This is a genomic window from Cupriavidus sp. FW305-F7, assembly GCF_058782875.1.
Genome location: NZ_JBYSYC010000026.1, coordinates 55831 through 112571 on the forward strand (window position 1 = coordinate 55831; position 56741 = coordinate 112571).

At 66.9% G+C, this 56741-nt stretch carries 48 protein-coding genes (1 of these 48 running past the window's edge); 34 read left to right on the top strand and 14 right to left on the bottom strand.

Going from position 1 to position 56741, the window contains the following annotated elements:
• Together AC3WL8_RS23155 and AC3WL8_RS23160 are read left to right on the top strand one after the other, a co-directional pair.
• On the top strand, positions 1 to 663 hold the 3' portion of the coding sequence (locus AC3WL8_RS23155) for a class I SAM-dependent methyltransferase (protein ID WP_211980802.1). 72 nt of this gene lie to the left of the window's left edge; the window shows 663 of its 735 coding nt (coding positions 73–735); its start codon lies beyond the left edge, outside the window; the stop codon is at positions 661 to 663.
• Positions 660 to 1049 carry a GtrA family protein gene (locus AC3WL8_RS23160; protein ID WP_211980801.1) on the top strand — a complete coding sequence of 130 codons (390 nt, stop codon included), beginning with the start codon at positions 660 to 662 and terminating at the stop codon, positions 1047 to 1049. Before AC3WL8_RS23155 ends, AC3WL8_RS23160 begins: the two co-directional genes overlap by 4 nt.
• 18 nt (positions 1050 to 1067) lie before the next feature.
• Here the strand turns inward: AC3WL8_RS23160 and AC3WL8_RS23165 are convergent, their stop codons facing one another.
• Positions 1068 to 2090, bottom strand: a complete 1023-nt coding sequence (locus tag AC3WL8_RS23165) for a glycosyltransferase family 2 protein (RefSeq protein WP_492378894.1) — start codon at positions 2088 to 2090, stop codon at positions 1068 to 1070.
• 64 nt (positions 2091 to 2154) lie between these two features.
• Positions 2155 to 3765, bottom strand: coding sequence for a glycosyltransferase family 87 protein (locus AC3WL8_RS23170; protein ID WP_492378895.1), 1611 nt, complete (start codon positions 3763 to 3765; stop codon positions 2155 to 2157).
• A 316-nt stretch (positions 3766 to 4081) separates the two neighbouring features.
• Here AC3WL8_RS23170 and AC3WL8_RS23175 point away from each other — a divergent pair, with 316 nt between their 5' ends.
• From AC3WL8_RS23175 to AC3WL8_RS23250, 16 genes are all read left to right on the top strand, one after another.
• Positions 4082 to 5551: a hypothetical protein gene (locus AC3WL8_RS23175; protein WP_492378896.1), complete on the top strand. Its 1470-nt coding sequence runs from the start codon at positions 4082 to 4084 to the stop codon at positions 5549 to 5551.
• Positions 5552 to 6914: 1363 nt separating this feature from the next.
• On the top strand, positions 6915 to 7103 hold the full coding sequence (locus AC3WL8_RS23180; RefSeq protein WP_013955771.1) for a Flp family type IVb pilin: 189 nt from the start codon (positions 6915 to 6917) through the stop codon (positions 7101 to 7103).
• Positions 7104 to 7196: 93 nt separating this feature from the next.
• Positions 7197 to 7370 carry a Flp family type IVb pilin gene (locus AC3WL8_RS23185; protein ID WP_211980798.1) on the top strand — a complete coding sequence of 58 codons (174 nt, stop codon included), beginning with the start codon at positions 7197 to 7199 and terminating at the stop codon, positions 7368 to 7370.
• Positions 7371 to 7425: 55 nt separating this feature from the next.
• Positions 7426 to 7959, top strand: coding sequence for an A24 family peptidase (locus tag AC3WL8_RS23190; RefSeq protein ID WP_211980797.1), 534 nt, complete (start codon positions 7426 to 7428; stop codon positions 7957 to 7959).
• An 86-nt stretch (positions 7960 to 8045) separates the two neighbouring features.
• A complete protein-coding gene (locus AC3WL8_RS23195; RefSeq protein WP_211980796.1) occupies positions 8046 to 9464 on the top strand; it encodes a DUF8689 domain-containing protein in 1419 nt (472 codons plus the stop codon).
• A 41-nt stretch (positions 9465 to 9505) separates the two neighbouring features.
• Positions 9506 to 10348: a Flp pilus assembly protein CpaB gene (gene cpaB / locus AC3WL8_RS23200; protein ID WP_013955767.1), complete on the top strand. Its 843-nt coding sequence runs from the start codon at positions 9506 to 9508 to the stop codon at positions 10346 to 10348.
• 65 nt (positions 10349 to 10413) lie between these two features.
• A complete protein-coding gene (locus AC3WL8_RS23205) occupies positions 10414 to 12267 on the top strand; it encodes a type II and III secretion system protein family protein (protein ID WP_211980795.1) in 1854 nt (617 codons plus the stop codon).
• 34 nt (positions 12268 to 12301) lie between these two features.
• A complete protein-coding gene (locus tag AC3WL8_RS23210; protein WP_211980794.1) occupies positions 12302 to 12637 on the top strand; it encodes a hypothetical protein in 336 nt (111 codons plus the stop codon).
• A 24-nt stretch (positions 12638 to 12661) separates the two neighbouring features.
• Entirely contained in the window at positions 12662 to 13924 is a 1263-nt protein-coding gene (locus AC3WL8_RS23215; RefSeq protein ID WP_211980793.1) for a pilus assembly protein TadG-related protein, read from the top strand.
• Between the two features lie 9 nt (positions 13925 to 13933).
• Positions 13934 to 14443 (top strand): TadE/TadG family type IV pilus assembly protein, encoded by a 510-nt coding sequence (locus tag AC3WL8_RS23220; RefSeq protein WP_211980792.1) that lies wholly within the window; start codon positions 13934 to 13936, stop codon positions 14441 to 14443.
• Complete coding sequence (locus AC3WL8_RS23225; protein ID WP_211980791.1) at positions 14440 to 14898, top strand: TadE/TadG family type IV pilus assembly protein; 459 nt, start codon at positions 14440 to 14442, stop codon at positions 14896 to 14898. Before AC3WL8_RS23220 ends, AC3WL8_RS23225 begins: the two co-directional genes overlap by 4 nt.
• A 23-nt stretch (positions 14899 to 14921) precedes the next feature.
• Positions 14922 to 16115, top strand: coding sequence for a CpaE/TadZ family protein (locus AC3WL8_RS23230; protein ID WP_211980790.1), 1194 nt, complete (start codon positions 14922 to 14924; stop codon positions 16113 to 16115).
• A gap of 61 nt (positions 16116 to 16176) precedes the next feature.
• Entirely contained in the window at positions 16177 to 17547 is a 1371-nt protein-coding gene (locus AC3WL8_RS23235; RefSeq protein WP_013955760.1) for a TadA family conjugal transfer-associated ATPase, read from the top strand.
• Between the two features lie 45 nt (positions 17548 to 17592).
• Complete coding sequence (locus AC3WL8_RS23240) at positions 17593 to 18570, top strand: type II secretion system F family protein (protein ID WP_013955759.1); 978 nt, start codon at positions 17593 to 17595, stop codon at positions 18568 to 18570.
• A gap of 77 nt (positions 18571 to 18647) precedes the next feature.
• Positions 18648 to 19622 (top strand): type II secretion system F family protein, encoded by a 975-nt coding sequence (locus AC3WL8_RS23245; RefSeq protein ID WP_013955758.1) that lies wholly within the window; start codon positions 18648 to 18650, stop codon positions 19620 to 19622.
• Positions 19623 to 19832: 210 nt separating this feature from the next.
• The gene (locus tag AC3WL8_RS23250) at positions 19833 to 20618 is read left to right on the top strand and encodes a metallophosphoesterase (protein ID WP_211980789.1); all 786 of its coding nucleotides are present in this window, start codon (positions 19833 to 19835) and stop codon (positions 20616 to 20618) included.
• A gap of 116 nt (positions 20619 to 20734) precedes the next feature.
• Here AC3WL8_RS23250 and groL read toward each other — a convergent pair whose 3' ends face one another.
• Together groL and groES are read right to left on the bottom strand one after the other, a co-directional pair.
• Positions 20735 to 22378, bottom strand: coding sequence for a chaperonin GroEL (gene groL, locus AC3WL8_RS23255; RefSeq protein WP_013955756.1), 1644 nt, complete (start codon positions 22376 to 22378; stop codon positions 20735 to 20737).
• 45 nt (positions 22379 to 22423) lie between these two features.
• Positions 22424 to 22714, bottom strand: coding sequence for a co-chaperone GroES (gene groES / locus AC3WL8_RS23260; RefSeq protein WP_010813047.1), 291 nt, complete (start codon positions 22712 to 22714; stop codon positions 22424 to 22426).
• Positions 22715 to 23061: 347 nt separating this feature from the next.
• Between groES and AC3WL8_RS23265 the strand changes: the two genes are divergently transcribed.
• The 3 genes from AC3WL8_RS23265 (at position 23062) to AC3WL8_RS23275 (ending at position 27244) form a co-directional block, all read left to right on the top strand.
• Positions 23062 to 24813: a SulP family inorganic anion transporter gene (locus AC3WL8_RS23265; RefSeq protein WP_153954875.1), complete on the top strand. Its 1752-nt coding sequence runs from the start codon at positions 23062 to 23064 to the stop codon at positions 24811 to 24813.
• Positions 24814 to 25110: 297 nt separating this feature from the next.
• Positions 25111 to 25521: a hypothetical protein gene (locus tag AC3WL8_RS23270; protein WP_211980787.1), complete on the top strand. Its 411-nt coding sequence runs from the start codon at positions 25111 to 25113 to the stop codon at positions 25519 to 25521.
• Positions 25522 to 25702: 181 nt separating this feature from the next.
• Positions 25703 to 27244: an MltF family protein gene (locus AC3WL8_RS23275; protein ID WP_492378897.1), complete on the top strand. Its 1542-nt coding sequence runs from the start codon at positions 25703 to 25705 to the stop codon at positions 27242 to 27244.
• Between the two features lie 78 nt (positions 27245 to 27322).
• Here AC3WL8_RS23275 and AC3WL8_RS23280 read toward each other — a convergent pair whose 3' ends face one another.
• The 3 genes from AC3WL8_RS23280 to AC3WL8_RS23290 form a co-directional block, all read right to left on the bottom strand.
• Positions 27323 to 27610, bottom strand: a complete 288-nt coding sequence (locus tag AC3WL8_RS23280; RefSeq protein ID WP_013955751.1) for a helix-turn-helix domain-containing protein — start codon at positions 27608 to 27610, stop codon at positions 27323 to 27325.
• A gap of 189 nt (positions 27611 to 27799) precedes the next feature.
• Positions 27800 to 28174 (bottom strand): cupredoxin domain-containing protein, encoded by a 375-nt coding sequence (locus AC3WL8_RS23285; protein WP_013955750.1) that lies wholly within the window; start codon positions 28172 to 28174, stop codon positions 27800 to 27802.
• Between the two features lie 12 nt (positions 28175 to 28186).
• Positions 28187 to 29065, bottom strand: a complete 879-nt coding sequence (locus tag AC3WL8_RS23290; RefSeq protein ID WP_211980785.1) for a metallophosphoesterase family protein — start codon at positions 29063 to 29065, stop codon at positions 28187 to 28189.
• A gap of 179 nt (positions 29066 to 29244) precedes the next feature.
• Between AC3WL8_RS23290 and AC3WL8_RS23295 the strand changes: the two genes are divergently transcribed.
• Entirely contained in the window at positions 29245 to 29877 is a 633-nt protein-coding gene (locus AC3WL8_RS23295) for an RNA polymerase sigma factor (protein ID WP_153954878.1), read from the top strand.
• Complete coding sequence (locus AC3WL8_RS23300; protein WP_153954879.1) at positions 29864 to 30667, top strand: anti-sigma factor family protein; 804 nt, start codon at positions 29864 to 29866, stop codon at positions 30665 to 30667. The genes AC3WL8_RS23295 and AC3WL8_RS23300 overlap by 14 nt, the downstream gene beginning before the upstream one ends.
• A 36-nt stretch (positions 30668 to 30703) precedes the next feature.
• Here the strand turns inward: AC3WL8_RS23300 and AC3WL8_RS23305 are convergent, their stop codons facing one another.
• Positions 30704 to 32962, bottom strand: a complete 2259-nt coding sequence (locus AC3WL8_RS23305; RefSeq protein WP_492378898.1) for a xanthine dehydrogenase family protein molybdopterin-binding subunit — start codon at positions 32960 to 32962, stop codon at positions 30704 to 30706.
• Positions 32963 to 32978: 16 nt separating this feature from the next.
• The gene (locus AC3WL8_RS23310; RefSeq protein WP_010813052.1) at positions 32979 to 33443 is read right to left on the bottom strand and encodes a (2Fe-2S)-binding protein; all 465 of its coding nucleotides are present in this window, start codon (positions 33441 to 33443) and stop codon (positions 32979 to 32981) included.
• A 332-nt stretch (positions 33444 to 33775) separates the two neighbouring features.
• Here AC3WL8_RS23310 and AC3WL8_RS23315 point away from each other — a divergent pair, with 332 nt between their 5' ends.
• Positions 33776 to 34864 (top strand): acyltransferase family protein, encoded by a 1089-nt coding sequence (locus AC3WL8_RS23315; RefSeq protein ID WP_492378905.1) that lies wholly within the window; start codon positions 33776 to 33778, stop codon positions 34862 to 34864.
• Positions 34865 to 34873: 9 nt separating this feature from the next.
• On the opposite strand, the gene AC3WL8_RS23320 is transcribed toward AC3WL8_RS23315, so the two are convergent.
• Both AC3WL8_RS23320 and AC3WL8_RS23325 read right to left on the bottom strand, forming a co-directional pair.
• Complete coding sequence (locus AC3WL8_RS23320; RefSeq protein WP_013955744.1) at positions 34874 to 35761, bottom strand: c-type cytochrome; 888 nt, start codon at positions 35759 to 35761, stop codon at positions 34874 to 34876.
• 99 nt (positions 35762 to 35860) lie between these two features.
• Positions 35861 to 36259 carry a nuclear transport factor 2 family protein gene (locus tag AC3WL8_RS23325; RefSeq protein ID WP_013955743.1) on the bottom strand — a complete coding sequence of 133 codons (399 nt, stop codon included), beginning with the start codon at positions 36257 to 36259 and terminating at the stop codon, positions 35861 to 35863.
• Between the two features lie 850 nt (positions 36260 to 37109).
• On the opposite strand from AC3WL8_RS23325, the gene AC3WL8_RS23330 reads away from it, so the two are divergent.
• From AC3WL8_RS23330 to AC3WL8_RS23365, 8 genes are all read left to right on the top strand, one after another.
• Complete coding sequence (locus AC3WL8_RS23330; protein ID WP_492378899.1) at positions 37110 to 40493, top strand: diguanylate cyclase; 3384 nt, start codon at positions 37110 to 37112, stop codon at positions 40491 to 40493.
• 46 nt (positions 40494 to 40539) lie between these two features.
• A complete protein-coding gene (gene hutC / locus AC3WL8_RS23335; RefSeq protein ID WP_211980779.1) occupies positions 40540 to 41286 on the top strand; it encodes a histidine utilization transcriptional repressor HutC in 747 nt (248 codons plus the stop codon).
• Positions 41287 to 41474: 188 nt separating this feature from the next.
• Positions 41475 to 43169, top strand: coding sequence for a urocanate hydratase (gene hutU, locus AC3WL8_RS23340; RefSeq protein ID WP_211980778.1), 1695 nt, complete (start codon positions 41475 to 41477; stop codon positions 43167 to 43169).
• Between the two features lie 83 nt (positions 43170 to 43252).
• Complete coding sequence (locus tag AC3WL8_RS23345) at positions 43253 to 44551, top strand: MFS transporter (protein WP_492378900.1); 1299 nt, start codon at positions 43253 to 43255, stop codon at positions 44549 to 44551.
• A 543-nt stretch (positions 44552 to 45094) separates the two neighbouring features.
• Positions 45095 to 46405 (top strand): dicarboxylate/amino acid:cation symporter, encoded by a 1311-nt coding sequence (locus tag AC3WL8_RS23350; RefSeq protein WP_492378901.1) that lies wholly within the window; start codon positions 45095 to 45097, stop codon positions 46403 to 46405.
• A gap of 166 nt (positions 46406 to 46571) precedes the next feature.
• Positions 46572 to 48521 (top strand): sensor histidine kinase, encoded by a 1950-nt coding sequence (locus AC3WL8_RS23355; protein ID WP_492378902.1) that lies wholly within the window; start codon positions 46572 to 46574, stop codon positions 48519 to 48521.
• Complete coding sequence (locus AC3WL8_RS23360; protein WP_492378903.1) at positions 48511 to 49830, top strand: sigma-54-dependent transcriptional regulator; 1320 nt, start codon at positions 48511 to 48513, stop codon at positions 49828 to 49830. The genes AC3WL8_RS23355 and AC3WL8_RS23360 overlap by 11 nt, the downstream gene beginning before the upstream one ends.
• A gap of 494 nt (positions 49831 to 50324) precedes the next feature.
• Positions 50325 to 50921 carry a helix-turn-helix domain-containing protein gene (locus AC3WL8_RS23365; RefSeq protein WP_013955733.1) on the top strand — a complete coding sequence of 199 codons (597 nt, stop codon included), beginning with the start codon at positions 50325 to 50327 and terminating at the stop codon, positions 50919 to 50921.
• Between the two features lie 48 nt (positions 50922 to 50969).
• On the opposite strand, the gene ocd is transcribed toward AC3WL8_RS23365, so the two are convergent.
• Complete coding sequence (ocd, locus tag AC3WL8_RS23370; RefSeq protein WP_153954885.1) at positions 50970 to 52061, bottom strand: ornithine cyclodeaminase; 1092 nt, start codon at positions 52059 to 52061, stop codon at positions 50970 to 50972.
• Between the two features lie 34 nt (positions 52062 to 52095).
• Positions 52096 to 52974: a dimethylarginine dimethylaminohydrolase family protein gene (locus AC3WL8_RS23375; protein WP_211980772.1), complete on the bottom strand. Its 879-nt coding sequence runs from the start codon at positions 52972 to 52974 to the stop codon at positions 52096 to 52098.
• A 163-nt stretch (positions 52975 to 53137) separates the two neighbouring features.
• Here AC3WL8_RS23375 and AC3WL8_RS23380 point away from each other — a divergent pair, with 163 nt between their 5' ends.
• Positions 53138 to 53557 (top strand): Lrp/AsnC family transcriptional regulator, encoded by a 420-nt coding sequence (locus tag AC3WL8_RS23380; protein WP_013955729.1) that lies wholly within the window; start codon positions 53138 to 53140, stop codon positions 53555 to 53557.
• An 8-nt stretch (positions 53558 to 53565) separates the two neighbouring features.
• Here the strand turns inward: AC3WL8_RS23380 and AC3WL8_RS23385 are convergent, their stop codons facing one another.
• A complete protein-coding gene (locus tag AC3WL8_RS23385; protein WP_211980771.1) occupies positions 53566 to 55323 on the bottom strand; it encodes a chloride channel protein in 1758 nt (585 codons plus the stop codon).
• A gap of 136 nt (positions 55324 to 55459) precedes the next feature.
• Here AC3WL8_RS23385 and AC3WL8_RS23390 point away from each other — a divergent pair, with 136 nt between their 5' ends.
• Positions 55460 to 56599: an HPP family protein gene (locus AC3WL8_RS23390; protein WP_211980770.1), complete on the top strand. Its 1140-nt coding sequence runs from the start codon at positions 55460 to 55462 to the stop codon at positions 56597 to 56599.
• Positions 56600 to 56741: the final 142 nt, after the last annotated feature.

Below are 56741 nucleotides of genomic sequence, written 5' to 3' on the forward strand. Positions count from 1 at the left end.
ATCGTCGGCACGATCCTGTCCGGCCTGGCGTTGCCGCGCGACGCATCCATCCTGGAGATCGGCGCGGGCACCGGCGGAAACCTTGAGATGCTCTCGCGGTTCGGCAACGTCAGCGCCGTGGAAATGGATGGCACCGCCCTGCGGCTGGCGCGGGAGAAGACCCTGGGGGCCTACGATATCCGCAGTGGCAGGTGCCCCGACGACATGCCGTTCCCGGAACACAGCTTCGACCTGGTCTGCCTGCTCGATTGCCTGGAACACATCGCCGACGATGCCGGGGCACTGGACTGTACGGCAAGGATGCTGAAAGCCGGCGGCGCCGCACTCATTACCGTGCCCGCCTACCAATGGCTATGGAGTTCCCACGACGTCTTCCTGCATCACCAGCGCCGCTATAGCAAGCGGTCGCTGCATGCGCTCGTCACCCGGTGTCACATGCGCGTGGAACGGATGTCCTATTTCAACACGCTGCTGTTTCCGCTTGCGGTGGCGGCCCGCATCAGCGACCGGCTGAGCGGCAGCCAGAAGGCAACGGGAGCGGGGCTCCCGCCCCAACCCGTCAACCAGGCATTGCACCGCATGTTCAGCACGGAACGCCATTGGCTGGCACACGGATCGCTGCCGTTCGGCATTTCCCTGATGGCGATCGTGCGCGCATCGTGAACGCCGGCATCACCACGCCCGAACTTCGCCGGGTCACGCGCTTTCTGGTATCGGGCGCCACCTCGACGGGCGTGCATGTCGCCATCACCGCGACGCTGGTCACAACGCTGGCGGCCTCACCGGTCGCGGCGAACTGCGTGGCCTTCGTGTGCGCGACCGCCTGCTCCTATCTGCTCAACACCTTGTGGAGCTTCTCGTCGCGGCTGCGCCACCGGACCCTGGGCCGCTTTGCCGGCGTATCCCTGCTGGGACTGGGCCTGACCGTGGGCATTTCCTGGACGGCCCAATATCTGGGGGCCAGCTATTGGGCGGGCCTGGCCGGCGTGGTCCTGACGGTGCCGGTCTTCACCTACCTTGCGCACCGGGCCTGGACCTATCGGGACTAGGGCCAGGCCGGGCTCGCATCAGCGGCCACCGCTCACATGCCCGCGGTCGATCCGGATCACGCGCCTTCCCGAGGCGATGAGCTTGTCCTGGCCGGTCTCCTGGTAACGGCGCCGCACCAGATAGATCGGCCGCCCCTTGGCTTCATCATAGATGCGGCCGACATACTCGCCGACCACCCCCAGCCCGATCAGCTGGATGCCCCCCAGGAACAGCAGCACCGACAGCAGCGACGCATAGCCGGGGACATCGATCCCCAGGACCAGGGTTCGCGCCACGATGAAGGTGCCGTAGCAGAACGCGCCAAGCGCGATCAGGACGCCGATATATGTCCAGCTGCGCAGCGGGATGGTGCTGAAGCTGGTAATGCCCTCAAGCGCGAGGTTCCACAGACGCCAGCCGGAAAACTTGGAACGACCGGCACTGCGCATCTCGCGCTCATAGCGGACGATCGCGGTCTTGTAGCCCACCCACGCGAACAACCCCTTCATGAAGCGGCGTCGCTCCGGCATCTGCTTGAGCGCATTGATCACCACCCGGTCCATCAGCCGGAAATCCCCGACGTTCACGGGCAGCTTCTGGTCGGACAGCTTGTTGTGGATGCAGTAGTACGCGCCCGCGGTCACGCGCTTGAGCCACGAGTCGCACACGCGGCTGCTGCGCTGGGCAAGCACCACCTCTGCCCCTTCCCGCCAGCGCATGAGCAGCTCGGGGATCAGTGAGGGCGGGTCCTGCAAATCGGCGTCCATGGGAATCACCGCGTCGCCAAGGGCCTCGTCGAGTCCCGCGGTCAAGGCAGCTTCCTTGCCAAAATTCCGCGTCAGGTCCACGACTCGCACGCGTGCGTCCCGGCGCGAATACGCAATGAGCTTGTCCAGCGTGTCGTCCGAGCTGCCGTCGTTCACCAGCACGATCTCGAAGCGGATCGCATCGATGGACTCGAGCACGGGAATGACGCTGTCGAAGAAGTGGCCAATGCCTTCTGACTCGTTGTAGCAGGGCACAACCAGAGAAAGCAGCCTGACGTCGTATGGGCCTGACATGATCCCCTCCCGAGACGGGGTGGCTTGTGCGCACACCGCCATGATTGCGCTGTCATGCGCCTTGTTATTTACCGGGTGCGAACCGCTCCCCGGTCCGCGCCCGGCGCAGGATTGCCATCAGCAGCAACAGCGTCACCAGCGGCCCGACCTGCGGGAAATGGCCCGCGTGATTCGCGCTCAGGACAATCGGCAGCAGCCATGCCACCACCAGGATCTCCCGCTCCCATTCCCTCCAGCCACGCGTCACCCCCTCGACCGCCAGACCCGCAATCGCGAGCCCCATCCAGGTAAGCTCGTAGTACCAGACGTATGGGCTCACAAGCAGGGTGGCCGCCGCCACTGCGGCAATACGCAGCGCAGTCGAATTCCGGCCGCGCCAGACCTTGATCAGAGCCCAGATCGCGAAGCCCGCGCCCAGGCCGTGGGCCAGGTACGCAATCGCCACCGGCGCCCCGGCGCGGCGCATCATGGCAAAGAGCGTCGGGCAATAGCGCCATCCAAACTCCCCCTGCTCCAGCACCGTCTGCCTGAAGTGCGTGCCGATATCCAGGAACGTGGGTACGATCTGCCATCCCCATAGGGCGATGCTGCAGGCAGCCATTGCCGCAGCGGTCGCGGCAGCGGTAAAGAAGGTCTTCCATGCACGGTCTGCCACCAATGCCAGCGGCAGCATCAGCGCCAGCTGCGGCTTGATGCACAGCAAGCCGATCAGCAGGCCAGACAGGACTGGCCGGGTTTTCAACTGGATCAGCGCCCACGCCGCCACGCCCGCGGTCAGCAATGAGTTCTGCCCGATCATGGCAGCCTCGTGGATTCCCGGAAAAGCCAGCACGGGCAGCCACACCACATGGCGCGGCACGCCTGGCAAGGACAGGATCCTGAGCACCGCGGCGATATACATGACGGCCGTGCCGCCGATGAAGAGCAGATAGCTCGCTGCAAACGGCAGCAAGGACAGTGGCATCACAAACAACAGGAAAGTCGGGGGATAGACCCATGGCAGGAAGAACTGCCCCTCTCTCTCAACTGCGCCGAAAGCCGCAATGACAGGTGCCAGCTTGTGGTAGTCATAGACCGCGGCGGCCTGCCCCTTGATGGCCAGGTACGACGCACTCCAGAACGCCGAGAAATCCACGCCGGGGCGGCCCATCGCATCCGTGGTGAAGCCGTGCGTCCTGAAGGCCCATATCACGATCAGCGCGCCGTATACGATCAGCATGGCAACGCTGTAGGCCCTGAGACGCTCCAGGTCCAGCCAATGCCGCGACATCACTGACCCCGGCGTTGCTGCCGGGCTATGGTCCAGGCTCATCGCTCCCCAACCCCCTGATATTCTGTGGCAGCGCCGGCCTGTGTTCTTCTTGGCAATGCAGCGGCGATGCATCGATGTACTGGCTCCATTCTGGTCAGGCGCCCACTGATGTACAAGCAGAACCACGGCCCAGGGCGAGGCGCTGGAATCTGGCTTGTGCAAGCGTTTCCAAACTGAATCACGACCCGCTTCGACCGCAATCCCGCGAGCCATTACGGTTCTCCCTGCATTGACACCGGCGCAGCTGGTCCGCGGCGACGGCGCGCGTTTCCCCGCTGAAACGTTGGCCATCGGATGGCTTACTCCCTGCGACGCCTCGCGCGCGGAGGCCCGGCGGCGGCATTGCGTGTCGGTCTCAGCCAAATGCACTGTGTGCCGCGCGCTCCGACTCATACTTTTGGCGCAAGGATGGCCGCACGTGCGCGCTGCCTCGCATGCAAGCGCGGGCTTCAAAGAATTAAGCACGATTCGTCGTGGAAACGGGAGCACGGGCACGTTGTCGCCAGCCCAGCAAGGCGCGCACCCAGCCGGCGCCATCTCCCCGGGAAACAAGGGCATTTTCGGCAATGGCGCGGTTATTGCGACTGCCCGTCAACTGCGCCCCCGGCGGCGGCAGGCCAGCCGCGCGCCTTTCCTACCTGATCCGGATGGGTAACCACTACAGCCACCGCGAGACGCCATGAAAACCATTACGACCTGGGTGGAGACGAACAGCAGGGAAAGCCTGCTCCAGCAACTCGCTACGAAGCAGTGGTTCTGGCTCGCCCTCTTCGGACTCAGCCTGTTCTCGATCCTCTCATTTATCGGTGGGCGGTTGCTGGTGGATGCCGACACGTTCTGGCACATCGCCGCCGGCAAATGGATCCTTGCCAACCATGCAGTGCCAGCGACCGATCCCTTCTCGTTCTCTTTTCATGGCGCGAAATGGGTTCCGCATGAGTGGCTGGCCGAAGTCATCCTTGGCGCATCCCATGCCTGGCTCGGCTGGACCGGGCCGGTGCTGGTCACCGCGCTGGCGACCGCCGTCGCGCTGACCATGCTGTTGCGGTTCCTGCTGCGCTATATCGAGCCGCTGCATGCGTTCGCCGGGACCGCCCTGGCCTTCCTGACGCTGGCCCAGCATCTGCTCGCCCGCCCGCATGCGCTGGCCTGGCCGCTGATGGTGATCTGGGCCGCCCAGCTTGTGCTGGCGCGTGAGCAAGGCAAGCGACCCAGCCTGTGGCTGCCGGTCGTCATGCTGGCCTGGGCCAACCTGCATGGCAGCTTCCTGCTCGGTATCGGGCTGGCCGGCGCACTGGCCGTCGAGGCCATCCTGGCTGAAGGGCATCCACGCCGGAGCGCGCAGGCATGGGCACCGTTCCTGGCACTGACCGTGCTCGCGGGCCTGCTGACACCGAACGGCGTGGACGGCCTGCTCTTCCCCTTCCACGTTTCCGGCATGGGCTTTTCGCTCAGCATCATCAGCGAATGGAAGGCACCGGACTTCCGCCTGATCCAGCCAATCGAGCTGTGGCTTGGCTTTGTGCTGTTCGGCGCGCTCTACTTCGGGTTCCGCCTGCCTGCGACCCGGATCCTGATGTGCTTCGGGCTGGTTCACCTTGCCCTGGCCTTCGCGCGCTATGCCGAACTGCCGGGGCTGCTGGCCCCGCTGTTGCTGATGCCCAGCGTCGGCCCCCAGCTACGCGCAGCCATCCGTCCGGAAATCAAGCCGCGCCTGTCATCACGAAGTATTCGAATCATTACCGCGTTGTGCATGGCACTGTTCATGGCCAGCATCGCCTTCCTTGCCAAAGGCATCCAGCACGACCAGGGCCGGATACAGCCCCGTGAGGCCGTCGACGCGGCCATGGCGGCAGGTGCCGCCGGGCCGGTCTTCAATAGCTACAACTTCGGGGGCTACCTCATATTCTCCGGCATTGCGCCGCTCATCGACGGCCGCGCCGACCTCTATGGGGACGATTTCGTGCGAAGGTATATGGCAGCCTATTCCGGCGATGCCAAGATCCTGCAGGCCCTGATGCAGGAGTACAAGGTCCGATGGGCCGTTCTTGAGCCCACAAGCCCTGCATCAAAGCTGATCAATGGCTTACCGAGCTGGCGAAAAGTGCATGAGGATGCCAATGCCGTCGCCTACGTCCGCGAACAATAGGGCCGTCACCCGCACGCCCGTGCCCGTTCCCGTTCCCGGCTAGCAGGCAGCGCGCGCCGCACCTTGCGGCATGGCAGGCGTCCCGGTGCCCTGCCTGGCCGTGGCGGGCCACGCCATGGCGCGCTGCATGGCCGCAGGCAGCGTTGGCCTGAACTTCCGTGCTCATGCAATGCCCCGGTCCGCAGGGCGCGTCGCTACACAACCTATAGCGCAGCCCCAGCGGCCATCGGCAGCGAGAGCTGCCCTGATCCCCCCATACCTGCCACGGCTCTCATCCTCGCGAACTCCAATCGCGATGCACACCCAATCCCCGCAGCGTCGCCCCCCCGGCAGGCCGTCGACAAGACGCGAAGCCTGCGTGAACCGCAAGCCTTGTCGCGCAGCTCCCCTTCGCAAGTCGGTTGCGCGCGCACGCCTGCGAATGCAGCGAAGAACAGCCATCCCACATGCCATGTTTCGAAGGTGAATCACGCGGCCGCGCGGGCCTGCAGCCCCCTGCACACAAGGGTTTGCAGGGACTGCCTGTGGAACCTGCCGGCACTCCAGCGGCCCTGGCGTACTTCGCAATGTTTCGATCCGGAAACGTTGCCTCGGCAGAAGACGCTCTCATCCGTCAGTCTGGCCGTCACCGGAAAAAGGGAGCGAAGCAGCCAGGAGGACTACCGACTGCGACGAATGCCGAACCTCGGCGCGAACGCTGCCTCATGCTTTTGGATGAAGTTTTTGCCCTGTTTCACCAGCGCGGCCCACGTGAGCACGTCACGCGATCTAGAACATCCGTAGCGGGGTCCGGAATGGCTTGCAAGACCCGCGTTTCCACCCAGCAACGAAGCGTGGCCGAAAAGCCGCCTGCAGGCCCGCCGAGTCTGTGGCCAGCGCGCATCGCTACCCGCAAACCCTTGTGGCACAACGGTTTGCGCTGGCCTGGCCTGGCGTTTGCCTATGTCAGGCACGCGGCACCGCAGTCCTGACTGCCGCGATGCTGGCGCAACGTTCGCCGGCATCAGATTCAAAAATACGGGGAGCCTCACCATGCCAGTCGCACATCAACCTGCGATGCCACACCGGAATATCGGCCACGCTGCTGCTGCCAGAGGCACCAGCAGCGCGCCGTTCCGTTGCATGGCTCGCGCAGGCCATGTGCAGCACGCCGCGCGGTGCATGCATGCGTCGGCACAACGCCGGCTGCAGTCACGCAACCCGCACGGTGTGCACGGCGGTCCCGGCCTGTGGCCGTTCCATGCATGCGCTATCTGCGCACCGCCCTGCTTCCGGACTTCCAGGCATTGATATCCGGTGCCAGTGTTGCCTTATCCGCAGTTCGTAGTCCTGCAGTGCCTGTTCCCAACCCAAGGAGTTAGTCATGCAAAACCTGACCACCATGCTGAAGCAATTCATCCGTGATGAAGACGGTGTGACCGCCATTGAATACGGCCTCATTGCCGCACTCATCGCAGTTGTCATCATCGTGTCGGTTCAGACGATCGGCACGAAGCTGAACATCATCTTCAAGTACATCGGCGACACCCTCACCAACGCCGCACCGGCCTGATAGTCGACCCGCACGCATGGCCGCCCTGTTCCGGGGCGGCCATGCGGCACGCACTCCCGCCCGACAAACAAACACAGACACCGGAGACGCCAAATGCCAAAGTTCTTCGCCAGGTCAAGAGATTTTCTGCGCGACGACCAGGGTGTTTCCGCTATCGAATACGCCTTGCTTGGCAGTCTGATCGCCATGGCAATTGTCCTTTCCGTGGCCACGCTCGGCGATGCCGTGGAAGCCATGTACGAGTTGATCGCCTCCAAGTTGCCTTGATCCATCCGGCCAGCGCACGCCCCAGACACCACCCAAGCCACCAGCCACTAACGCCATGCAAGCCGCCACCGCCCTCGCCCCCCTCGTCGGCCCCGCCACGATCGGCATCGTGCTGACAGCCGCGGCCATCGACCTGGAGCAGCGCCGCATTCCCAACTGGCTGACCTTTGGTGCGTGGATCGCTGCGCTGCCTGCAATGGCTGCCATTCATGGCCTGGCCGCCGGCTCGCTGGCGTGGCTCTATGGCTGGACGATGGGCCTGGCGCTGTTTCTGCCCTTCTACCTGATGCGCGGCATGGCGGCCGGCGACGTCAAGCTGATGGCAGCGGTGGGCGCCTGGCTCGGCGTCAGCATGGTGCTGAAGATCGCGCTGGCAACCTGCGTGATTGGCGGGGTCTGGGCACTGATACAGGTGCTTATCACAGGGCAGGGGCGCTCGACCCTCGCCCGAGTGGGCCACATGCTGATCGCCGCCCTGGTGCCTGGTTCACGGCCGGTACAACCTGAAGCCGGGGCCTCCGCCGGCTCCATGCCTTACGGCGTAGCGATTGCCGCCGGAACGCTGACCATGCTTTTTGCCAGCACATGACACCAGCCACAAGCGACACAACGCGCCGACCAGTCACGGGCGCCTGCAGGAACGAGAACACACTGAACAGCGAACAGGGGACGGCAATGAACGAGCATCACGACTCAGGCCACGCACCACGGCTCCTTGAGCCCGTCGCGACCGGCAGGAATGGCCATGCCGAGCATGGCACGCTGCCGATGCCGCCCTGGCACGTGCTGCCGCGCACGATTGCCGATACCGGCCTGGAGATCGCACAGTTGCTCGGGCTTCTGATGAAGGCCGCTTACCAGCACCGCACCGTCACGCTGGCAGTACTGACCGAAACGCTCAAGCTGCCGGCGCTGGTAGTCAATGACATTGCGGCCGTCGCCGTGCGCGAGCGCCTGCTGGAGATCGCGCACCGCGGCGCCAGCGACCTGGACGTGCGCTTCCGGCTCACTGACGCCGGCTATACCCGCGCGGCGGAAGCCTCGGCACGCTGCAGCTATGTCGGCACGGCGCCGGTCACGCTGGATGCGTACCTCGATGCCGTCAAGCGCCACTCGGTCAACCACGCTTCCGTGACCAAGGCGGACGTTACCGCCGCCTTCCATGACCTGGTGATTCCGGTCCATCTGCTCGACGCCATCGGCATGGCGTTGAACACCTGCCGCGCGCTGATGATCTACGGCCCGGCCGGCAGCGGCAAGACCTACCTGGCGCAACGGCTAGGCACGCTGTTGCCCGGTGCTGTGCCGGTGCCGCATGCCATCACCGTGGCCGGTGAAATCATCCAGGTGTTCGATCCGCTGGTCCATGTGCCGTTCGACGACAGCGAAGCGTCGCTGGCGCACCGCTCGCTGGACCGCCGCTGGGTCCTGTGCCATCGCCCGGTAGTGCTGTCTGGCGGCGAGCTGACGCTGTCCATGCTGGACCTGCGCTATGACCGCATCTCCGGCTTCTACCAGGCGCCCCCTCACATGAAGGCCAACAACGGCATCTACATCATCGATGACCTGGGCCGCCAGCTGGTCGGCGTCAGCGACCTGCTGAACCGCTGGATCGTGCCGCTGGATCGCAGCATTGACATGTTCACGCTGCAGACCGGCGTGCGCTTCTCGGTGCCGTTCGATGTCTGGCCAGTGTTCTCGACCAACCTCGAACCGTCGGAGCTGGGCGACGACGCCTTCCTGCGCCGGCTTGGCAGCAAGCTCTATGTGGGCCCCCTGTCCGTGGACGACTACCGCGAGGTCTACCAGCGCACCGCCGCTGACTTCGGGCTGGCCAGCACGGATGCGATGTTCGATTTCCTAGTCGACAGCCTGCACTATGCCAGCGATACACCGCTGCTGGCCTGCATCCCGCGCGACCTGCTGCGCCTGGTGGACTCGGGCGTGCGCTACCACGGCCATGCCGCACAGGTTACCGAGGCAGGCCTGCTGTCTGCATGGCAAGGCTACTACGGGCTGCGCGCTTCGGCCGACGCGATGCCATCGCTGGGCGCTGGCCATCGATGGTCGGATGACCGTCGCGCCGCAAGCTGAACTGCACCACACCATCGGACCACTGTAGGGGGAGAATCATCATGAAAAACACACGCGCAATCCTGATGCTGCTGATTGCCCTCGTCGCCGGCGTGGCGGCAGTGGTATCGGCGTCGCGATGGCTGGTCCAGCAGTCGTCCAGCTCGGTCAGGCAGGTGGTCGTCGCCGCCAACGACCTCAACCTCGGCCAGCCGCTCAACGGCAGCCAGCTGCGCATGGTCAGCTGGCCGACCGGCAGCGTGCCGCCCGGCGCGTTTGAAGACATGAAGGCGCTGGAGGGCCGCGTGGTCCGCACCAGCCTCCAGCGCGGCGAGCCCGTCATCGACGCCAAGCTGGCGCCGGTGGGCACCAAGGGTGGCTTGTCCGCCGTGATCAATGACGGCAAGCGCGCCATCACGGTCCGCGTCAACGACGTGGTGGGCGTGGCCGGCTTCGCGCTGCCGGGCAACTACGTCGACGTGATCGTCAATACCAACGAAGAAGCCAAGACCGCGCAGAGCGGCAGCATCTCGAAGATCGTGCTCGAGAAGATCCTGGTGCTGGCGGTAGCGCAACAGGTCAGCCGCGACGACACCCAGCCCAAGGTGGTCAATGCGGTGACGCTGGAAGTCACGCCCGAACAGGCCGAGAAGCTCGACGTGGCACGCAGCGTGGGCACCCTGTCGCTGGTGCTGCGCAACCAGCTGGATGTGGCCGACATCAACACCGGCGGCGCCACCAAGGGAACACTGCTTGGCAAGACACCGGAGGCACCGGCCAAGGTGGTGACCAAGACCGAGACGCGCACCGTAGTCAAGACTCGCACGGTGGCGGCGGCGCCCGCACGCTCGGGCAACTGCATCGGCGTGCTGGCAGGCATGCAGGGCGGCGTCGAGTGCTTCTGAGAACCTACGCCAGGCATCCAACGAATTCTGAGCTGCAACACAGCCTCTCCGGGGGGAGATTCAAAATGAACCAGAAACGATCCGACGCTGCTGGCGGCACCCGCATCCTGGTGCTTGCCACCATCCTCTGCACACCGCTGGCCGCCGCAGCACAGGCCGCCATCGAGGCGGGCAACCTGACCAAGGCGACCGCACCGGCTGCCGCCAAGGCCCCGCAGGGCCCGATGCAGATGACCATCAGCATGACGCCCGGAGCCGCCGCGCCGGCCCCGTCGGCGCCGCCCTTGACGTCCGGGGACGCGCGCGGGCCCAACTGCACCGGCGCGATCCGCAGCGAATCCAGCGTGATGGTGGCAGTCGGCAAGTCTCAGCTGATCACGCTGCAGGAGCCGGTGCGCAACCGCACGCTGGGCAATCCCAACGTCGTGCAGGCCACCATGGTGTCGCCGCAGACGCTCTACGTACTGGGCCGCGCGGTGGGCACCACCAACATGATCGTGCAGGGCCGCAGCGGCTCTTGCAGCATCATCAACGTGGTGGTGAATGCCGACGCTGGCGGGCTGCAGACTTCGCTGGGGCAGCTGTTGCCCGGCGAGCCCGGCATCCGCGTGATGACGGCGGCGGACAACCTGGTGCTAACCGGCAGCGTCACCAACGCCCAGGCGGCGCAGCAGGCCATGGATATCGCCCAGGCATACGCCAACGCCGCACAGGGCGACGCCGCCAAGAAGGGCGGTGTGCTGAACATGCTGTCGGTGGATACACCGCAGCAGGTCATGCTGGAAGTGAAGGTGGCAGAAGTTTCCAAGACGCTGCTGAACCAGCTCGGCTCAGCGGTGAACCTGCAGGGCGGCTTCGGCTCCTGGACCGGCGGACTGGTGACATCGCTGCTGACCGGCGCCTCGGCGGCGTTCTTCGGCAGCAAGGCCAACAACCGGCCGTTCGACATCGCCATCGATGCCCAGAAGAACGACAGCCTGGTCAAGATCCTGGCCGAGCCGAACTTGGTCACCATCAGCGGCCAGGAAGCCAGCTTCCTCGCCGGCGGCAAGATCTATATCCCGGTGGCGCAGGCCAATGTGCTGAACGGTGCCGGCACCGTCACGCTGCAGGAAGAAGAGTTCGGCGTGGGTCTGAAGTTCACGCCCACAGTGTTGGCCAACGGCCGCATCCACCTGAAGGTAGCGCCGGAAGTGTCCGAACTGTCGCCCACGGGTGCCACCGTGCGCGGCGGCTCCCTGGCAGGCCAGACCGTGCTGCCGGTGATCACCACCCGCCGCGCCTCCACCACCGTGCAGATGCGTGACGGCGAGAGCTTTGCCATCGGCGGCCTGCTGACGGACAGCGCGCGCGGCTCGCTCAAGGCGGTGCCGGGTGCCGGCGAGGTGCCGGTGCTGGGCACGCTGTTCCGCAGCACGCAGTACCAGCAGGACCTGACCGAACTGGTGTTCATCATCACGCCGCGCCTGGTCAAGCCGATGCAGACCAACAACTACCCGCTGCCGACCGACAGCTTCTCCACGCCCAACCCGCTGTCGCTGTACTTCATGGGCAATATGGAAGGCGACGGCAAGCGTGTGCCGCAACCCGCGCCGGCACCGTCGCAGCCCGCCGCACCGGCCGCGGCGCCCGCCACGCCGCCCACGGCACCGCGCAGCGAAGGCACGCCCAACACCTCGGTCTCGGCCGTGCCGAATGGCAAACCGCTGGATGAGCCTGCGCCGGGTACGCGGGAACCAGTTGCCGGCGCCAGCAAGCGCCCTGCCCTGCCAGCCCCTGCGCCCGCCCGCAACACGGCAGCCGCGCCGCCGGCCGAGGACACCACCGCGCGCATCGCCCGCATCGAAGCCACCGCCGCCCGCCTGGCCCAGGCCAGGGCCGCGGCTACGGCCGGCCGCACCGTATCGGGCGGCAACTGATCCGCCGCGCCACCAGCAGAACCGGAGAACGACCATGAACAAGACACTGAAGCTTTCGCGCGGCGCCGCCGTCCTGGTGCTCGGCAGCCTGGCCTGCCTGGGACTATCGGCCTGCATGACCTCGACGCCGGTGTGGGACGGCCAGCGCGGCGTGGCGCTGGCCACCGTCACGCAGCTGCAGATCATCAATCCCGACGCGCCTGCCGGGCTGCCCACTGTCACCGGTACCGATGGCAAGACGGCTGTGGCAGCGATGAAGAACTTCGACCGTTCGCTGTCAGGGAGCCAGCAAGGCGGCGCACCCTCCATGACGATCGACTTCGGCGCCGGCGGCTATGGCGGCGTGGGCATGGGTGGCAACGGCCGCTGAGCACCAGAACCGCGGGAGACCATCATGTCTACATCGGGCTTCACACGATCCAGGCTGACGCGGCGCGCGCATCAGCGTGGCGCGGTTGCCATCATCGTGGGACTGTCGCTGGCTGTGCTGATCGGCTTTGTCGGGCTGGCGCTCGATCTGGGCAAGCTCTATGTCACCAAGAGCGAGCTGCAGAACAGCGTCGATGCCTGCGCGCTGGCTGCCGCGCGCGATGTCACCGGGGCCACGCCGCTGCTCGTGTCCGAGGCGGCCGGCCTGGCCACCGGCACGAGCAACGCTGCCCTGTTCCAGGGCAAGCCAGTGGAAATGTTCGAGAACCTCAACGTCTCATATAGCGATACATCTGGCAGCACCTTCTACACCAAGAACAACATTCCGTTCTCGCTCGACAAAGTGAAGTACGTGAAATGCACCGCCGAGCGCAAGGATATCGCCCACTGGTTCATCCAGATGCTCAACCTGCTGCCAGGGATCGATATCAAGGCCAGTACCGTCAATGCCATGGCCGTCGCCACCACCACCAGCGCGCAGACCGCCTGTGCCATCCCGGTCTATGTCTGCACGCCGTCAACGGCGAATCCGCCGAAAACCGCGTACAACCGGGGCGACTGGATCAAGTCCAGGGTCGATCCGAGCAGCGACCCATACGGTCCCGGCAGTTTTGGCTGGGCCGACCTTTCGCCTCCGGCAGGCGGCGCTTCCGAACTGGCCGACCTGCTTGCCGGCAGCGGACAGTGCGATCTGCCGGTAGTGGGCTCCAAGGTGGGCGAGCCAGGCAGCATCGCATCGCTGATCGCAGCGTGGAATACCCGCTTCGGGATCTATACCGGCTCTTACAAGGGACCGAACGATGGGGCACCCGACTTTACTGGTTATGCCTACACCCTGACCACATGGAATGCGCCAAATGGTGGCAACGCCTACGCTGACTTCATTCAGAAGCGGGGCACCAACGATCCCTACCAGACGGATGCGAACAGTGGCTTGCAAACCAAGGGCACGCCCTCAACCAAGCCAGTGCATCAGGCCGGCGCCGACCGCAGGCTGGTACAGGTGCCGATAGTGGACTGCACTGAGCTCGCCACGGCCAAACAAGCTGCGGTGGTCTCCTGGGCCTGCATGCTGATGGTCGAGCCAATGCAGGAACAGAGCGCAAAGGCTGCAACCAGTCTCGAATACCTGGGGGACTCGAAGGACCCCACCAGTCCGTGCGCGACCCAGGGTGTGCCCGGGTCCAGTACGGGTGTGGGCCCTCGTGTGCCGGTGCTGGTGCAATAGGAGCGAATCATGGCGCAATGCAGGCAGCGCAGGAGCAGGGCGCGCGGGGCGGTCGCGGTGGAGTTCGCACTGGTCCTGGTGCCCTTGCTGATGCTGGTGACCGGGGTGGCCGAGTACGGGCGCGCCATCTACCAGTACAACGCCCTGACAAAGGCCACGCGCGATGCGGCACGCTTCCTGTCGCAATACGCGCCCAGCGAGCCGAATTACCCAGTGGATCAGGCCAAATGCATCGCCGTCTATGGCAAGACCACCTGCGGCGGCGCGGCACTTGTGAACGGCCTCAGCCCGTCAATGGTAGTCGTCTGTGACCGCGTTGACTCGAGCGGCTGCGGCAGCAAGCAGTTTGCCAACGTTGCCATCTACGAGGGCGGCAACAGTTCAAACCCGCCGGCAGGCACCATCAATCTGGTTGAGGTGAAGATCTCGGGCTTTACCTACTCGCCAATGCAGTCCTACCTCAATGTGGGAGCCCTGGCGTTCTCCGATATCGCAACGGTAATGAGGCAGGTGCTATGACTCCGATCCGTGCCATGCGCCCGCGTTCACGCCAGGCCGGCGCAACCGCCGTCGAATTCGCCCTGGTTGCCAGCATCTTCTTCATGCTGCTGATCGGCATTGCCGAGTTCTCCCGCGTGCTGTTTTACTGGAACACCGCCGGTGAGGCCACCCGGCTGGGTGCACGCATCGCGGTGGTGTGCGACACCACGGACACCACCATCAAGACCAAGATGACCAAACTGATGCCCCTGCTGCAGGCCACCAATATCCAGGTCGCCTATGAACCAAGCGGCTGCGACGCCGACCCCGACAGCGCGCGCAATTCCTGCCGCTCGGTCACCGTCAGCGTGGCCAACGTCTCGGTCAAGACCTTTATTCCGGTCGTTCCGATAACGGTGTCGATGCCTTCGTTCTCCACCACGCTGCCGCGGGAGAGCCTGGACTCTTCCACCAGCGGCCCGATCTGCAACTAGCGCGCATGAACCAGGAGCACACCATGCTCAGAATTCTGATCGTTTCCGAAGACGCCGAGCGGCTGGCCGAGATCAACCGGCTCAGCACCGTGGTCGGCAACTTCCAGGCCATGACGCTGCAGGAGGGCCTGGCGCGTTTCCCGTTCCATGCCAGCCGGCTGCGCATGGCCGACCTGCTCATCCTGGAACTGCCTGCCATCAATGCCCCGCAGATGCAGGCCATCGAGAGCCTGCGCCAGCAGCACCCTGAACTGCCCTGCATCCTGATCACGCAGGCGCCCAGTTCCGAGGTGCTGATCAAGGCCATGCGTGCCGGCATCCGCGATGTGCTGTCGTGGCCGCTGGACAAGGGGCAACTGGCCGAGGCGCTCAAGCGCGTGGAATCCGGCCACGTGCCGCGTGCGCAAGAGACCGCACAGGTAATTTCGGTGATCTCGTGCAAGGGCGGCGCGGGCACCAGCTTCGTGGCGGCCAACCTGGGCGATGCGCTGGCCCGGCACCTTGACAAGCGCGTGCTGGTGGTGGACCTGAACCGGCACTTCGGCGACCTGACCTATATCGTCAGCGACAAGACCCCGCCCTCCACGCTGCCCGATATCTGCAGCCAGATCGACCGTATGGATGCCGCCTTCCTGGAAGCCTGCCTGGTGCATGTGGACAACGGCTTCGACGTGCTGGCGGGTGCGGCCGATCCCATCAAGGCCAGCCAGATCCAGAAGGACAAGCTGGAGTGGATCCTGTCGGTGGTGCAGCCGGCCTATGACTTCGTGATCTTCGACCTGGGCCAGAGCATCGACCCCTTGTCGATCGGCATGCTGGACCACAGCGACCGCATCTGCGTGGTGGCCGAACCAGCAATCTCCTTCGGGCGGCCGGGCCGTCGGCTGCTCGATATCCTGCGTGCGCTGCACTACCCCACCGACAAGGTCCGCCTGGTGCTGAACCGCACCGGCCGCAAGAACGAGATGCCGCGCGCAACGATGGAGGAGATCTTCGGCATGAAGGTCGCCTTTACCCTGCCCGACGACTCCGCCGCCGTGGATGAGGCCGTCAGCCACGGCGAGCCAGTCGCCAAGCTGAGCCGGCGCAGCGCCATGGCGCGCGCGCTGCAGGCCATGGCCACGCAGTTGTGCACCACACCGGAAGCCGAGCGGCGCAACCGCGTCGAAGCGGTATCACCGCTGCGCAGGCTGATGCTGCGCGCGCGGAGCACCTGAATACCCTGACGACGGCCAGCCAGGGCGGCGGCCAACCGAAGCCGATAACGAGGAGTTGATCATGTCCATTCGCGAACAGCTGGCCAATGCCGGGCCCGCCTTCACTGCCAACGGCCACGCCGCAATCCAGTTTGCGACCTCGGCAGCCTCCGTGTCGGGTGGCTACCACCAGCTCAAGCGCGACGTGCACGAGACCGTGCTGGACCGTGTGGAGCTGGAGCGGCTGGCGCGCTATCCGCAGGAGCAGGTGCGGCAGGAGATCGCCGCGCTGGTCAACCTGATCATCGACGAACAGAAGGTGTTGCTCAACGACAACGAGCGGCGCCAGCTGACGGTAGAAATCTACGACGAGATGTTCGGTTTCGGCCCGCTCGAGCCCCTGCTGCAGGACCCCACCGTGTCGGACATCCTGGTCAACACCGCACGCCAGACTTATGTGGAGCGGCGCGGCAAGCTGGAACTGACCGACGTGGTGTTCTACGACGACGCACACCTGATGAAGGTGATCGAGAAGATCGTGTCGCGCGTGGGGCGCCGTATCGACGAGACCAGCCCGATGGTCGACGCACGCCTGCCCGACGGCTCGCGCGTCAACGCCATCATCCCGCCCTCTGCCATCGACGGGCCGCTGCTGTCGATCCGCCGCTTTTCCGTGAATCCGCTGCAGGTGTCCGACCTGGTGAACCTGCGCAGCCTGACGCCGCCGATGGCGCAGCTGTTGCAGGCGCTCTCGCAGGCCAAGGTCAACGTGCTGGTGTCGGGCGGCACCGGCAGCGGCAAGACCACGCTGCTGAACATCCTGTCGGGCTTTATCCCGGAAGACGAGCGCGTGGTCACCATCGAGGATGCGGCCGAACTGCAGCTGCGCCAGCCCCATGTGCTGCGGCTGGAAACGCGCCCGCCCAATATCGAAGGCAAGGGCGAGATCACCCAGCGCGCCCTAGTGCGCAACGCGCTGCGCATGCGCCCCGACCGCATCATCCTGGGCGAAGTGCGCGGCGGCGAGGCGCTGGACATGCTCAACGCGATGAACACCGGCCACGAGGGCTCGCTCACCACCATCCACGCCAACACCCCGCGCGACGCGCTGACGCGCCTGGAGAACATGGTCAGCATGGCCGGCCTGACCATGCCGGCCAAGGCCATGCGCCAGCAGATCTCCTCGGCCATCACGGTGATCGTGCAGGCGGCGCGCATGACCGACGGCCGGCGCAAGATCATCAGCATCCAGGAGATCACCGGCATGGAGGGCGACATCATCAACATGCAGGAGATCTTCACCTTCCAGCGCACGGGCGTGGACAAGGATGGCACGGTCCGCGGCAATTTCCGGGCCACCGGGGTGTATCCCAAGTTCGCCGAGCGGCTGCGCGTGTTCGGCGTGGGGCTGCCGGACGAGACCTATGACCCGGCCAAACGCTTCGAAGTCTGATCCGCCTGGCGCGATACAACAACAAGCAATCCCGGGGAGCTACACATGAGCACGATCTTCTACGCCTTCGGCATCCTGCTGTTCGTGGCCGTGGTGCTCTGCGTCGAGGGCATCTACCTGTGGTGGAGCAACGCCCATGGCCCCGCGGCCAGGCGCATCGAGGCGCGGCTGCGGGCGCTGTCGGCAGGCGGACATGTCAGCGCGGAACAGCTGTCGATCCTGAAGAAGCGCATGCTGGCGGGCTCGCCGCGCTTGCAGAAGTGGCTGATGAGCGTGCCCCGCGTGGGCAGGCTGGACCGGTGGCTGGAGCAATCCGGCAGCACCTGGTCGGTGGCGCAGCTGCTGGGCTACTGCGCGATGGTGGCGCTGTGCACGGTGGCACTGATTCCGCTGCTGCCGATACCGGTACCGCTGGTGCTCGCCGGCGCGGCGCTGGCCGCCATGCTGCCGGTGCTTCATGTGATGCGCCTGCGCGGCAAGCGGATCAAGCAGATGGAGGCACAGCTGGCTGATGCCGTCGACATGATCAGCCGTGCCCTGCGCGCCGGGCACTCGTTCAGTGGCGCGCTCGGCATGGTCGGGCAGGAAATGAAGGCCCCGATCGGGCCGGAGTTCCGCACCACCTTCGAGGAAATCAATTACGGCGTGGCGCTGGACGAGGCCATGACCAACCTTGCCATCCGGGTACCGGTGGGCGACCTGCGCTATTTCGTCATCGCGGTGCTGATCCAGCGTGAAAGCGGCGGCAACCTGGCGGAGATCCTCGACACCATCGGCACAATGGTGCGCGAACGGCTGAAGCTGTTCGACAAGATCCGCGTGCTTTCGGCGGAAGGCAAGCTGTCCGCGTGGGTGCTGGGCCTGCTGCCCTTCTGCACTGCCGGACTGATCCTGGTGGTCAATCCGGGCTTCATGAACGTGCTGTGGGAGGACCCGCTCGGCTTGCGCATGATCGGCGGCGCAGTGGTATCGATGACCTTCGGCGTGCTGTGGATGCGCAAGATCATCCGAATCCGGGTCTGAAGGCGCAACGCACGGTACCGGTACATGCAGTGCTCGAAGAAGCAGGGCTTGGACAGCCATCCTGACGGGAGTCCATCATGCAAGGCATTATCCAGGGGTTTCAGGCAGACCAGTTTGTCGTGCTCGCGCTGATCTTCGTGGCGGCGTTCGGCACGGTGTTCGGGGTGCTCTACGTCTTCTCGCCCAACCGCCTGCGCGGGCGGGCGGAGCAGATCGCAGGCCAGGCGGGCCAGCTCGGGGCTGATCCTGGCAAGCGGAATGCGCTACTCGAAAAGCTGGTGCAATGGGCGCAACCGGTATCGCGACTGTCACTGCCCAAGGAAGGCTGGGAGGGCTCGCAGCTGCGCGTGCGCTTCATGAACGCCGGCTGGCGCAATGCCAGTGCCGCACCGCTGTACTTTGCGGCCAAGACCGCTCTGGCGGTCGCCCTGCCGATGATCGGGCTGCTGGCAGCCGCCGGCCAGTCGGGGCTGCAAGACCGGAACATCATGTTCGCGTTGTTGGCAGTACTTGGTGCAATCGGCTACTACCTGCCCAACGTCGTTCTCGCACGCAAGGTCGCGCAACGCCAGCGTACGGTGTTTGAAGAGTTCCCGGACGTGATCGACCTGCTGACCGTCTGCGTGGAAGCCGGCCTCGGGCTCGATGCGGCATTGATGCGTGTGGCCGACGAGCTGGCGCTGCGCTGCCCCGTGCTGGCCGATGAGCTCCAGCTGATGCTGCTGGAGCTGCGCTCGGGCTTCTCGAAGGAAAAGGCGCTGTCGAACCTGTCGCTGCGCACCGGCGTGGACGACGTGGACAAGTTCGCCTCCATGCTGATCCAGGCCGACCGCTTCGGCACCAGCCTGGGCGAGTCCCTGCGCGTGCTGTCCGACATGCTGCGCACCAAGCGCCGCATGCGGGCCGAGGAGCAAGCCGCCAAGATCGCGCTCAAGCTGCTGTTCCCGCTGATCTTCACCATCTTCCCGTCGCTGCTGCTGGTGCTGCTCGGACCAGCCTTTATCCAGATCTATCGCGTTCTCCTGCCGACCATGGCCGGACAAGGAGGGTAATACTTCCGGGAAACCGCGATCGTTTCCCCCGGCTGTCTCCCGGTGCAATGCCGGCTAGACAGTCACTTGCCCGGACCTGGTTCCGGGCTTTTTTGCTTTTCGGCGGGATCCGCGGGACTTGACCAGACGGGCTGGCTTCTTAAGAATGCAGGCAACCGCCCGCCGCCGTAGCGGCCCATACAGCGAGCCCCATGCGCCTCCGGAGTCTCCATGAAGCTACGCATCCTGAGCGACCTCCACATCGAGCACAACATGCCGCAGGCCGTGCCCGCCTGCGATGCCGACGTCGTGGTGCTAGCCGGCGACATCGCCAACGGGCGCGACGGCATCGACTGGGCCGCGCGCACCTTCAGCCAGCCGGTGATCTACGTGCCCGGCAATCACGAATACTACGAAAGCAACTTCGATACCGTGGATCGCCTGATGGCCGAAGCCACCGAGGCGCACCCAGGCATACAGGTGCTCAATGGCACAGTGGCCGAATTCAACGGCGCCCACGGACGGGTACGCATCATCGGCACCACCTGGTGGACTGACTACACCCTGTTCGGGACTGACCGGCGCGATGACGCGATGCAGGCTTGCGCGGCGGTGATGCTGGACCACCGGCTGATCGAACTCCACGGCGACGACGGCCGTGCGCGCCATTTCACACCCCAGGACGCGCTGGCGCGCCACCAGGCCGCGTCGGCCTGGCTGGCGGCGCAGCTGGCGCTGCCCTACGATGGCAAGACCGTGGTGGTTACGCACCACGGCCCTGACCTGGGCAGCCTGGACCCGCGCTACTCGCACGACCTGGTCTCCGGCGGCTTCCTGTCGCGCCGGCCCGACCTGGTAGCAAAGGCGGACCTGTGGATCCACGGACATACCCACACCAGCTTCGACTACTGCATCGACGATTCGCGCGTGGTCTGCAACCCCCGCGGCTACGTCAGCCGCCGCACCGGCGAGCTGGAAAACAAGCGCTTCGACTGGTGCTGCGTGGTCGAGGTCTGACCTGGCGGCTCGAGCGCGAGACCGCTGCGGCGCCCCAAAGAAAAACCCCCGCGGGCTCGCGCCCGCGGGGGTTTTTCAAGACAGCCTGCCCGTGAGGGCAGTCGGTCGGCAATGATTTACATCATGCCTTCCATGCCGCCCATGCCGCCCATGCCGCCCGGCATTGCCGGAGCCGACTCTTCCTTCGGCGATTCGGCAACTGCGCAGTCCGTGGTCAGCATCAGCGAAGCCACCGAAGCGGCGTTCTGCAGTGCGGTGCGGGTGACCTTGGTCGGGTCCAGCACGCCCATTTCCACCAGGTCGCCGTACTCGCCCGAAGCCGCGTTGTAGCCGTAGTTGCCCTTGCCTTCGATAACCTTGGCAACGACCACCGAAGCTTCTTCACCGGCGTTCAGCACGATCTGGCGCAGCGGCTCTTCCATGGCACGCAGCACGATCTTGATACCGGCGTTCTGGTCGGCGTTTTCGCCGGTCAGTGCCGAGATCGCAGCGCGGGCACGCAGCAGGGCCACACCACCGCCGGGGACGATGCCTTCTTCCACCGCAGCGCGAGTGGCGTGCAGGGCGTCTTCCACGCGGGCCTTCTTTTCCTTCATTTCGACTTCGGTGGCAGCGCCAACCTTGATCACGGCAACACCGCCGGCCAGCTTGGCCACGCGCTCTTGCAGCTTCTCACGGTCGTAGTCCGAGGTCGCTTCTTCGATCTGGGCGCGGATTTGCTTGACGCGGCCTTCGATCGCACCTGCGTCGCCGGCGCCGTCGATGATGATGGTGTTTTCCTTGCCGATCTCGATGCGCTTGGCCTGGCCCAGGTCGTTCAGGCCAGCCTTTTCCAGCGTCAGGCCGATTTCTTCAGCGATGACGGTGCCGCCGGTCAGGATGGCGATGTCTTCCAGCATGGCCTTGCGGCGGTCGCCGAAGCCCGGGGCCTTGACGGCGGCGGTCTTCAGGATGCCACGGATGTTGTTCACCACCAGGGTCGCCAGGGCTTCGCCCTCGACGTCTTCAGCGATGATCAGCAGCGGGCGGCCGGCCTTGGCCACTTGCTCCAGCACCGGCAGCAGGTCGCGGATGTTCGAGACCTTCTTGTCGAACAGCAGCACGAACGGGTTGTCCAGCTGGACAACCTGCTTTTCCGGGTTGTTGATGAAGTACGGCGACAGGTAGCCGCGGTCGAACTGCATGCCTTCCACGACTTCCAGCTCGTCGGCCAGCGACTTGCCGTCTTCAACCGTGATCACGCCTTCCTTGCCGACCTTGTCCATGGCTTCGGCAATGCGCTCACCGATCGAGGTGTCGCTGTTGGCCGAGATCGCGCCAACCTGGGCGATTTCCTTGCTGGTGGTGGTGGGCTTGCTGACCTTCTTCAGCTCTTCCACGGCGGCGGCAACAGCCTTGTCGATGCCGCGCTTCAGGTCCATCGGGTTCATGCCGGCGGCAACGAACTTCATGCCTTCGCGCACGATCGACTGGGCCAGCACGGTTGCGGTGGTGGTACCGTCACCGGCGTTGTCGCTGGTCTTGGAAGCGACTTCCTTGACCATCTGGGCGCCCATGTTCTGCAGCTTGTCCTTCAGCTCGATTTCCTTGGCCACGGACACGCCGTCCTTGGTCACGGTCGGGCCGCCGAAGCTGCGCTCCAGCACCACATTGCGGCCCTTCGGGCCCAGAGTCACCTTAACTGCGTTGGCGAGGATGTTCACGCCTTCAACCATCTTGGCACGTGCGGCGTCGCCGAACACTACGTCTTTAGCTGCCATTCTTGAATCTCCTGAAATCTGTACGGGTGGCGGTCAGTCGGTGAATTACTTGTTCACCACGGCCATGATGTCTTCTTCGCGCATGACCAGCAGTTCCTGGCCTTCCACCTTCACGGCCTGGCCGGCGTACTTGCCGAACAGCACGCGGTCACCGACCTTGACGTCGAGGGCGATGTTGTTGCCCTTGTCATCCTTCTTGCCAGGACCGATTGCCAGCACTTCGCCTTGATCGGGCTTCTCGGCAGCGTTGTCGGGAATCACGATACCGGACGCGGTCTTGGTTTCGTTGTCCAGACGCTTCACGATCACGCGGTCGTGCAAAGGACGCAGATTCATACGGACTCCTAGATACAAAGTGAGTTTTTAATCACAATTCGGCCGGCTACCGAGGCGACGGCCGTCTGAAATGTTCAGGTGCCGCAAGGGGCGCTTTCATGCTGTTAGCACTCACCCCCGGCGAGTGCTAATTATAGGGACGGGGTATGGCCATTTCAAGACAGGGACTTAATACGGGTTTTCCCTTGGATGTGAAATTCTCGTGGGAAATGGCCTTGGAGAGCCACTGAAAGAGGAGCTTTAGCCACTTAATGTGCATTTGCCGCTCCGTGTAATTTCGACCAAACTGTACATGGGTCGCCGCACGACAACGACAAACATCAAGCCCGCCGCCCGGATCACCCTCCATGAACGTGGAATCCCACTCCCGTCGCCGCAACCGCGCCGGTGGCGATCCCTGCCGCACCTTGCGCAACTCGGCCGGCGTGCTTGCATTGCCGTGGCCCGAGTGGCTGCGTCACTACCACCGCGACTGGCTGAAGCCCGATGTCATGGCCGGGCTGACCGTTGCGGCAGTCGTCATCCCGAAGGCTCTCGCCTACGCCACCATCGCGGGCCTGCCGGTCGAGGTCGGACTCTATACGGTATTCGCGCCGATGCTGATCTACGCCATGCTGGGAACCTCGCGCCCGCTCAGCGTCAGCACCACGACCACGCTGGCGATCCTGGCAGCAGCCGCGCTTAGCGATACGACGACGGCAGGCGGTACCGCGAGCTTGCTGACGGCTTCGGCCACGCTCACCTGCCTCGTGGGCATCATCCTGGTCGCCGCGCGCTTGCTGCGCCTGGGCTTTGTTGCCGATTTCATCTCCGAGCCCGTCCTGGTCGGCTTCAAGGCCGGGATCGGGCTGGTGATCGTGGTGGACCAGCTTCCGAAGCTGCTCGGCATCCATTTCCAGAAGGGCGCGTTTTTCCACAACCTCGCAGCCATGGTCCAGGGCGTTCCCCACGCTTCGCTGGCAACCATGGCCGTTGGGGTCACGGTCCTGGCGCTGCTGATCGGCATGGAACGCCTGGTGCCGCGCGCGCCGGCACCGCTGATCGCGGTGGGGATCGGGATTGCGGCAGTCGGCCTGCTCGGGTTGCAGTCCCATGGCGTTGAAACCGTTGGCCATGTCCCGACTGGCCTGCCGCCCCTCACGCTGCCGGATCCCGATCTGGTCATGCAGCTCCTGGTGCCGGCCATGGGCATTGCCCTGATGAGCTTTACGGAAACCATCGCAGCCGGACGCGCCTTCGTGCAGAGCGGCGAACCCGCGCCGGACCCGAACCGCGAGCTGCTGGCCACGGGGTTCGCCTGCCTGGGTGGCGCATTCCTCGGCGCGATGGCTGCCGGCGGCGGAACCACGCAGACCGCGGTGAACCGCCGCTGCGGCGCCAGATCGCAGCTGGCGGGACTGATCACCGCGGCCGTCGCGCTGGGCGCGATGCTGGTGCTGGCACCGCTGATCGGCCTGATGCCGGAGGCCGCGCTGGCGGCAGTGGTCATCGCCTATTCGGTGGGACTGATCCAGCCGGCGGAGTTTCGCGCCATCCTTGGCATCCGGCGCACGGAGTTCCTCTGGGCAGTGGTAGCCTGTGCCGGCGTCGTGCTGCTAGGGACGTTGAACGGCATTGCCGCCGCCATCATTGTTTCGCTGCTGGCGCTGGCCTACCAGACTTCCGATCCGCCAGTCTATGTCCTGGCACGCAAGCCCGGCACCAATGTATTCCGGCCGCAGTCCGCCGAGCATCCCGCCGACGTGACCTATCCTGGCATGGTGATGCTGAGGCCGGAGGGCCGCGTTTACTTCGCCAATGCGAGACACATCGGGCACAAGATGCGGCCCATCATTGCTGCAGCGAATCCCCGGGTGGTGGTGCTCGACCTTGTCGGCGTCTTTGACCTCGAGTACACGGCGCTGCGGATGCTGACGGAAGCCGAAAAGAAGATGCGCGAAGGCGGCGTGATGCTCTGGCTGGTGGAACTGAATCCCAATGTGCTGGAGATGGTTCGGCGGTCGTCCCTTGGGGACACACTCGGGCGCGAGCGCTTGTTCCAAAGCATGGATCTTGCGGTCGACCACTACCTTGCAAACCAGACCGCTACGCCCACCTGAAGCGCGATGGCGCTGGGCCAGCCATCGTACTGGCGCAAGGCGACATCGCCGAGCGCGAACCGTGGCGACGGATGGCGTGCGGCGTTGGCTCCGCTGTCGCAAGTGCGCAACATCTTCGTCACTGCGCGCTTGTAGGAGTATTCCGCCCCCGCTTCGGCGCTTGCCCGACAGCGCAACACCGCCTCGCTGCCTAGACTGAGGGCACCGTTGCATTCCCGTTTCGGCAGGGATGTGCGGCCTACGCCACGTCGGCGCATCCGTCGCCGGCGTCTCGGACAACGACTCCGGAGGTTCTCCATGGATCTGAAACAGCCCGCTCGCCTTCCCAAGATCGTCGGCGCGATTGCCGCAGGACTGGCAGGCCTCACTTGCGCCACGGCGATTGCCCAGACACCGGCCAGCCCGGCCACGCCGGCAACTCCGGCCGCCGAGGGCATGCCGGCCACCCCGGCAACCTCAGCCGTCCCCGCCGCCGCGGCAGGCTCCCAAAGCGCATCGCCTGGCATGACCCAGGTTCAACCACCCAAGGATCCACTGGTCGAGCGCCGAGAGGCACGCCAGAAGGCCTCGGCCGAGTACAAGGCCAAGAAGAAGGCGGCCAAGGGCGAGTACAAGCAGGACGTCGGCGCTGCCAAGCAGGAGCGCAAGGTCGAGAACAAGGCTGCGGACGCAGTGGCCAAGGACCAGATGGCCGCGCCTAAGCAATAGCGCCAGCCGGCGCAGAACGAGGTGGCCGGGATCAGCCGGCCACCTTCATTTTTTTGCCTGTCGTCTTCCCTCCTTTTGCCCGCGGGAACATCGGGGGTTGGCGGCTTGTAACAAGCCGGATCGCGCCTAGACTCGATAAGAGCAAGTCGCGGGCTTTTTCGCCCGGCTTGCCATCTGCGCCATGCCCGCTCTCCGTCCGCACCACTGGTTTACAGGCCTGCTCCTGTCAGGCCTGATGGCCGCGTTCAGCCTGGGCAGCACGTTTGCCGTAGCACAGCAGAAGCCGGCGCCGGCGTCGGCACCCGCGGCGGCGCCGGCTGCGAAAGCCGCGGCCGGCACGGCAGCGCCCGCGAAGCCGCGCGGGCTGAACCTGGCCAACAAGCCGCGCACCGGCGACTTCGACGTGATGGTCAACAGTCGCGTCATCCGCGTGCTGGTGCCTTACAGCCGCACCCTCTACTTCAGCGACAAGGGCCACGAGCGCGGAATTACCGCGGAACTGGTGCGGGAATTCGAGCGCTACCTGAACAAGACCTACACCAGTCGACTTGGCAAGCGCCCGCTCACCATCATCATCATCCCCACCACGCGCGACCGCCTGCTGCCCGACCTGGCGGCGGGCCTGGGCGATATCGCCGCCGGCAACCTGACCGAGACCGAGGCACGGCTGAAGATGGTCGACTTTGCCGCGCCGCGCGACCGCAAGCCAGTGCGCGAGCTGATCGTGACCGGCCCCAAGTCGCCGGCGCTGAAGAGCCTGGACGACCTGGCAGGCAAGACCGTCCACGTGCGCCGCGCAAGCAGCTACTACGAAAGCCTGACCGCGCTGAACGAGCGCCTGCGCCAGTCCGGCAAGGCGCCGATGCACCTGGTGCTGCTGCCCGATGCCCTCGAAGACGAAGACGTGCTCGAGATGGTCAATGCGGGCCTGCTGGCAATCGTGGTGGTCGATGACTGGAAGGCGGCGATGTGGGCGCAGATCCTGCCTGACATCAAGGTGCGGCAGGACCTGGCGGTGCGCGAAGGCGGCTATATCGGTTGGGCCTTCCGCAAGAACAGCCCGCAGTTGCGGCAGGCAATCGACGATTTCTATATCAACCACGTCAAGAGGCAGGGCGTGGCGGAATACCTGATCAAGCAATCCATGCGCCGGGTCAAGCAGATCAAGAACAACACCGAGGACGCCGAATACAAGCGCTTCCAGCAGACCGTTGCCTTCTTCGAGAAGTACGGCAAGGACTATGGCTTCGACCCGCTGATGCTGGCGGCACAGGGCTTCCAGGAGTCGCAGCTCAACCAGCAGGCGCGCAGCCGCGTGGGCGCCGTCGGCATCATGCAGATCATGCCCGCCACCGGCAAGGAACTGAATGTGGGCAATATCAAGATGGTCGAGTCCAACATCCACGCCGGCGCCAAGTACATGGACCGGCTGATGACCAAGTACTTCCCCGACGCGCACTTCTCGGAATCGAACCGGCCGCTGTTCGCCTTCGCCAGCTACAACGCCGGGCCCGGCAATATCGCCAAGATGCGCAAGGAGGCTGCGGCGCGCGGGCTGGACCCCGACAAGTGGTTCAACAATGTCGAGATCGTGGTGGCGGAGAAGATCGGCATCGAAACCACCACTTATGTGCGCAACATCTTCAAGTACTACGCGGCCTACCGGCTCATGGAGGACCGGGAAGCCGCGCGTGAGCGGGCACTGAAGGAAGTCCGGAAGTAGCCTGCCGCCGGCGCCCGCGCTGGCGGGACGGCGGTGGAACCGGGCCGCGCCGACCTGCGCCCGGCCACACAGCAAGGATCAGTCGGCCAGGCCGCTGCTGTCGATATAGCCCAGCGCATCACGCACCGCGCGCCGGGCCTTGAGCACATAGCAGACCTGGCGCTCGCGGATGGACAGTGCCACCACTTCCGCCTGCAGCAGTTCCTGGAACATGTGTGCGGCACGCGGCAGGCTCAGCCCGGCCAGTTGCGCCAGAGCGGGGGCGGGCAGCCCGTCCTCGCCGGCTTCCAGCAGCGCGCGGCAGATCCTGGCCCGCGCGGGTTCGGTCATCAGGGCAAGCGTCAGCGCGCTCTCTTGGGTCTCCATGGCCACACCTCGATCCTCTGGCGTTGTGCTCCGCCGCCCACCACGAGCGGCTGCCGGCCCTCTCCGGGTGCCGTTTCCCAACGTTCTACGCGGCTCGCAGGGCAAAGGCAATAGGGCCGCCCACGGGCTGCGCGATTACAACACCAGCCGTCACGCCCGCGGGCTCGCCAGGGATCCGGCGGGCGGCGCCTACATGACCTCGATCACGCCGTTCATGGTCTCGTGCCCCGATCCGCAGAAGATGTCGCACAGGAAGCCGTAGTTGCCGCTGCCGCGCGCCGTTGCAGGCAAACGCACGGTCGCGCCTGGCGGCACGTCGGCACGCACGCCGAAATCCGGCACGCTGAAGCCCATGATCACGTCCTGTGCCGTCAGTTCGAATACGACCGACTCGCCGGCACGCAGCGGGATGTGATTCGGGGTAAAGACGAACTTGCGCGCGTGGACGCGAATGACGCGCGGCGCCGCCGCATCGCCCCGGCCGGTGCCGGCCAGCACCGCCGCCCCGAGGCCAAGCATCCAGGCCAGCGCCGTGCGCCGCCCGACCATCGATGACATTCTCATGGCTGGCTCCGGTCAGGTCGCGATCGGCTGCTCGGCCAGCGCGAACGCGCCGGGCGCCGGTTTCGCTTCGACCTCGCGCCAGCCCAGCCCGCGATAGGGCTGCGCGGCATCCCACGGCACCGGCAGGCGCTGCGGCTGTGAGCCCGGCGGCGGCAGCGGGAACATCAGCGAGCGTGCGGCGTGATGCGCAATGTGGCCCGTCGTGTGGTGATGCTCCTGATGGATGTGGCCGTAGAACACGGTCACGTTCGGATAGGGCATCAGGGTGTCGATCACCTGCGCGCCGTCGCGCGTGGCCCAGTCCCATTGCGGATACAGATCGAACAGCGGGCGGTGCGTGAACACCACGATGCGCCCGCCCTTTGGTTGCCGCGCGAGGTCCGCCGCCAGCCATGCGCGCTGCGCATCCCCGACCCGCCCCGCCGGATCGGACACGTTGTCGAGCACGACAAAATGCACGCCTTTGTGATCGAAGGTGTAGTGCGTCGGCCCGAACAGCTCCTGGTAGGCCGCGCCCGCATCGAGGCTGGCGTCGTGCTCGCCCGGCATCAGGTGGATCGTCCTGACGCCCAGGCCGGCAATCACGGACTGGAACTCGCGCAGGCGCCGGCGGCGCTCCTGCGGATCGTCGGTGGTGTGGGTGAGATCGCCGGTGAACATGATGAAGTCGGGCGGCTGCCGCAGCGCATTGACGGCGGCGATGGCCTTGGGCAGCGTGCCGCGCGCATCGGGATTGGCCGGCCCCTGGAAGCCCCAGTGTGCGTCCGACAACTGCACAAAATAGAAGTCCTCATCGCGCCCGAAGGCCCAGCCCGGGAGCCCGGAGGCAAATACCGCGCCACCTGCGGCACCCGCCAGCCTGAGGAAATCGCGTCGCTTCAGTGTGTCCATGGTGCCTCCGTCTGGTTGCAGGGATGTGCCTGTCATACCGGCTTGCGGGAGGCTTTATTCCCGGCAATGCGGAACCGCAAAAAATCCGCCCGTACTGGGAATAAACTGAGTGGAACCCCGGTATACCCGGGACGTGCGCCACCGGCGCGGCGCCGGCGCACAAACCGACCAAGGCACGCATGGATCACGCATCCGACGATCGCCGCCGCTTCGAGGAGCTGGTGCTCCCGCAACTGGACGCCGCCTACAACCTCGCGCGCTGGTTGTCGGGCAGCGCCAGCGAGGCCGACGACGTGGTCCAGGAAGCCTTCCTGCGCGCTTACCGGCTCTTTGGCAGCTTCCGCGGCGAGCAGCCGCGGCCGTGGCTGCTCGCCATCGTGCGCAATACGTGGTTCACCACCTGCCAGAAGCGCAAATCGGCCGGCGAGGTGTGCAGCTATGACGACTTGCACGAGAACCAGCCCCTGCCGGCCTGGCACGATGGCCAGGACAGCCCCGAGCAGTCGTTGCTGCGGCAGGAAGACGTGCGTCTGGTGCACCGTGCGCTGGAGCAGCTTCCGGTGGCCTATCGGGAAGTGCTGGTGCTGCGCGAACTGGAGGAACTGCCCTACCGCGACATTGCCCGTGTCGCGGATATCGCCATTGGCACGGTCATGTCGCGGCTCGCGCGCGGGCGGCGCATGCTGGCGGCGGCGGTGACGGCGCTGCAGCAGCAGGGCACGGCGCAAGCGCCGGCACACGCTCGCTCGCCATCCGGCGCGCTGGCGCCGGCACCGCACCCCGCCGGGGAGACAGGTCATGGACTGCAATGAGGTTTGCGAACTGCTTCCCGCCTGCGCCGACGACGAACTCGGCGCGGCGGAAAGCCTGCGCCTGGAGCAGCACCTGGCGCAATGTGCCGCGTGCACGGCCGAACTGGGACGCCTGCGCGCGCTGCGCACGGCGGTACGGGAAGGCGCGACTTATCATCGCGCAAGTCCCGCCCTGCGCGCGCGGATCGCTGCCGCGCTGCCCGCGGCCGGTGTGCCGGCAGGTAGCGAGACATCGCGCCCGCGCTGGCTCGAGTGGTTTGCCTGGCGCCCGGCCGTCAACGCCGCACTGGCGGCACTGACCGTGGCCTCGATGGCGTTTGGGTTGACGTGGTTCATGTTGCGGGATTCCCCGCAAGACGCCATGGCGCGGGAGGTGGTCAGCAGTCACGTGCGCGCGCTGATCGCCGACCACGCCATCGACGTGGCATCGACGGATCGGCACACGGTCAAGCCATGGTTCAACGGACGGCTGGATTTCGCGCCGCCGGTCCATGACTTGGCGGCAGAGGGCTTCCCACTCGTTGGCGGACGGCTCGACTACCTCCACGGGCAGCGCGTGGCGGTGCTGGTCTATCGACGCAACCAGCATCCGATCGATGTGTTCGTGCTGCACGGCGCGGGCGCGCGCATGGCGGCGCCGGACTTCGACAGCCCCCTGACCCGGCAGGGCTACCAGATTGCGCACTGGCAGACAGGCGGCATGGAATACTGGGCCGTGACCGATGCGTCGGCGGCCGACCTGCAACGCTTCAGCAAGGCATGGCGCGTGGCCAGCGGCGGCACGCCGTAGCGCTCGCGCCGCCGCCGGTCATCGTGCCAGGCCCGTCTACGCCATCACGAACGGCAACTGCCGCTGGCGCTTGCCGGTCAGCGTGAACAGCGCATTGGCCACCGCCGGCGCGATCGGCGGCACACCGGGCTCGCCCAGGCCAGTGGGGTTCTCCTGCGAGGGCACGAAGAACACGTCCACCACCGGCGCATCGGTGATGCGCGGCGGCGGATAGTCCGGGAAGTTGCTGTTCTTCACGGCGCCGTTCTCGATCTCGATGGCAAACCCCGGCTTGGTCATGGCCAGTCCGAAGATGCACGCGCCCTGGATCTGGGCTTCGGCCGACATCGGGTTGACCACGCGGTTGGCATGCACGCCGGCGGTGACGCGATGCACGCGCGGCTCGCCCTTCACCACCGAGACGTCGACCACATACGCCACCACGGTGTTGAACGACTCGTGCACGGCCACGCCCCAGGCATGGCCCTTGGGCAGCTTGCGCTTGCCGTAGCCGGACTTGTCCACCGCCAGCTGCAGCGCGGCGCGGTGGCGCGCGTGCTTCTTCTCGTCGAGCCGGGCCAGGCGGAATGCCACCGGGTCCTGCTTCGCGGCCGCGGCGATTTCATCGGCCAGGGTTTCCTTGACGAAGGCGGTATGCGTATTGCCCACCGAGCGCCACCACAGCACCGGCACGTCCACCTGCGGATGGTGCACAGACATCTGCAGCGGCAGGTCATAGTCGTTCTCGACGATGCCCTCGGTCATGGTAGCGTCCACGCCGTTCTTGACCATGAAGGGCTCGAATGGCGTGCCCTTCAGGATCGACTGGCCGACGATGGTGTGCTGCCAGCCCACCACCTTGCCCTGCGCATCCAGCCCGATGCGGGCGCGGTGCAGGTGCAGCGGGCGGTAGTAGCCGCCGCGGATATCGTCCTCGCGGCTCCAGACCACCTTGAGCGGCTCGGTGTGGCCGGCGGCCACCCAGGCCTTGAGCACGTTGGCCGCCTCCACGATGTAGTCCGAGGTCGGCACCGCGCGCCGGCCGAAGCCGCCGCCGGCCATCATGGTGTTGAGCACCACCTTGTCCGGCGCCAGCCCCAGCGTGCGCGCCACCGCGGCCTGGTCCACGGTCTGGAACTGCGAGCCCACCCAGACCTTGACCGACTGCACCTTGCCGCCGGCCACTTCCGGCTGCAGCGTGCAGTTCAGCGGCTCCATCGGCGCGTGCGCCAGGTACGGGAAGCGGAAGTCGGCCTCGATCTTGCGCGCGGCACCGTTGATGGCCGAGCCGATATCCCCGCTCCCCGCGCGCGCCACCGTGCCGGGCTGGCCGGCCAGCTTTGCGTACTCATCGAACAACGCCTGCGACGACACCTTCGAGCCCGCATCTTCCCACTGGATGTCGAGCGCATCGCGGCCCATCTTGGCCGGCCAGTAGCCGCTGGCAATCACCGCCACGCCGCTGCCGCCGCGGTCGACCGGCACCTGCAGCACGCCGCGCACGCCCTGCACCGCGCGCGCCTTGTCGGCGCTGAAGCTCTTGACCTTGCCGCCAAAGCGCGGCGGGCGCGCCACCACGGCCACCACCATGCCCTTCAGGTGCGTGTCGATGCCGAACGGCGTGGTCGCTTCCATCTTGCCGCGCGCATCCAGCCGCGGCGTGGGCTTGCCGACGATGCGGAACTGCGACGGGTCTTTCAGCGTGACCCGCTGCGGCACGGGCAGCTCCATCGCCGCGGGCGCCAGTTCGCCGAAGGTGGCACGATGGCTGCCGGACGTGACCACGCCCTGCTCCACCTTGCAGCTGGCCGGATCGACCTTCCACTGCTGCGCGGCCGCCGCCACCAGCATCGCGCGCGCGCGCGCGCCCAGTTCACGGTATTGCTCGAACGAGTGGTTCAGCGCCGTGGAGCCGCCGGTCATCTGCATGCCGAAGGCGGGGTCCTTGTACGGGTCGCCAGCCGGCGCCAGCGTGGCGCGCACGTTGCGCCAGTCGGCGTCCAGCTCTTCGGCCAGCGCCATCGGCAGCGCGGTGTGCACGCCCTGGCCGAACTCGAGCCGGTTCACGGCCACGGTTACGGTGTTGTCCGGCGCGATGATCAGGAATGCTTGCGGCGCCGGCGGCGGCGCCTTGGGCTTGGCGCCCTCCTGTGCCTGCGCCAGCGGGGCCACGCCCAGCGCCAGGCCGCCGCCGGCCAGGCCGGTCAGCTTCAGGAAACTGCGGCGGTCCAGCGTGGCCACGCCGGTGTTCGGGCGCGCTTCACCGCTATTGCCGGCCTGGCCGCCTGCCAGGGCTTCGATGCCTCGGATACGCATAGTGGTTTCCTCCCGCTCAGGCCAGCGCACGGGCGGCGTCTTTGATCGCCGCGCGGATGCGCTGGTAGGTGCCGCAGCGGCACAGGTTGCCGGCCATGGCCTGGTCGATGTCGGCGTCAGTAGGGCGCGGCTTGGTGCGCAGCAGGCCGATGGCGCTCATCACCTGGCCGTTCTGGCAGTAGCCGCATTGCGCCACGTCGTGCTTGAGCCAGGCGTCCATCACCGCGCGCCCGACCTTGTCAGTGCCGATGCCTTCGATGGTGGTGATGCGCGCGCCGGCAGCGGCGGATACCGGCGTCACGCAGCTGCGCGTGGCCTGGCCGTTGACGTGCACGGTGCAGGCACCGCATGCGGCCATGCCGCAGCCGAACTTGGTGCCGGTCATTTCAAGGTTGTCACGCAGCGCCCACAGCAGCGGCGTGGACGGGTCCACGTCGACTTCACGGGTCTTGCCGTTGACGTTGATATTGAGGGTGGTCATGGGGGGACACTCCTTGGGTACGTTGCCCGCTGGTTCTTTCCAGTGCCCCCCGCCGGGCGCAATCGTGCGGCGCGCGGGCACTGCCCATGCGCCGCAGCTTGGCGCAAGGGACAAGTGAGGATAGTGCAATTTCGGTCACCTTGCCGAACACCATGCGCACTAGCCTGCCCCCGGATCGGCTTTGCACGAACTTTGGGCATATGGCGGCTGTCCCTCATGCATCCCTTCGCTTTCCGATTCCTGTCGCTGAAACAGTGCCATCGACTATTCCAGATCACACTTATCCCGGCGCCTCCGCGGCACCGGTCCCGCACGCCACCGCTGCCACGCGCGTGCCGGCGGCCCAGTCCCCGTCAGTCGCGCGGCTCGACAGCATCCAGGCCCTGCGCGGGCTGGCCGCCGCGTTCGTGGTGGTCTACCACTCCGGCCTGGCGCTGGGCGGCGCCGATGCGCCGGCGCTCAGTTGGCTGACCGACAACGTGATCAAGCGCGGCCATGTCGGCGTGGACGTGTTCTTTGTCATCAGCGGCTTCATCATCGCCTGGGTCGCGGTGCTGGCCCGGCCCCAGCCCGAACGCCCGCTCAGCTTCATGATCCGGCGCTGCTGCCGGCTGGCACCGCCGTACTGGACCATGTCGGCCATCCATGCGCTGCTGCTCAATCCGGTCACGCCGGCGGTGTTCGCGGCGTCGCTGGCATTCCTGCCGACTGCCACCGGCCACGCGCCGTACTACGGCTATCCGGCGCTGTACGTGGGCTGGTCGCTCAACTATGAGCTGGCGTTCTACGCCGCCTTCGCGCTGGGCCTGCTGCTGGCCGGGCGGCGCGCGCTGCTGGTGGTGCTGGGGGTCTTTGCGTTGACCACGCTGGTGCTGCCGTGGTGGCGCTTCGGCGCGCTGGCGGCCGATCCCTCGCAGGGCTACCCGTTCGCCACGCCGTGGCTGGCCATGGCCAGCAATCCGCTGGTGCTGGAATTCCTGCTGGGCTGCGGGCTGGCGTGGGCCTACGCGCGCTGGCGCCACCTGCTGACGCCGGCAATCGCGGTGGGCATGCTGGCAACCGGCTGCGCCGCGTTCGCGCTGTCGCTGCCGCTGGTCGGACCCGACTTCAGCCTGGCCGGACGCGGGCTGCCCGCGGCACTGCTGCTGGGCGGCGCCGTGGCGGCCGAGCACACCGGCGTGCTGCGCGTGCCGCGCGCGCTGGTCTGGCTGGGCGAGCTGTCGTATGCGCTGTACCTGACGCACCCCACCGTGATCGAGGGCGTCAAGCGCCTGATGCCTGAACTGGCGCCCGACCAGACCGCGCTGCAGCTGCTGCGCTTTGCCATCGATGCCGGCCTGGCGCTGGCGCTGGCTTTGCTGCTCCACCGCTGGGTGGAGCTGCCCGGCATCGCCGCCGGCCGGCGGCTGGCGCGGCGCTGACGCGCGCGCTCAGCGCTGCGGCATGCCGGTCAGGAACAGATAGAGCGCGGTCAGGTCGGTATCGTTCATGCGTCCGAACGAATCGAACGGCATCACGCGGCTCACTGCGCTGCCATCGGGCCGCTTGCCGCTGCGCATCATCGCGATAAAGGCCGAAGCCTGGCCGTAGCGCGACATGGCGCCGCCCGGCACGGGGCGCAGGTCCGCCGCGGGCGGCCAGTCGGGCGGCCCGCCCGGGATCTTGCCGCCGCGGAAGTCCGGCCCGTGACACCCCAGGCAGGCATTGGCGACGTAGCCGCCATAGCTGGCCGTGGGCGCCGGCACCATTGCAGGCTGCACCGGCAAGCTGTGGTCGATCTTGGCGGCCGCGTCCTGCACGATGCCCACACCGTACAACGCCCGCACCAGCCATGGCATGCGGATCTCCGCGGGCGCCCCCATCGCCGGCGGCAGGCTGCGCAGGTAGCCCACCAGCGCGCCCAGGTCCTCGTCGCTCAGGCGGTTGTAATCCTCGCTGGGCATGATCAGCAGCGGCCGGTGCGAAGGCGCCACGCCATGGCGGATGCTCCGCACCCAGTCAACCGGCTGGTAGGCGGCAATGGCCGGATTGGCTTGCGTCAGGTCCGGCGCGCGCACGCGCAGGCCGCCGGGATCGTCGATCACCTGCTTGCCGCCGGCGCCGGCGCCGTGGCACTCCATGCAGCCGCGCGATTCGAACAGGTACTTGCCGTGGGCAATGCCGGCGGCGTCTTCACGGATGGCGATGGGTGAAACCTTGACCGCGACAATGCGCGCCGCCTTGCGCTCGCCAACCCATACCGCGGCATAGGCCGCCACGGCCACGACAACAACCGTGCCGGCCAGCCCCCATGCCGCCACCCGCAGAAATCGCGCCATTTGCTCTCCCCTGTCCGCCGCACTGGATGCAGCAGCTTGCGGCCAGTGGGCGGGGGGCTGTCGGTGGGGCAGGCCACATAGCGGCGGCGCGCGCCCCGGTCAGGCCAGCCCGGCCGGGGCCCGGTCGATGAAGCCGGTCATGCGCGCGAGCCGGCCATCGGCGGAAATCGTGGCGAAGTCGGTGCCGACCACCAGCGCCGGCTCTCCCGCCGGGCCCAGTTCCCAGGTAAAGCGCAGGTGTTCGCCGTGCGCATCGACCGGGCTCACGCGAGTAAAGCGGAACCCGGGGAATTTCCCCTGTACCGCGGCGATCATTGCGTCAATGCCAGCATGGCCGTCGCCGCGCATCAGCGGATCGGCATAGCTTGCCGATTCCGTCCACGCCAGCGCGATCAGCTCGCGCCGGCGCGCGGCGTCGGTCTCGTTCCAGGCGGCAAGGTAGCGGTCGGCAAGGGCGGCGGGATCGGCAGTGACTTGGGCTTGGATGGCGGCAGACATGGCGTACTCCTGGTCTTGGTTGGGAATCCGAGAAGGGCCTGGGGTCAGGCCATGTCTGCATGATGGGCGCGGCGGGGCCGCGGCGCGATTACCGGGGAGGTTATCGGCGGGGTTATCGGGGCTGTGCTGGAACTGCCGCCCCTAAGCAGGCGAAGGGTGCCTCCTAACCGCTTGCACGCGGTGGAGGCGTTTTGCTCAGTTGCAGCAAAGCTCGAAGCCGAGCTTTCGGAATAGCTGCTGCGAGACATCGTTGCCTGGGGAAATCCTGGCCCGGCAAAAACCCTCAAGCGCCAGCGCTCGGATGCAGCAACGAAGGAAGCCGTTGGCAGGAACGACCCGTAACGATTGCTGGCGATAGACGAGAGTTTGCGGGCCCATATCTCCAACGGCGCGCGATCTACCGTACCTGCAAAGGCCGAATAAGCCAGCGGGGCGAGCTGCTCCGGGTCATGGCTGACGAAACCTCGTACCGGAAGATCGCAAGATCCAGGATCGAGCCTGGCGCAAGCGCGTTCCCAAAGAGGTTCTGCGGACTTGTCTGTTGATTGAATGCTGGCACGCATGGCCGTTTGTCCTTCCCTCATCGAGTAGCCCGCACTGCCTCTTGCGTCGTACAGCTGCCAGGCTCCGCTTCCACCTCCTACCAAAAAATCGCCCCAAACACCAGTGGCAACAAGGCCCCGAACCTGCCCGCTGTCCTGCCGATGGCCGGCCCGCCATCCCCCCTACAGTGCCCTCTACGCTGGGCGGCAGTCCGTCCGCGCTTCCGGGGCCGTGCCGCCCCGGGCGCGCCGGGCAAGCCGCCTCCTTCCCACCCAGACGCACCGCCTTTTTTGCATCGTTCTCGTCCATGACGCCCGACACGGCCCCGCCGAGCCACCAGGCCGCTCCAGGCCCTTCCGCCCCGCAGCGCCGCTGGCTGCCCTTGCTGCTGGCCGGCGCCGGCTATTTCGTGCTGGCGGCGGCTGCGCTGTGGCTGGCGCGGCTGCCCGGTACCGTGGCGGCGGTGTGGCTGCCCAACGCCTTCGGGCTGGGCCTGCTGCTGCACCGGCCGCGCGCGGAGGGGCCGTGGCTGCTGGCGGGCATGATGGGCGCCAGCGTGCTGGCTAACCACGCGGCCGGCGACAGCGTCGCCACCGCGCTGATGCTGACCGGCGCCAACCTAGCTGAGATGCTGTTCGCGCTCGGACTGCTGCGCCTGCTGGACCGGCATGCCGCCCTGGGGCGCCACGGTCCGCTGGCCGCGTTCGCGGTGATGCTGGCGGTGGGCGGCATCCTGGCGCCGGCACTGGGGGCCACTGCCGGCGCCATGGCCATCGCCACGACCCATGGCACCAGCTTCGCCTCGGTCTGGTGGACGTGGTGGCAGGCCGACGCGCTCGGCATGGCGCTGTTGCTGCCGATGATGTTGTCGATGACGGCGGTGCGCGTGCGCGCTGCCATCGCGCGGCCGCTGCTGGCGCCGCAGGCGGGCGCGCTGGCGCTGTGCCTGGCCATCGGCGCCTTCGCGCAGTGGCAGGGCCATGACCCGTTTGCCGCGATGTCGCTGCCGCTGGTGCTGGTGGCACTGGCCGGCAATCCGTTTGCCACCGCGCTGCTGACGCTGGTTGCCACGCTCTGCCTGCAGGCGCTGATGCTGCTTGCGCACCGCCATGAAGCGGTGCCGCTGTCGGCGGCGGTGATCATGGTGTTCCCGGTCTGCATCGCCTACCTGACCGAGCAGAACCGGCATGGCCGCGCCAGCCTGCGCAGCAGCGACAAGCGCTTTCGCCAGGCCATGGAGCATTCGGCCATCGGCATGGCGCTGGTCAGCATGGACGGCCGCTGGCAGACGGTGAACCGTGCCATGACCGAGCTGCTGGGCTACGGCGCGGCCGAGCTGCGCGAGCTGAGCTACCAGCAGCTGACCCATCCCGACGACCTGACCGGCGACCTGCTCCAGGTCGACAACCTGCTGTCCGGCAAGATCGAGTCCTACCGCCTGGAAAAGCGCTACCGCCACAAGGACGGCCATTACCGCTGGGTGCTGCTGGCGGTATCGCTGGTGCGCGACGAACAGACCGGCGAGCCGCAGCACTTCATCACCCAGGTGGAAGACGTCCACGCGCGCAAGCTGGCGCAGCAAGAGCTGGAACGGCTGTCGCGCCGCATCCAGCTGGCGGCTGAAGCCGGCGGCGTGGGCATCTGGGAGTGGGACTTCACCAGCACCGGCATCACCTGGGACGCGCGCATGCACGCGCTGCACGGCACCGACCCCGCGGGCGGCACGCCAGTGGTGGAGCAATGGATCGCGATGCTGCATCCGGACGACGTCAGCCGCGTCAGCGGCGAGATGCGCCAGGCCATCCGCGGCGAGGCGCGGTTCGATACCGAATACCGCATCGCGCGTCCCGACGGCAATGTGCGCCACGTGCGCGCGATGGCCATGGTCACGCGCACCGACGATGGTACCGCGCAGGCCCTGGTCGGCACCAACTGGGACATCACCGAGCAGCGGCGCCTGACCGAGGCGCTGTTCGAAGAGAAGGAACGCCTGCACATCACGCTGCGTTCGATCGGCGATGCGGTGATCTGCACCGATGCGGCCATGCGCGTGACCTTCATGAACCCGATTGCCGAACAGCTGACCGGCTGGACCATGGCCAGCGCCAACGGCCTGCCGCTGGCGCGGGTCTTCCGCATCGTCGACGAAGCCACCGGCGACCCCATTCCCAGCCCGGTCGAAGCCTGCCTGCGCACGCTCGCGCCCGCCTACCTGCAGGTCGGCGCCGTGCTGCAGAGCCTGACCGGCGAGCGCCACGACGTGCAGGACTCGGCCGCGCCCGTGCTGACCGCGCGCGGCGAGGTGCTGGGCGCGGTGCTGGTGTTCCAGGACATCACCACCGCGCGCGCGCTGCAGCGCGAGCTGGCGCGTTCAGCCATGCACGATGCCTTGACCGGGCTGCCCAACCGCACCTGGTTCGAGAAGCGCCTGCGCGAAGCCTGCGACGCGGCGCGGCTGCACGGCCACCGCGCCGCGCTGTGCTTTATCGACCTGGACCGCTTCAAGATCGTCAACGACACCGCCGGCCACGGCGCCGGCGACGTCCTGCTGCGCGAACTGGGCTACATGATCCGCAACCACGTGCGCCCCGACGACGTGCTGGCACGCCTCGGCGGCGACGAGTTCGCGCTGCTGCTCAAGGACTGCACCGTCGACCAAGCCGAGCAGGTCTGCCAGGGCGTGATCGATGCCATCCGCGGCCGCCGCTTCCCGTGGGAAGGACGCGTGTACGACGTGGGCGCCAGCATCGGCATCGCCGCCATCGACCTGGACGTGCCTCCGGTCAGCGAACTGATGAGCCGTGCCGACGTGGCCTGCTACGCCGCCAAGGCCGCCGGCCGCAGCCGCGTCTCGGTCTACCGCCGCGACGAGAGCGATGCCCGCCGCCACCACCGCGAACTGGAAGTCGCCGCCGGCATCCATTCGGCGCTTGAAGCCAACCGCTTCCGCCTGTTCGCGCAGGAGATCCGCGCACTGCAGCCCGAGCAGAACGAAGACGGCGCCGAACACCGCCATATCGAGATCCTGGTGCGCATGGTCGATGAGCACGGCGAGCTGATCATGCCCGGCGCCTTCATTCCCGCCGCCGAGCGCTACGACCTGATGGGCCACGTCGACCGCTGGGTCATCCGCAACGTGCTGCGCGGCTACGGCGAACGCCTGGGCGCCGTGCCCGGGCTGTCGGTATCGATCAACCTGTCGGCCAACTCGCTCGGCGAGCCCTTCCTGCTGCCCTTCCTGCATGCAGAGCTGGAGGCCAGCGCCCTGCCCGCCAGTCGCATCCGGCTGGAGATCACGGAAACCGCGCTGATCAACAACATGGCCGCGGCCAACCGGCTGGTGGCGGAGATGCGGCGCGCCGGCTGCACCGTGTCGCTGGACGACTTTGGCTCGGGCCTGTCGTCGTTCGCCTACCTGAAGCAGTTCCCGGTGGACTTCCTGAAGATTGACGGCAGCTTTATCCGGCAACTAGCCGACAACGCGGTCGACCGCGAGATCGTCAGTTCGATCAACGACATCGGGCACCGGCTGGGGGTGCGCACGGTGGCGGAGTGGGTGGAGGATGAACGCACCCTCGACGCGCTGCGCGCGATCGGGGTGGACTATGCACAGGGGTATGTGATCGGGCGGCCGGTGGCGCTGGACGTGTTCCTGGCCGGATGCCAGCAGCGCGACGCGCAGGCATCGTAGCCAGGGTGCCGGGCCATGATAAATTCGGCGCCTGTCGCATGGCCGAATGGCCAAACCCAAGGGGAACCCGTTGTCGCTCGTGTCCGACTCTATGCCGGCGCCGCTCTATGCGCGCGTCAAGCAGCACATCAGCAGCAGGATCGCTGACGGCAGCTGGCCGCCGCATCACCGCGTGCCGTCCGAGACCGAACTGGTCGAGTCTCTGGGCGTGAGCCGCATGACCGTGCATCGCGCGCTGCGCGAGCTGACCGCGGAAGGCATGCTGGTGCGGCTGCAGGGCGTCGGCACCTTCGTCGCCGAACCCAAGCGGCGGACCGCGCTGTATGCGGTCAACAATATTGCCGAAGACATCGCTTCACGCGGACACCGGCATCACGCGCAGGTCATCAGCCTGGAGGCGGAACGCGCCGGCCCGGCACAGGCCGCAGCACTGGAGGTGGCGCTGGAGGAACGGGTCTTCCATTCCGTGATCGTGCATTACGAGGACGATGTGGCGATCCAGCTTGAGGACCGCTATGTCAATGCCGCGGTGGCGCCGGACTACCTGACGCAGGACTTCACCAGCGAAACGCCCTACCAATACCTGTCCCGCATCGCGCCGCTGACCGAAGGCGAGCATGTGGTCGAGGCCGTGCTGGCGCTGCCGGAAGAGTGCGGGCTGCTGGCCATCCAGCGGGGCGAACCGTGCCTGCTGATCCGGCGCCGCACCTGGTCCGCGGGCCGGGTGGTGACGTCGGTGCGGCTGGTGCATCCCGGCTCGCTGCATCGCCTGGAAGGCCGGTTCACGTCCTAGGCCCGGAGCTGGCCGCCCGCGAGGGCACAAGGGACTCCGACATCATTTGTGATTAAAGCGCCGCGCTGGCGCTGACCAATCTACGGGATTACCCCGATTTATACGTACTTGTATATACAGGAATATACATGCCTATGCGTCGCCCGAAAAAGCGAGCGTTCCAGACCAGCACGACCGAAGGAGTTCCCGTGACCAAGACCACCACCACCACGCGTTTCCGCGACACCGAAATCCGCGCCCCCCGCGGCACCACGCTGACGGCCAAGAGCTGGCTCACGGAAGCCCCGCTGCGCATGCTGATGAACAACCTCGACCCCGAGGTGGCGGAGAACCCGAAGGAACTGGTGGTCTATGGCGGCATCGGCCGCGCCGCCCGGAACTGGGAATGCTATGACCGCATCGTCGAGGCCCTGACCCGCCTGGAGGACGACCAGACCCTGCTGGTGCAGTCGGGCAAGCCCGTGGGTGTGTTCCGCACCCATCGCGACGCGCCGCGCGTGCTGATCGCCAACTCCAACCTGGTGCCGCACTGGGCCAACTGGGAACACTTCAACGAACTCGACGCCAAGGGCCTGGCCATGTATGGCCAGATGACCGCCGGCAGCTGGATCTATATCGGCAGCCAGGGCATCGTGCAGGGCACCTATGAGACCTTCGTCGAAGCCGGCCGCCAGCACTTCGGCGGCGACCTGAAGGGCCGCTGGGTGCTGACCGCTGGCCTCGGCGGCATGGGCGGCGCGCAGCCGCTGGCCGCGACGCTGGCCGGCGCCTGTTCGCTGAACATCGAATGCCAGCAGAGCCGCATCGACTTCCGCCTGAAGACCCGCTATGTCGACGAGCAGGCCACGGACCTGGATGACGCGCTGGCCCGCATCGACCGCTATACCTCGCAAGGCAAGGCCATCTCGATCGCGCTGTGCGCCAACGCCGCCGAGGTGCTGCCCGAGCTGGTGCGCCGCGGCGTGCGCCCGGACATGGTCACCGACCAGACCAGCGCGCATGACCCGCTCAACGGCTACCTGCCGGCCGGCTGGAGCTGGGACGAATACCGCGAACGCGCGCAGCGCGAGCCGGCGGTGGTGGTCAAGGCCGCCAAGGCCTCGATGGCCGCGCATGTGCGCGCCATGCTGGCGTTCCAGCAGATGGGCGTGCCGACCTTCGACTACGGCAACAATATCCGCCAGATGGCCAAGGAAGAAGGCGTGGCCAACGCCTTCGACTTCCCCGGCTTCGTGCCCGCCTATATCCGTCCGCTGTTCTGCCGCGGCATCGGGCCGTTCCGCTGGGCCGCGCTGTCGGGCGACCCGCAGGACATCTACAAGACCGACGCCAAGGTCAAGGAACTGATCCCCGATGACGAGCACCTGCACCGCTGGCTCGACATGGCGCGCGAGCGCATCAGCTTCCAGGGCCTGCCGGCGCGGATCTGCTGGGTGGGCCTGGGCCTGCGCGCCAAGCTTGGCCTGGCCTTCAACGAGATGGTGCGCAGCGGCGAGCTGTCGGCGCCGGTCGTGATCGGCCGCGACCACCTGGACTCGGGCTCGGTCGCCAGCCCCAACCGCGAGACCGAAGCCATGCAGGACGGCTCGGATGCGGTGTCGGACTGGCCGCTGCTGAACGCGCTGCTCAACACCGCCAGCGGCGCCACCTGGGTCTCGCTGCACCACGGCGGCGGCGTGGGCATGGGCTTCTCGCAGCATTCCGGCGTGGTGATCGTGTGCGACGGCACCGATGAAGCCGCCGCCCGCATCGCCCGCGTGCTGCACAACGACCCCGCCACCGGCGTGATGCGCCATGCCGACGCCGGCTACCAGATCGCCGTCGACTGCGCGCGCGAGCAGGGCCTGGACCTGCCGATGCTGAACCACGCATCGCGCGACTAACCCCGCGGCCAGCAAGAGCCGTTCTGCCGCCGGGGCCGCCACGTGCGCCCCGGCCGGCGCCTTATCGTTTTACGGAGACACCCATGTCCATCGACACCACCGCCGGCGTGGCGGTCGCTGCGCCCCAGGCGCAGCTGTCACGCACGCGCGCCATTGCCGCCATCACCATCGGCAATGGCCTGGAGTTCTACGATTTCGTCGTCTACAGCTTCTTTGCCACGCTGATCGGCCGGCTCTACTTCCCGGTCGACAACCCTACCGGGCAACTGCTGATGTCGTTCGCCACCTTTGGCGTCGGCTTCCTGATGCGCCCGCTGGGCGGCCTGCTGATCGGCATGTACGCCGACCGCGCCGGGCGCAAGCCGGCGGTGGCGCTGACGCTGTGGCTGATGGGGCTGAGCTCGCTGATCTTCGTGGTGACGCCGCCGTACGCGCAGATCGGCATCCTGGCGCCGGTGCTGGTGGTGGTGGCGCGGCTGGTGCAGGGCTTTGCCATCGGCGGCGAGATGGGCGCATCGACCGCGCTGCTGCTGGAATACGCCGATGACCGCACGCGCGGCTTCTATACCGCATGGCAGCCGTTCAGCCAGGGCCTGGCGGCGCTGCTGGGCGCGATCACCGGCCTGGTGCTGAGCAACGTGCTGGCGCCGTCAGACCTGGAAGCCTGGGGCTGGCGCCTCGCCTTCATGATCGGCATCCTGGTGATCCCGGTCGGGCTGGTGATTCGCCGCCGGCTGGAAGAAACCGCCACGCCCGTGCGCCATGGCGAGCACGCCGCGCAATGGCCGCTGCTGCGCCGCCATGGCCGCGAGGTCATCGCCAGCATCCTGCTGATGATCGGCCTGGCTTCGTCGACCTATATCGTCGTGTACTACCTCAGCAACTACGCGGTCAGCGTGCTGAAGATGCCGCTGTCGCTGGGTATCTGGGCCGCGTGCGTGGCAGCGCTGGTGCAGGTGGCGCTGTCGCCGTTCGCGGGCTGGCTGGCTGACCGCATCGGCCGCAAGACCGTGGTGCTGTGGTCGCGCGTGACGTTGCTGGCAATGGTCTACCCGGCCTTCGTGCTGATCAACGCCGAGCCGTCGCTCACGCGCCTGCTGGTGGTGGTGGGCTGCCTGTCGGTGCCGATGTCGATGACCGCGCCGGCCTCGATGGTGCTGGTCAGCGAAGTGCTGCCGCAGCGGCTGCGCGCCACCGGGCTGTCGATCGCCTATTGCATCGCGATCGCGATCTTCGGCGGCTTTGCGCAGTATTTTTCGACCCGGCTGATCCAGGTCACCGGTAATGTCAATGCGCCCGCGCTGTACGTGATCGGCTGCGGCCTGGTGTCGCTGATCGGCCTGGCGATGGTGCCGGAAACGTTGGGACGGCGGCTGAAATGAGTTCCCTGGCGCCGGCGCAGACCGCTCGCGCAGGGTGCGCCAACGCCACCCAAGCTTGTCTGGGCCTTGCTCTCCCTGTCCCGCGTGCGGGAGCGGGGAGCCTGCTGCCAGCCCCTTAAAACCGGGGGTTAACACCTACAACGCCGTTCGGATTCCCGAACGGCGTTGTCGCATTCCGGTCCGGATTCCCGAACCGTGCGCCGGAATCACATCCTTTTTCCCTTTGTATTCAATAAGTTGTGCAACGCCTGCAGCCCCTTCGGCCTGGCACGGCGCGTGCAATATAGGCCGCCGCCCACAGCGCCAGACGGGTATGCCGGCACGCCGCCCGGCGTCCCGGCCGATGCCAAAAACAAAGGAGGACACACATGACCGACCCCGCCTTGCCCACCCCCTTCGCCATCCCGGCGAGCCCCCGGCACCTGTTGCCGCGCTGAACCACGACAAGGCCGGCCCGGCGCCCCGACATCGCCGCCCAGCCTTCCCGCAATACACAGACGCCCGTCCCTGCCACAGGAGACGGACGCAGAGGCCTGATCCACGATGAAACTGAATCGACTGCCCACCCTGATCTTCATTGCGATGCTGCTAGGCGTGCTGGTCGGCACCGCCGCGCACAACATGGCGCCGGACACCGCCACCGCCAAATCGATTGCGGACCACCTGTCCATCCTGACCGATGTATTCCTGCGGATGATCAAGATGATCATCGGCCCGCTGGTGTTCGCCACGCTGGTGGCCGGCATCGCCAGCATGGGCGATGGCCGCGCCGTGGGCCGCATCGGCCTGAAGGCCATGATGTGGTTCGTTGGCGCCTCGATCACCTCGCTGCTGCTGGGCCTGGTGATGGCCAACCTGCTGGAGCCCGGCCACGGCATGAACCTGCCGCTGCCGCCGGCTGACGCCGCCTCGAACCTGAAGACCGGCGCGCTGAACCTGCGCGACTTCATCGCCCACATGTTCCCCAAGAGCTTTGTCGAGGCCATGGCGAACAACGAGATCCTGCAGATCGTGGTGTTCTCGCTGTTCTTCGGCTTTGCGCTGGGCACGGTCAAGGACGGCGTGGGCAAGCCCGTGCTGCAAGGCATCGAAGGCCTCGCCACGGTGATGCTGAAGGTCACCAACTACGTGATGGCATTTGCCCCGGTGGGCGTGTTCGGCGCGATCGCCGCGGTGATCACCGCGCAGGGCCTGGGCGTGCTGGTGGTGTACGCCAAGCTGCTGGGCAGCCTGTACCTGGCGCTGTCGCTGCTGTGGGTGGCGCTGATCGCCGGCGGCTACTTCTTCCTGGGCCGCGACGTGTTCCGCCTGCTCAAGATGATGCGCGCGCCGCTGATGATCGGCTTCGCCACCGCCAGCAGCGAATCGGCCTACCCGAAGGTGATCGACCAGCTGACCCACTTCGGCGTCAAGGAGCGCATCACCAACTTCGTGCTGCCGCTGGGCTACTCGTTCAACCTGGATGGCTCGATCATGTACACCTCGTTTGCCGCGCTGTTCGTGGCGCAGGTGTACGGCATCCAGCTGTCGCTGACCCAGCAGATCACCATGCTGCTGGTCCTGCTTGTCACCAGCAAGGGCATCGCGGGCGTGCCGCGCGCCTCGCTGGTGGTGGTCGCCGCCGTGCTGCCGATGTTCGGCCTGCCGGAGGCCGGCATCCTGCTGGTGCTGGGCATCGACCACGTACTCGACATGGGTCGCACCGTGACCAATGTGCTTGGCAATGCGATTGCCACCGCCGTCGTCGCCAAAAGCGAAGGCGCCATTGGCGCGCCGGTACCGTCCGAGGAGGATGAACCCGCCGCGGATACCACCACCGGCCTGGCACCTGCCCAGGTCCTCGCGGGCAAGTAATACCGTCCGCCAGGCGTGCCAGGGCCCGGTTGCCGATACGGCAACCGGGCCTTTTTGCATTCTGGCGCGGCACTGCCCCCCTGGTGTGGTAAAAGTAGGCACCCGCGCCGGCCCCCGCCCGTCCTGCCCGCGCGGCGGCTTTGCCACCTGCCTCACCCAACACCTGATGACCGGTCCGCTACACCCTCCCGGCGATACCACCCGCGCCACCGCACCTGCGTCCGCCGCACCCGCCGGCTCGCGCCTGCCCCACGGCCTGCGCGGCCTTGCGCCGCTGCTCGCACTGCTGGCGCTGACCGTGCTGGTGGGCCTGGCCGGCTCGCTCGGCTACCGCTACAGCTACGACACCGCGCTGGCGCGCCAGGCCGAACGCGGCCAGGTGCAGTTGCGGCTGTACACGCAGGCACTGGAAAGCGAGCTGGCCCACTACGACTACGTGCCCGGCCTGCTGTCGCTGGACGAGCGCATCGCCGCGCTGCTGCTGCGCCCGGACGACGCCGCCCGCGCGGCACGCGCCAACGACTACCTGAGCGCCCTCAATACCCGCGCCGGCACGCGCGTGATCTATGTGCTGGATGCGCACGGCAAGGTGCTGGCCAGCAGCAACTGGCAGCGCCCGGACAGCTACCTGGGCGAAGCGCTGAGTTTCCGCCCGTACTTCCAGTCAGCCATGGACGGCCAGCTGGGCCGCTTCTACGGCGTGGGCACCACCCGCAGCGAATCGGGCTACTACCTGTCGGCGCCGCTGGGCGAGCGCGACAACCCGGTCGGCGTGGCGGTGGTCAAGATCGGTCTGGAGCCGCTGGAGAACCGCTGGCAGGGCGCCGACAGCCAGATGCTGCTGACCGACGAGAACGGCGTGGTGATCCTGGCCTCGGACCCGTCGTGGAAGCTGGCTGCGCTGCGCCCCCTGTCACCCGAGGCGCGCGAGCGGCTGACGCGCAGCCTGCAGTACAATCGCGCCCCGCTGCCGCAGTTGCCGCTGACCCTGGTGCGCAAGCTGAACAACGGCAACGGCGGCAGCAGCGACGAACTGGTGCGCCTGCGCAGCGGCCCGCCGATGCTGGCGCAGCATGCCGCGCTGCCCGGCACCGACTGGCAGCTGACGCTGCTGACCAATACCTCGCAGGCGCGCGTGGCCGCGCTCAACACGGCGGCGCTGGCCGGCGTGCTGACCGCCTTCGTGCTGCTGCTGGGGGCGGCGTGGAACGTGCGCCGGCGCATCGTCAACGAGCGCCTGGCGGCGCGCGCCGCGCTGGAGGTGGCCAACAGCGAGCTGGAGCGCAAGGTGGCCGATCGCACCGCCGACCTGTCCACCTCCAACCAGCGCCTGCAGGCCGAGGTGGCCGAACGCATCCGTGCCGAGACCGTGCTGCGCCAGGCCCAGGACGGGCTGCTGCAGGCCGGCAAGCTGGCCGCCGTGGGCCAGATGTCGACCGGCATCGCGCATGAACTGAACCAGCCGCTGGCGGCGCTGCGCACCATCTCCGGCAATACCGGCAAGTTCCTCGAGCGCGGCGACTACGCCACCGTGCGCGCCAACCTCGACACCATCATCGGGCTGGTCGAGCGCATGGGCCGCATCACCGGCGCGCTCAAGTCGTTTGCACGCAAGTCCGGCAACGGCCGCCGCCAGGCCAGACTGGCCGAAGCGGTGGACAACGCGCTTTTCCTGCTGCAGACGCGCGTGGACGCGGTCCAGCCCGCGCTGCAGCGCGATATCGATCCGACGCTGGCGGTGGTGTGCGATCCCAACCGCCTGGAACAGGTGCTGGTGAACCTGCTCGGCAACGCGCTCGATGCCGTCGCCGGCCAGTCCGCGCCGCGCATTGCGCTGCACGCGCACATGGCGGGCGCCATGGTCCACCTGACCGTGCGCGACAACGGCGCCGGCTTGTCCGAGGAAGCCTTCGCACGGCTGTTCGAGCCATTCTTCACCACTAAGCCCGCCGGGCAAGGCCTGGGGCTCGGCCTCACGCTGTCGGCCGGCATCCTCAATGAAAACGGCGGCAGCCTGTCCGCCGCCAACCACCCGGACGGCGGCGCCTGCTTCACGCTGGTGCTGCCGCTGGCACGGCACGACGCCAACCCACAGGATGCAAAGCATGCCGGCTGACCTGACCGTACTGATCGTCGAGGACGATGCCGATGTGCGCCTGGGCTGCGAGCAGGCGCTGCGCCTGGAGGGCATCGCCACGCGCGGCGTGGGCAGCGCTGAGGCCGCGCTGCGCGAGGCCGGACCGGGCTATGCGGGCGTGGTCGTCAGCGACATTCGCCTGCCGGGCCAGGACGGCATGGCGCTGCTCGCGCAACTGCGCGAGCGCGACCCGGCCCTGCCGGTGATCATGATCACCGGCCACGGCGACGTGGGGCTGGCGGTGCAGGCGATGAAGCAAGGCGCCTACGACTTCCTGGAAAAACCTTTCTCGCCCGAACAGCTGGTGGACGCCACGCGCCGCGCGCTGGAGCAGCGCCGGCTGGCGCTGGAAGTGTCAGAACTGCGAGAACGGCTGGCGGGCCGCCAGAAGCTGGAAGCCCACCTGATCGGCCATTCGCCCACGGTCGAGCGGCTGCGCCGCCTGATCGCCGACCTGGCCGGCACCGACGCCAATGTGCTGATCCACGGCGAGACCGGCACCGGCAAGGAGCTGGTGGCGCGCTGCCTGCATGAGGCCAGCCAGCGCCACGCGCGCAACTTTGTTGCCATCAACTGCGGGGGCCTGCCAGAGCAGTTGTTCGAGAGCGAGATCTTCGGCCATGAAGCCGGCTCGTTCACCGGTGCCGCGCGCCGCCGCATCGGCAAGATCGAGCACGCCGAAGGCGGCACGCTGTTTCTCGACGAGATCGAGAGCATGCCGATGCCGCTGCAGATCAAGCTGCTGCGGGTGCTGCAGGAACGCGTGGTGGAACGGCTTGGCTCCAACCTGCCGGTGCCGGTCAACACGCGCGTGGTGGCCGCCACCAAGGCCGACCTGCGCGCGCTCTCCGATGCCGGCCAGTTCCGCGCTGACCTGTACTACCGCCTGAACGTGATCACGCTGGAGCTGCCGCCGCTGCGCGAGCGGCGCGAAGACGTGCCGGCATTGTTCGAACATTTCGTCGCGCAGGCCGCGTTGCGCTTCAGCCGCGAGGCTGTTCCCGCCACCCCGGCCGAGCTGGCCGCGCTGGTAGCCTACCCATGGCCCGGCAATGTGCGCGAGTTGCGCAACCTGGCCGAGCGCCACGTGCTGGGGCTGGGCTGCAACCCCGGCCACGGCACCACCGCCCCCGAAGCCCTGCCGCTGGCGCAGGCAGTCGAGCAATTCGAGCGCGCACTGATTGCCGATGCCATGCGCCGCCACGACGGCAACCTGAGCCGCGCCAGCGAAGCCCTGGGCGTGGCCAAGACCACGCTGTTCGACAAGGTGCGCAAGCACGGGCTGTGAAGTGCCGCGGTGAAGCGCGGACCGTGAACCGAGGGCAGCAGCGCGGGCCATGCCACGCGATCTGTCACGTCACGACAGGACTCTGAAGCGGCCGCTGTATTCAGCGGATGCTTCAGACGCTGTGTCCAGCCATGGGGAACCACCCCTGCAAATCCATGTCTGCGTTACTGTCGTGTCTGCCTGCAAGCACCAATGTGCGTTAAACAACCAATACGCGATGGAATTATGTTTTTTCTTACAGATCGATTGGCGTTTGCGGCATATTATTGGCTTCCAGCAGATCAGAGTCCCAGACATTCAATATGTCCAGAAAGTCGCTGATCGACTGGAAATGAAAGAAATAACAAATTTATAACGAAAGCCGTCCGGCCGGCGGGGGAGCGGGCCAGGACACAGGGTCAGTCAACCATTGGCAGTGACTACCGCGCGGCGCTTGTGCCTGGCGCCGCGGGCGCCGTCCCGGCGCGGCTGCCTTCAGGACCACGGGTGATGGGATGAAACTGGATCCGGCACTGGCTGAAAAGCCTTATTACAGCACGCGTACAGCGGCAAAACTGCTTAACGTCTCTCTGGGCACCGTCCAGAAGATGGTCGAACGCGGCGAACTTGGCGCCTGGAAGACCAACGGCGGCCATCGGCGCATCCACAAGGAAACCGTGCACCGCCTGCTGGCGACGCGCATCGGGCCGGAATCGGCGTCGCCGCACGGCCTGGACCTGGTGGTGTTCCACCCCAACCACCAGGAAGCACAGCGCATCCACGCCCAGCTTGCCAAGTGGGGGCTGCCGCTCAAGAGCGTGGTGGTCGACGATGTGCTGGATACCGTCATCACCTCGGTCAGCGAGCATCCGCGCGTGGTGCTGTACTACGTCGACGAACTGAACGACGCCGAGTCGGCCACCATCGAGAAGCTGCAGAATTTCTTTGCCAGCCAGCACGTGATCTTTGCCGTGATCACCAACCGCCAGGCCTATGAAGGCGTGGCCGATGCCCTGCAGCACTGGGGCATCATGGTGTTCCTGAAGACGCCGTCGCTGGAAGAGGTCAAGGGCTTCCTGCGCGCCCAGCTGATGATGGGCCGCACCGCCTGAGCACGGCTGCATACCGGGGCCATGCCGGCCCCGGTATCGCCTGCGGCCTCAGGCCACTGCCGCCTGCCGGGGCGTTGCCAGCCCGGCTTCGTCGCCGTCGGCCTGCGCCATCATCCACCCGTACAGGTTGCGCGGATCCGGCGGCATCGCCACCAGTTCAACCGCCCTGCCCGCCCGGTGCGCCTGCGCTGCGGCGTAGAGCCAGCGCAGCGCGGCGTAGTCTTCCAGTGCAAACCCAACCGAATCGAATACGGTCACCTCGTCCGCCGCCGCGCGGCCGGGCGCGTGACCGGCCAGCACCTGCCACAGCTCGGTCACCGGCGCGTCGGCGGGCAACTGCTGGATCTCGCCTTCGATGCGCGTCTGGGCTTCGTACTCCACCACGATGCGCGCGCGGCGCAGGATATCTGGATGCAGTTCAGTCTTGCCGGGGCAGTCGCCGCCTACCGCATTAAGGTGCATGCCAGGCCGCACCATTTCCGGCGTGAGGATGGTGGCGCGAGTCTTGTCGGCGGTGACCGTTGAGACAATGTCCGCCCCGGCCAGGGCGGCCTCGATCGATCCTGCGCGGCGGATCGAAAGACCGGGTACGCCAGCAAGGTTGCGCATCAGCCGGGTGGTGGCGGCCGGATCGATGTCATAGGCGGCGATCTCGCGCACGCCCAGCATCGCCTGAAAGGCCAGCACCTGGAACTCGGCCTGCGCGCCGTTGCCGATCAGCGCCATGGTCGCCGCACCGGGCCGCGCCATGGCGCGTGCCGCCAGCGCCGAGGTGGCCGCGGTGCGCAGCGCGGTGGCCAGCGTCAGGTCGGCCAGCATCAGCGGGAAGCCGGTTTCCACTTCGGCCAGCAAGCCGCAGGCCATCACCGTCGGCATGCCGTGCAGCGCATTGCGCGGATGGCCGTTCACATACTTGAATGCATACTGGACGCCGTCGCTGACCGGCATCAGCTCGATCACGCCACGCGCGGAATGGCTGGCCAGCCGCGCGGACTTGTCGAAATCGTGCCAGCGCAGGAAGGCCTGCCGGACCTGCCCGGCCAAGTCTACGATAGCGACCTGCGGGCCGATGGCGGCCACCAGCCGGGCCACGTCACTGGCGTCCAGGAACAGGGATAGGGATAGGGCGGTGCTTTTCATGACCGTCTCCTTTGTGTCGGTGCGGTGCCTGCGCTCAGGCCGCCGCAGCGGCGATGCCCGGCCCGCTGCGGCGATCCAGGCGCAGCGTCATGCAGTAGGCGCCGCCGCCGGACAGCATGAAGGGCGACAGGTCGACCTCATGCAGTTGGTAGCCGCGCCGGCCCAGCTCCGTGCGCAGGTGCGGCGTGGTGCGGGTCATCACCACCTGGTCGTCGAGGTTGACGGCATTGACGCTGAAGTGGCGCAGGTCGTCGGCGCTGGCCTCGATACGCAGCCGCGCCGGCACGCGCGCGCGCAGCTCGCGCAGCGCCGCTTCGCTAAAGGCGGGCGGGTAATACAGCACCTCGCCGCCGGATAGCGGGCAGAAGCAGACATCGAGGTGGTAGCTCTGCTCGGTGGCCAACTCCAGTGCCACCACGTCCTTGCCGAAGTAGTCCGACACCGCCACGGCCGCCTCATGCGACGAGCGCGGACCAAATCCGGCCCAGAAGTGGCCGCGGCCCGCATCCCAGATGCAGTCGCCCGCGCCTTCCTGGAAGCAGCCCTCGGGCAGCAGCGCGACTTCGTCGAGCAGGCCGCGCTCGCGCAGCGTGCCGAAGATGTCGGCGAACGGCGCCTCTTCACCACGGCGTTGCGGGTAGCGGAAGCGCGCCAGCAGCGCACGTCCATCGAGCACCACTGCGGCGTTGGCCGGGAACACCATGTCGGGCAGCCCCGGCGCGCCGGGGGCCACCTCCACCGCAAAGCCGGCCCGGCCCAGCGCCTCGCGCAGCGCGTCGAAAGACTGCATGGCGCTGCGGTGCATGCCGCGCGGGTCGCGCGCCCAGGCAGCCGGATCCATCCACGGATTGATGCTGTACGACACGTCGTAGAAGGTCGGCTCGACCAGCAGGATCGTGGGGGTGTGGGTCACGGGGGCTCCTTTTTTAATGGCAGGCGTTGGGAAAGCAATCGGTTGATTGAATTCTCGGGCAAGCTGGTGTTAACTAATAGCCAGCAACTTGCGCAATTTGCGCGAGCCATTTATCAAAATGCCAGCCTATGCTGGCGCTTTGCAAAGGCCTTTTGCCCACCCCATGGATGCCACCGATCACCAGCTGATTTCCCTCCTGCGCGACAACGCGCGCATGCCGGTCACGGCGCTGGCGCAGGCGCTGCGCGTGTCGCGCGCGACTGTGCAGAACCGCATCGACAAGCTGGAACAGGAAGGCGTGATCGTTGGCTACACGGTGCGCCTGCGGCCCGAGGCCGAAGCGCACCGCATCCGCGCCTGGATGACGATTGCCGTGGAAGGCAACAAGGCCCGCGCCGTGCTGCAGGCGCTGCGCGGCGAACCCAATGTGCAGGCGCTGCACACCACCAATGGCCGCTGGGACATCATTGCCGAGCTGCGCGCCGATACGCTGGAAGCGTTCGACCGCACGCTGGACCGGATCCGGCTGATCGACGGCATCAGCGCCACCGAGACCAGCATCCTGCTGTCGACCTACAAATAGGAATCCGTTCAGGCTGCGGCGCGGCCGCGCAGGCGCTCGCGCCGCGATTCCTCGTGGAACACGCTGCCGCTGGGACGCAGCAGGTCGCGCAGCGACAGGATGCCGGCCAGGCGCATGGTCTCGGCGCTTTCCACCACCGGCAGGCGCGCCACGCTCAGCGCGGCCATGCGGCCCGCGGCGGCGCGTGCGGTCTGGCCAGGCAACAGCACATGCGCCGGCGCATTCAACAGGTCGCGGCAACGCATGCCGGGCGGGATCTCACCAGCGGTCAGGCCCCGGATCGCAGCGCGCTCCAGCATGCCCAGCACGCGCCCTTCGGCTACCACCGGGTAGGCGCGATGGGCCGCATGCTCGCCAAAGTAGCGCACCATCGCCTCGGCCACCGGCAGCTCGGCGTCGATGGCAACCACCTCGCGTGTCATCAGCTCGTCCACATGGGCGCGCTCGAGCGGATCCACACCGTATTCGCGATAGATATGCAGGCCGCGCCGGGCGATCTTCTCGGTCATGATCGAACGCTTCATGGTCAGCACCGAAAAGCCGTAGGCCACCGCCGTGGTCAGCAGCAACGGCAGCAGCGCCTGCGTGTCGTGCGTGAGCCCGAAGGCGAATACGATCGCCGTCAGCGGCGCACCCAGCACGCTGCCCAGTACGCCGGCCATGCACACCAGCGCCCACAACTGCGGCGAGCCGCCCGGCAGCCACGGCGCCAGCACCACGCCCAGGCCCGCGCCCAGCATCAGCAGCGGCGCCAGCACGCCGCCCGAGGTGCCCGAACCCAGCGCCGCAATCCAGATCACGGCCTTGACCGCCAGCAGTGCCAGCGCAATCTCGATGGCGATGCGGTTGTTCAGCAGGTCGCCGATCACGTCATAGCCCACCCCCAGCGCGCGCGGCTCAAAGTAGCCGCCGATGCCGACCACCAGCCCGCCCAGCGCCGGCCACCACATCCAGTGCAGCGGCAGGCGCGAGAACGTGTCTTCGGTGCGGTACAGCGCCAGCGTCAGCCCTGCCCCCAGCACGCCGCAGAGCAGACCGGCCAGCACGCAGGACAGCAGCGCCGGCGTGCCCGCCGCGGCCGTCTGCAGCGGAAACAGCGGACCGGCCTCGAAGAACAGCGGCCGCAGGAACCCCGCCACCGCGCAGGCCAGCGCTACCGGCAGCAGGCTGCGCGGGCGCAGCTCGAACAGCAGCAGCTCGACCGCCAGCAGCACCGCCGCCACCGGCGTGCCGAAGATCGCGGTCATGCCCGCGCACGCGCCCGCCACCAGCAGCGCCTTGCGCTCGCCCGCGGTCAGGTGCAGGTACTGCGCCAGCAGCGACGCCAGCGAGCCGCCGGTCATGATGATCGGCCCCTCGGCGCCAAACGGCCCGCCGCTGCCGATCACGATGCCCGACGACAGCGGCTTGAGCACCGCCACTCGCGGCGACATCTTGCTCTTGCCGAACAGCACCGCCTCGATCGCCTCGGGAATGCCATGGCCACGGATCTTGTCGCTGCCGTAGCGCGCCATCAATCCGACGATCAGCCCCCCGATGACCGGCATCGCGATCACCCACGCACCCAATGCATGATTGGCAGGCGAGCGCTCGGCCAGCGACAGTGTCTGGTAGAAAAACAGGTTGGTGAAGAAACGGATCAGGTTCACCAGCACATCCGCCGCCACGGTGCTGAGCGCACCGATGCCCAGCGCGATCACGGACAGCATCAGCAGGCGACGATTGACGGCATAGTCGCGTTTCTCGACCGGCAAAACAGACGACATTGGGGGCTCCTTGCTCTTATGCGCTCTTGTGCGGTGCGCCATGCCCCACGATTGGGATGCACCGCACCAAAGGCGGCCAAATATATCACCCCGTGATATATTACGCGCACCATTCCAAAGCGCCCCCGTCACAAGAATGCCAACCGCCCCCGCCGTCTCCGCCCTGGCGCAGAATGCCCGTGCATGGCTGCGCACATTCGTTCCGCTGCCCGTCCCCGCCAGCCGCAAGGAGCGCTTCAAAAGCTGCCTGGGCGCCCTGCTGGGCCTGATCTGCACTGAATGGATCAGCCACCAGACCCTGGGCGGCTTCAATCCCTGGTTTGTCGCGCCGATGGGTGCCTCCGCGGTGCTGCTGTTCGCCGTGCCGTCATCGCCGCTGGCACAGCCCTGGTCGATCATTGGCGGCAACCTGATTGCCGCGGTGATCGGCGTGGCGTGCGCGCGCTGGATCCCGGACCCTGGCCTGGCCGCAGCGGTCGCCGTGGCAATCGCCATCGCCCTGATGTTCCAGTTCCACTGCGTGCACCCGCCCAGCGGCGCCGTGGCCATCACCGCCGTATTCGGCGGGCCGGCGGTCAGTGCGCTGGGCTTCGGCTTTGTTGCGGTGCCGGTGCTGTTTAATTCGATGCTGCTGCTGATGATGGCGCTTGCCTTCAACAACCTGTCGCGGCGGCGCTACCCGCACCGCCCGCCCGAGCCTGCCATGCAGCATGGGACCAAGGACGTGCCGCCATCCCAGCGCGTGGGCGTTACCCGCGCCGACCTCGATGCTGCGCTGAAGGTGCGCGGCGAATTCCTGGATATCGAAGAAGACGACCTCGAACAGATCCTGGTGGCCGCGCAGTTGCGCGCCTACCGGCGCCACTTCGGCAACGTGCTGTGCGGCGAGATCATGTCGCGCGACGTGATCATGGTGACCCCGGACCAGCCTGCGCATGAGGCCGGGCACCTGCTGGCGCGGCACCGCATCAAGGCCCTGCCGGTGGTGGACGCCACCCGGCGGCTGGTGGGGATCGTTACCCAGAGCGACTTTTTCGCGGCGCAGCGTGATACCGGTGCGCGCCGGCTGGCTGGTACCGTGCGCAACCTGATGACACGGGCGGTAGTGACAGCCCGTGCCGACCAGCCGATGGTGGAACTGGCACAGGCCTTTTCCGACGGCGGGTTGCACCACGCGCCGGTGATCGATGATCAGCGGCGCGTGGTGGGGATGGTGACGCAGTCTGATCTTGTTGCTGCACTGCTCAAGAGTGGGGTGATGGCGGTGCCGGATTGATGGCATTCCACGAGCCTGTCAGATTTCTTGTGTGTTGAGGTCATGAGACGATATCGAAAGAAACGCCTTATGACCGAAACAACAAGCATGACCAAGAAGAGCAAGAAATCGAGCGCGCCGAAGCTGTTTCCGGATGAGTTGA

Coding starts and splice junctions, on each gene's coding strand:
- AC3WL8_RS23165 (WP_492378894.1), bottom strand. CDS start 2,090: ATGTCAGGCCCATACGACGTCAGGCTGCTTTCTCTGGTTGTGCCCTGC.
- AC3WL8_RS23175 (WP_492378896.1), top strand. CDS start 4,082: ATGAAAACCATTACGACCTGGGTGGAGACGAACAGCAGGGAAAGCCTG.
- AC3WL8_RS23180 (WP_013955771.1), top strand. CDS start 6,915: ATGCAAAACCTGACCACCATGCTGAAGCAATTCATCCGTGATGAAGAC.
- AC3WL8_RS23185 (WP_211980798.1), top strand. CDS start 7,197: ATGCCAAAGTTCTTCGCCAGGTCAAGAGATTTTCTGCGCGACGACCAG.
- AC3WL8_RS23190 (WP_211980797.1), top strand. CDS start 7,426: ATGCAAGCCGCCACCGCCCTCGCCCCCCTCGTCGGCCCCGCCACGATC.
- AC3WL8_RS23195 (WP_211980796.1), top strand. CDS start 8,046: ATGAACGAGCATCACGACTCAGGCCACGCACCACGGCTCCTTGAGCCC.
- cpaB (WP_013955767.1), top strand. CDS start 9,506: ATGAAAAACACACGCGCAATCCTGATGCTGCTGATTGCCCTCGTCGCC.
- AC3WL8_RS23205 (WP_211980795.1), top strand. CDS start 10,414: ATGAACCAGAAACGATCCGACGCTGCTGGCGGCACCCGCATCCTGGTG.
- AC3WL8_RS23210 (WP_211980794.1), top strand. CDS start 12,302: ATGAACAAGACACTGAAGCTTTCGCGCGGCGCCGCCGTCCTGGTGCTC.
- AC3WL8_RS23215 (WP_211980793.1), top strand. CDS start 12,662: ATGTCTACATCGGGCTTCACACGATCCAGGCTGACGCGGCGCGCGCAT.
- AC3WL8_RS23220 (WP_211980792.1), top strand. CDS start 13,934: ATGGCGCAATGCAGGCAGCGCAGGAGCAGGGCGCGCGGGGCGGTCGCG.
- AC3WL8_RS23225 (WP_211980791.1), top strand. CDS start 14,440: ATGACTCCGATCCGTGCCATGCGCCCGCGTTCACGCCAGGCCGGCGCA.
- AC3WL8_RS23230 (WP_211980790.1), top strand. CDS start 14,922: ATGCTCAGAATTCTGATCGTTTCCGAAGACGCCGAGCGGCTGGCCGAG.
- AC3WL8_RS23235 (WP_013955760.1), top strand. CDS start 16,177: ATGTCCATTCGCGAACAGCTGGCCAATGCCGGGCCCGCCTTCACTGCC.
- AC3WL8_RS23240 (WP_013955759.1), top strand. CDS start 17,593: ATGAGCACGATCTTCTACGCCTTCGGCATCCTGCTGTTCGTGGCCGTG.
- AC3WL8_RS23245 (WP_013955758.1), top strand. CDS start 18,648: ATGCAAGGCATTATCCAGGGGTTTCAGGCAGACCAGTTTGTCGTGCTC.
- AC3WL8_RS23250 (WP_211980789.1), top strand. CDS start 19,833: ATGAAGCTACGCATCCTGAGCGACCTCCACATCGAGCACAACATGCCG.
- groL (WP_013955756.1), bottom strand. CDS start 22,378: ATGGCAGCTAAAGACGTAGTGTTCGGCGACGCCGCACGTGCCAAGATG.
- groES (WP_010813047.1), bottom strand. CDS start 22,714: ATGAATCTGCGTCCTTTGCACGACCGCGTGATCGTGAAGCGTCTGGAC.
- AC3WL8_RS23265 (WP_153954875.1), top strand. CDS start 23,062: ATGAACGTGGAATCCCACTCCCGTCGCCGCAACCGCGCCGGTGGCGAT.
- AC3WL8_RS23270 (WP_211980787.1), top strand. CDS start 25,111: ATGGATCTGAAACAGCCCGCTCGCCTTCCCAAGATCGTCGGCGCGATT.
- AC3WL8_RS23275 (WP_492378897.1), top strand. CDS start 25,703: ATGCCCGCTCTCCGTCCGCACCACTGGTTTACAGGCCTGCTCCTGTCA.
- AC3WL8_RS23280 (WP_013955751.1), bottom strand. CDS start 27,610: ATGGAGACCCAAGAGAGCGCGCTGACGCTTGCCCTGATGACCGAACCC.
- AC3WL8_RS23285 (WP_013955750.1), bottom strand. CDS start 28,174: ATGAGAATGTCATCGATGGTCGGGCGGCGCACGGCGCTGGCCTGGATG.
- AC3WL8_RS23290 (WP_211980785.1), bottom strand. CDS start 29,065: ATGGACACACTGAAGCGACGCGATTTCCTCAGGCTGGCGGGTGCCGCA.
- AC3WL8_RS23295 (WP_153954878.1), top strand. CDS start 29,245: ATGGATCACGCATCCGACGATCGCCGCCGCTTCGAGGAGCTGGTGCTC.
- AC3WL8_RS23300 (WP_153954879.1), top strand. CDS start 29,864: ATGGACTGCAATGAGGTTTGCGAACTGCTTCCCGCCTGCGCCGACGAC.
- AC3WL8_RS23305 (WP_492378898.1), bottom strand. CDS start 32,962: ATGCGTATCCGAGGCATCGAAGCCCTGGCAGGCGGCCAGGCCGGCAAT.
- AC3WL8_RS23310 (WP_010813052.1), bottom strand. CDS start 33,443: ATGACCACCCTCAATATCAACGTCAACGGCAAGACCCGTGAAGTCGAC.
- AC3WL8_RS23320 (WP_013955744.1), bottom strand. CDS start 35,761: ATGGCGCGATTTCTGCGGGTGGCGGCATGGGGGCTGGCCGGCACGGTT.
- AC3WL8_RS23325 (WP_013955743.1), bottom strand. CDS start 36,259: ATGTCTGCCGCCATCCAAGCCCAAGTCACTGCCGATCCCGCCGCCCTT.
- AC3WL8_RS23330 (WP_492378899.1), top strand. CDS start 37,110: ATGACGCCCGACACGGCCCCGCCGAGCCACCAGGCCGCTCCAGGCCCT.
- hutC (WP_211980779.1), top strand. CDS start 40,540: ATGGCCAAACCCAAGGGGAACCCGTTGTCGCTCGTGTCCGACTCTATG.
- AC3WL8_RS23345 (WP_492378900.1), top strand. CDS start 43,253: ATGTCCATCGACACCACCGCCGGCGTGGCGGTCGCTGCGCCCCAGGCG.
- AC3WL8_RS23350 (WP_492378901.1), top strand. CDS start 45,095: ATGAAACTGAATCGACTGCCCACCCTGATCTTCATTGCGATGCTGCTA.
- AC3WL8_RS23355 (WP_492378902.1), top strand. CDS start 46,572: ATGACCGGTCCGCTACACCCTCCCGGCGATACCACCCGCGCCACCGCA.
- AC3WL8_RS23360 (WP_492378903.1), top strand. CDS start 48,511: ATGCCGGCTGACCTGACCGTACTGATCGTCGAGGACGATGCCGATGTG.
- AC3WL8_RS23365 (WP_013955733.1), top strand. CDS start 50,325: ATGAAACTGGATCCGGCACTGGCTGAAAAGCCTTATTACAGCACGCGT.
- ocd (WP_153954885.1), bottom strand. CDS start 52,061: ATGAAAAGCACCGCCCTATCCCTATCCCTGTTCCTGGACGCCAGTGAC.
- AC3WL8_RS23380 (WP_013955729.1), top strand. CDS start 53,138: ATGGATGCCACCGATCACCAGCTGATTTCCCTCCTGCGCGACAACGCG.
- AC3WL8_RS23385 (WP_211980771.1), bottom strand. CDS start 55,323: ATGTCGTCTGTTTTGCCGGTCGAGAAACGCGACTATGCCGTCAATCGT.
- AC3WL8_RS23390 (WP_211980770.1), top strand. CDS start 55,460: ATGCCAACCGCCCCCGCCGTCTCCGCCCTGGCGCAGAATGCCCGTGCA.